We start from the raw sequence: 56,365 nt of genomic DNA on the forward strand, positions 1-56,365 counted from the left end.
CAAGCGGATCCAGCGCTGGCGCGCGACCGCGGCCCGCGCCGCCGGCACGACGGTGTCGTTCAAGGTCGCGCCGCCGACCCGCACGCGCTCGGTCGTCAAGAACCGGGCGCTGGCGGCGGCGTACTCGGGGGCACACCGGTTCGGGGTAGAGGTCTTCGAGCCCGGCACCGCGAACACCCTGATGGCGGCGTTGCTCGTCCACGACCTCGCCCAGGGCTCGCCGGCGCACGACCACCCGTGGCAGGACGAGGCGTACGCCGCGGCCCACGGCGGCCTGTGGCGGACGGCCTACGACCCGCGCAGCGCGCTCGGGCTCGCGGCCCTCCTCGGCGCCGCCTCCGCCCGCTGACCCACCCTCTGCCCCTCCTTCTCCCCGAACGTGTGTGAAATCGCCGGTGGACCCCGGCGATTTCACACACGTTCGCGATGAGGGAGGCGCTGGGAGGGGAGCCGGGAGCCCGGGAGCCGCGGTCAGGGGTCGCGGCGGTGGGGCGCGAGGCGGGCGGCCTGCCGGGTCAGGTGGTCGCGCTCGTCGGTGCGCGTCGCGGCGGCCGCGGCCTTCGCGTAGAGGCGCGCCGCGTCCGCGAGGTCGCCGGCGCGCTCGTGGAGGTGGGCGGCGACGGCGGCGTACCGCGGGAGCGAGGGGTCGAGCTCGCGCAGGGCCCGGAGGCCGGCGGCCCCGCCGTCCGCCTCACCGACCGCGACCGCCCGGTTGAGCCGGTGGACGGGGCTGCCGGTCAGCGCGATGAGCTCGTCGTACCACTCGACGACCTGCACCCAGTCGGTCTCCTCGGCCCGCAGCGCGTCGGCGTGCAGCGCCGCGACCGCCGCCTGCGCCTGGTACTCGCCGAGCCGGTCCCGCGCCAGCGCGTCCTGGAGCAGGTCGATGCCCTCCGCCGCCAGCCGCCGGTCCCAGCGCGAGCGGTCCTGCTCGGGCAGCGGCACGAGCCGGCCCTCGGCATCGCGTCGCGCCGCCCGCCGGGAGTGGTGGAGCAGGAAGAGCGCGAGCAGCCCGCGCACCTCCGGCTCGTCGGTGAGCGTGACGAGGTGCCGGGCCAGCCGGATGGCCTCCGCCGCGAGGTCGACCTCGCCGGCGTAGCCCTCGCTGAAGACGAGGTAGAGCACCCGGAGCACGGTCGCGAGGTCGCCGGGGACCCCCAGCGGCACGTCGGCCACGGTGCGCTTGGCCCGGCTGATGCGCTGCGCCATCGTCGCCTCGGGCACGAGGTGGGCCTCGGCGATCTGCCGGGTCGTCAGCCCGCCGAGCGCCCGCAGCGTCAGGGCCGTCGCGGCAGACGGCGAGAGCGACGGGTGGGCGCAGAGGAAGTACAGCCACAGGGTGTCGTCGGACGCCGCGGCACGGCCGGGCGGGGGCTCGTGGTGGAGCCGCTCCTCCCGGGCCCGGCGCGCGGCGTCCGAGCGGACGAGGTCGACGTGCCTCCGCCACGCGACCGTGACGAGCCAGGCCCGGGGGTCGCGCGGCGGCTGCTCGCCCCACTGCTCGTGCGCGGCGAGCAACGCCTCCTGCACGGCGTCCTCGGCCGACGCGAAGTCCGCGCCGCGCCGGAGGAGGACGCCGATGACCTGCGGCGCCAGCTCGCGCACGAGCGTGGGGTCGAGCGCGCTCACTCGACGGCGTTGGGCCGGTCGTCGAGGAACGGCCGCAGCTCGAGCCACTCGCCGATCGGGACGCCGCCCGCGCCCGGCGCCGACGACAGGACGGACGCGACCTCGAGGGCGCGCTCCTCGGACTCGACGTCGATGACCATCCATCCGGCGATGAGGTCCTTGGTCTCGGCGAACGGCCCGTCGACGACCGGTGGCCGGCCCTCGCCGTCGAACCGGACCCACGTGCCGCCCGGCGAGAGCGCCTGCGCGTCGACGAACTCGCCGCTCTCGCGCAGGTCGTCGGCGAGGTCGTCCATGAACCGCACGTGCGCGTCGACCTCCTCGGGCGTCCACCGGTCCATCGGCACGTCGTGCACCGCGGTCTTCGGGCCGCGGTAGTGCTTGAGCATCAGGTACTTCGCCATCGGTCTCTCCTCGGTGTGGTGCGGCCCATTCTGGCCGCGCTCACCCCTGGGTCGGAGCCGCCGACGGGTTCTCGACATCGCCGCCGGACCGGTGGTGCGGGCTCAGGCGTCCGGCGGGGTCGGGGGAGCGCTGCGGGCGAGGAACTCCTCGCGGGTGTTGACCTTGGGGAAGGGGGCGTCGGGCGCGGCGACCCCGAGGGCGTCGGCCAGGGGCTGCCAGCCGTCGCCGGGCTGCCACTCGACGAGGCGGTCGGCCGGGACCTCGTCGCGCACCTGGCGACCCCAGTCCTCGTAGAAGCGCATGGCCGTGGCCGCGTCGTCGAGCGCCTCGGGGCTGCCGAGCATCCGCTGTCCGAGGACGGCCATGACCTCGGTCATGTCGCGCCGCTCGTCGGCCGGGACCTCGGCGAGCCACGGCGGCAGGGCGTCGTCGGGCAGGTCGCCGGCCGACCCCAGGTCCCGCCACCGCCGGATGTTCGGCAGCACCGTCGCATCCATCGACGCCCACCAGGTCTCGGGGTCCGTCCGCCGGGTGAGGAGCACCGGGGCGTCGGGGAAGGCCTCGGCGGCCTCGCGCCAGGCCAGGCAGAACGGGGTGTCCACACCGGCCCCGTACCCGGCGAGGAAGGCCGGCCAGTCCACGTCCTCCCCCCGGAAGGCCGCGGCCCAGGTGCGGGAGTCCCGGGGCCAGTGGAACCACTCGGTCATGTGGTAGCACGGTGCACCGGTCAGCTCGCGCAGCGCGTGGCTGAGCGACATCGTCCCGGTGCGGGGCAGGGCGGCGCCGACGATGCGCACGGGCGACCTCCGAGGATCGGTCATGGGATCCCCGAACGCTAGCCTGCATGATGGGCCCATGAGCTCGTCGACGATGCCGAAGCGCCCCTCCGACCCCCTCGACGTCATCGACGTCGACTCGATGCTCACCGACGAGGAGAAGGCGATCCGGGCCACGGTCCGGCAGGTCTGCGACGACCTCGTCGACCCCCACGTCATGGGCTGGTACGAGTCCGGCGACCTCCCCGTCGCGCGCGAGCTGGCCCGCGAGTTCGGCAAGGTCGGCCTCCTCGGGATGCACCTCGAGGGCTACGGCTGTGCCGGGATGTCCTCGGTCGACTACGGCCTGGCCTGCCTCGAGCTCGAGGCGAGCGACTCCGGCATCCGCTCGCTCGTCTCGGTGCAGGGCAGCCTCGCGATGTACGCCATCCACGCGTTCGGCTCCGAGGAGCACAAGCAGGAGTGGCTGCCGCGGATGGCCGCCGGCGAGGCGATCGGCTGCTTCGGCCTCACCGAGCCCGACCACGGCTCGGACCCCGCCTCGATGCGCACGCGCGCCCGCCGTGACGGTGACGACTGGGTGCTCGACGGCTCGAAGATGTGGATCACCAACGGCACGCTCGCCGACGTCGCGGTCGTCTGGGCCAACGCGGGCGAGGAGCACGGCGGCATCCGGGGCTTCGTCGTCCCGACGGACACGCCGGGGTTCGAGGCGCACGTCATCAAGAACAAGATGTCGCTGCGGGCGTCCGTGACCGCCGAGCTGACCTTCAGCGGGCTGCGCCTGCCGGCGGATGCCGTCCTGCCCGAGGTGCGCGGCCTCAAGGGGCCCCTGTCGTGCCTGTCCGAGGCGCGCTACGGCATCGTCTGGGGGTGCCTCGGCGCCGCGCGCTCGGCCCTGGACTCCGCCCGCCGCTACTCGATGGAGCGCACGCAGTTCGACCGGCCGATCGCCGGCTTCCAGCTGACCCAGGCCAAGCTCGCGCACATGTCCACCGAGCTCCAGCTCGGCCGGCTGCTCGCCCTCCACCTCGGGCGGCGCAAGGACGCGGTCGGGCTGCGGCCGGAGCAGGTCTCGGTCGGCAAGTACAACAACGTGACCAAGGCGATCGAGATCTGCCGCACGGCGCGGACCATCCTCGGCGGCAACGGCATCAGCGGCGAGTACCCGGTGATGCGCCACGCCAACAACCTCGAGTCGGTGCTGACCTACGAGGGCACCGTCGAGATGCACACGCTCGTCATCGGTCAGGCGCTGACCGGCGAGGCCGCCTTCCGCTGACCCTCACCGCTGCGCGCTACACCGCAGTAAGTGCTGCTGTGGCGACAGGTACTGCGGTGTAGCCGGCGCCGGGACGGGGGCGCGGGGAGGCGCAGCGGCGTCGGGACGAGGTGGTGGCGGCCGTCGTGGGGTGATCACCCCCGTTCCTGCGCCGTCGGGCGCGCCACGACGCGCGCCGGAACCGGTTTGTCGCCTCTCGCCTCCCGGGAGCACACTGGAGGCGACCTGTTCCAGAACGCTCGACCCGGCCGGGTGCCCCGGCGGTCGCCCGACCGACGAGGCCCCTGTGCTCGCCCCCTACCGCCCCCTGTTCGCCGTCCCCGGTGCCCTGCCCTTCATCGCCGGGACCGCCCTCTCCCGCACCGGCGGCGCGATGTTCGGCGTCGCCGTCATCGTCATGGTCAGCGAGCGGCAGGGCTCCTACGGCCTCGCCGGCGCGGTCAGCGCCGTCGGGCTCGCGGTGCTCGCGGTCGCCGGCCCGGTGCTCGGGCGGCTCATCGACCAGTACGGCCAGCGCCGGGTCGCCCGGCCCTTCATGGTGCTCTCGGCGGTCGCCGGCCTGGGCACCGCGCTCGCGTCCGGGTTCGGTGCGCCGGTCTGGACCCTCTTCGTCCTCTACGGCGTCAGCGCGTTCCTGCCCGAGCCCGGCCCGATGTCGCGCGCCCGGTGGGCGCACATCTTCCGCGACGACCCGGACCGCCTCCACACCGCGATGTCCTTCGAGCAGGTCGCCGACGAGGCGTCGTTCGTCATCGGTCCGGTCATCGCGGTGCTGGTCTCGACGCTGTGGTTCCCCGAGGCCGGGCTCGTCCTCGCCGAGGTCCTCTTCACCGTCGGCGTCCTCACCTTCCTCGCCGCCCGGGCGACCGAGCCGCCGGTCGTGGCCCGCGCCGACCGGCCCAGCGGGCTCGCGATCCGCCGGCCCGGCCTGCTCGTCGTCGCGACCGCGCTCGTCATGACCGGCGTGATCTTCGGCGCCAACGAGGTCGTCGCGGTCGCCTTCGCCGAGGCCGACGGCAACGCCAGCCTCTCGAGCCTCGTGCTCGGCGGCTTCGCGGTCGGCTCGACGCTCTCGGGGCTGTGGTTCGGCGCCCGGACCTTCCGCTCGACGCTGACGAAGCGCCTGCTCGTCGCCGCCGCGGCGATGCTCGTCCTCGAGGTCCCGGCGCTCCTCGTGGCGAACACGTGGCAGCTGACCGCCGTCATGGTCGTCGCGGGCTCGGCGACCGCGCCGATGCTCATCACGAGCCTGTCGCTGGCGCAGCGTCTCGTCCCGGCCGCCCTCGTCACCGAGGGGATGGCCGTCGCGGTCACCGGCATCCTCATCGGCATCTCGGCGGGGTCGGCGGTCGGCGGCTGGGCCGTCGAGGCCCTCGGGCCGCAGCGCGCCTACGCCGTCCCCGTGCTCGCCGGGGCACTGGCCCTGGCGATCGTCGCGGTCCGCCGTCGGCACCTCGAGGGTGCCGAGGCGGCCCGCGTCAGCTCGCCGGTGCCGTGACCGCCGCGTCGTCGGAGCGTGCCGCTCCGGGGCGCGGTCCCTCCCCGGTCGACCCGCCCCCGGCGTTCGCGCGCTCGGTGTAGGCGGAGCCCTTGCGCAGCTCGACCTGCGGGAGGAACGCCAGCACGACGACGGCGAGCACCATGACGATCGAGCCGACGAGGAACACCACGTCCATCGCCTCCGAGAAGCCCATGAGGAACGGCTTGGCCAGTGCGGGGTCGAGCCCGTTGAGGAACGAGCTGTCCTGGAGGACACCGCTGGAGGCGGCGGCCGACCCGCCGGCCTGGCTCTGCTGGAGCTGCTGCGCGAAGGCCGCGTTGGCCGGGTCGCGCAGGGCGCTCTGGAACTCCGCGGTGGGGGCCACGGTGCGGAACGCGGACGAGATCCGGTCCGGCACGAGGGAGAACAGCACCGTGAGGAAGACCGCGGTCCCGATGGTGCCGCCGATCTGCCGGGTGAAGGTCGCGGTCGACGTCGCGACACCGATCTGCTGCGGCGGGACGGCGTTCTGCACGGCGAGGGTCAGCGGCTGGAAGTTGAAGCCCAGGCCCAGGCCGAAGAAGACCATGATGACCATCGTCTGCCACAGCGGGGTGTCGAACGCGGTGTAGTGCAGCGCGAACAGCGACCCGGTCAGCAGCACGGCGCCGGTGACCGGGAAGAGCCGGTACTGCCCCGTGCGGGAGATGATCTGGCCCGACGAGATCGACCCGGACATGATGCCGAGGGTCAGCGGCAGGAGCAGCAGGCCGGCCTCGGTGGGCGAGGCGCCCTTGACGATCTGCAGGTAGAGGGGCAGGGCGGCCAGCCCGCCGAACATCCCCATGCCGATGATGATCGAGGCGGCCGAGGACACCCCGACGGTGCGGTTGTGGAAGATCTTCAGCGGCAGGATCGCCTCGTCGCCCATCCGGCTCTCCTGCAGGAGGAACAGCACGGCCGCGACACCACCGACGACGTAGGCGGCGATCGAGCGACCCGAGCCCCAGCCCCACTCGCGACCCTGCTCGGCGACGAGCAGCAGCGGCACGAGCGAGACGGACAGGAGCCCGGCGCCGAGCCAGTCGATGCGGTGGTCGAGGCGCTGGTGGCGCAGGTGCAGCGTCTTGGTGACGAGCGCGAGGGCGACGATGCCGATCGGCACGTTGACGAGGAAGACCCAGCGCCACCCGGTGACACCGAAGATGGCGTCGGTGCCGGCGAAGAAGCCACCGATGACCGGGCCCAGCACCGAGGAGGTGCCGAAGACCGCGAGGAAGTAGCCCTGGTACTTGGCGCGCTCGCGGGCCGGGACGATGTCGCCGACGATCGCCAGGGCGAGCGAGAACAGGCCGCCGGCGCCGAGGCCCTGGACGGCGCGGAAGAACGCCAGGCCGGTCATCGAGGTCGACAGGGTGCACAGGACCGAGCCCACGACGAAGATCGAGATGGCCGTGACGAACAGCTTCTTGCGGCCGTAGATGTCACCGAGCTTGCCGTACAGCGGCGTGACGATCGTCGACGTGATGAGGTACGCCGTCGTCGCCCACGCCTGGTGGTCCAGACCCTTGAGGTCGTCGGCGATCGTGCGGATGGCGGTGGCGACGATCGTCTGGTCGAGGGCGGCCAGGAACATCCCGGCCATGAGGGCGATGAGGATGGTGACGATCTGGCGGTGCGAGAGGGCGCCGTCGCCGGTGGGGGCGGCGGGGCCGCCGGCGGTCGCGGCGCGGGTGGCCCCGGCGGCGTGGGCGCCGCCGCTGCCGGCGACGTGGCGGCCGGGACCGCCGGCGCTCGAGTGGCTCGTCGGCTGGTCGGGGTCCGCGTGGCGGGGTGAGCTCATCGGGTGCTCCTGGCGGTCGGGTCGGTGAAGGAGGCCTCGAGGTCCGCGGCGAGGCGGGCCAGGTGGCGGGTGAGGGTGCGGACGTCGTCCTCGCTCCAGTCGGCGAGCAGTCCCTGGAGCCAGCGGTCGCGGCCCTCGCGGATGGCGACGAGGAGCGCGGTGCCCTCGTCGGTCACGGCGAGGACGTGGGCGCGCCCGTCGTCGGGGTCGGGCTCGCGGACGACGAGGCCGTGCTCGACGAGGGTGCTCACCTGGCGGCTGACCGTCGAGACGTCGGAGTGGACGGCGTCGGCGAGCTCGGAGACGCGCAGGGGGGTGCGGACGAGGTTGAACAGCAGCGGGTAGGCCATCGGGTCGACCTGCTCGTGCATGCGGGGGGCACGGGCCCGCGCGACGTGCATGAGCTTGAGCACGCGGACGAGCTCGTCGCCGAGGACGGCCGTCGGCGTCGACGAGGCGGCGCTGAAGGACATCGGACCTCCTCGGGGGTGGGGGCGGACGCGGGCGTCCGGGCGGGCAGTTGTTTGCAGCATACAACTACATCGGCGGACGACGGCACGGATCGGGACCGACCTTCGACAGGCGCGCGGCGGACGACCGCCGGCCGGCGCGCCTCAGAGCGAGCGGGCGCCGAGGTGGTTCAGCAGGTTCTGCGAGAACCGCTGGCCCATGAGCGTCACGACACCCTTCATCGCGGTGTTGACCGCCGGCCTGGTGAGGGCGGGGAACGGCAGGTCCACCGAGATCGTCATCGACGTCTCGAGATGCGTTCCGCCGGAACGCGGTTGCAGCGCGTACCAGCCCTCGACCCCGGCCGACTCCTCGGCGAGCGCGGCGTCCGGGTCGTGCGCGAACTCGATGCGGTGAGGCTCGTCGAACGTCATCCGCTCGGTGAACGAGAACGAGAAGCTCTTCCCGAGCACCGGCACGCGGGTCATCTCCCACACCCAGTGCTCGCCGTGCTCGGTGACGCGCTGGAGGAACGGGGTGAGCCGGGCGATCTCGTCGGGGTCGGTCAGCGTCGCCCAGACGGCGTCGGGCTCGGCACTGACCGTCGCCGCGGACCGGGTCGACGTCGAGAAGCGCGCCATCAGGGCGTGATGGCCAGGGCCGCGAGGACGGACCGGGCGACGGCCTCGTCGCCGTGCACGGTGACCGGCAGCTCGTCGGGGGAGCGCCGGCCGCCGGCCAGCCGCATCGCCACGCGCGTCGACATCGACAGCGAGGTCGTCACGACGTCGGGGTGGTCGGCGTCCTCGCCGGTGAAGAGGGGGATGCCGACGGCGCGGTCGCCGTCCTGCTCGACCCGGACACCGGCGCGGCCGACCGTGGGGCCGGTGAGGTCGAGGACGACCGCCTGGCCGGCGCCGACCCGCGCGTCGCGCGCGACGACCCGGGGCAGGACGGCGAAGAGGCGGCTGACGCTCAGCGCGGCCGCGGGGGTGTCGAGGCCGCCGGGACGGTCGAGGGCCTCGCGCAGGTCCTGCTCGTGCATCCAGACGTCGAAGGTGCGGATGCCGACGAGGTCGGCGAGCGTCGTGCGGCCGAACGGCCCGCGGACCTCCTCCTCGCCGGTGACGCCCTCGGACCGGTAGACCGCGAGGCGCTCCTCGAGCCGCCAGTCGAGCTCGTCGACGAGGTCCTCCGGCGAGCGGCCGCGGCGGGCCTCGACGAACTTCTCGTGCCGCGTGCCGAAGTCGTGACGCAGGTAGTCGTAGCCGCTGACGTCGACGTCCGGGTCGGGGTCGCCGGCCACCATCGACTCGCCGCCGAGGACGTGGGCCAGCTGGTCGGCCACCGTCCAGCCGGGGCAGTCGGTGGGGCGCTCGGCGTCACCGGGGCGCAGCGCGCGGCCGAGGTCGGTCACGCAGCGGACGGTGTGCGCCCACGCGTCGACGACCTCGGCGAAGCCGGTCGGGGCAGGTGGGTGCAGGGACATGTCGACCACAGTACCTACGCTGGGGGGTGTGACCTCCCTGCCGAGCAGCCGCCCCGCGGCCCGTGACGCGACGGGCGACGGCACCGACACCGCCCGCTGGCTGCGGCCGCTGCTGCTGACGCTCGCGGCCGGCCTCGTGGCCCTCGTGCCCGCCGCGCTGCTGACCGGCGCCGCCGACCCGCTCGCGCTCGCCGACCCCGGCCCGGCCGTCCGCTGGGGCGTCCCGGTCGTCGCGACCGTCGGCAACATCGCCTCGTCCACGACCCTCGGCCTGCTGCTGCTCGCCGTCTTCCTCGCGCCCGAGCGCGCCCGCACCGACCGCCGCGGCACGGCCCGGCGGCTGGCCGGCGCCACCGGTGTCCTGTGGGCCGTCGCTGCGCTGCTCGAGGTCGTCCTCACCTTCGCCGACCTGTCCGGGACGCCGCTCACCTCGCCGGGCCTCCTGCCCCAGCTGCTGTCGTTCGCCTGGGCGCTCGAGACCACCCGCGTCCTCGTCATCGCCGCCGGGGTGGCGGTCGTCGTCGCCGCCACGGTCGGCCTGGCCCGCAGCCGCGCCGCGACGGCGTGGCTCGCCGCGCTGACGCTCGTCGCGATCGTCGTCCACGCCCTCAACGGCCACTCGGCCGGCTCGGCGAGCCACGAGGACGCCGTCAACGGCCTCGCCGTGCACCTGCTCGGGGTGAGCGTCTGGGTCGGGGGGCTCCTCGCGCTGGTCATGATGCGGCGCGCCCTGGGCCGCGACCTCGGGGCCACGGTCGGGCGCTTCTCGGTGCTCGCGACGTGGGCCATCGTCGCCGTCGGTCTCTCGGGGCTCGTCCAGGCGTGGATCCGCATCGGCTCGCTCGACGGCCTGACCACGACGTACGGCATCGTCCTGCTCGGCAAGGTCGTCGCCATCGCGGTGCTCGCCGTGCTCGGGGCGCAGCAGCGCCGCACCCTCGCGGCCCGCCTGAGCGCGGATCCGTCCGACGGCCGGGCCTTCGCGCGCCTCGCCGTCACCGAGCTCGCGGTGATGGGCGTCGCCGTCGGGCTCGCCTCCGTGCTCGCGCGCAGCATCCCGCCGGTCCCGGACGCCCTGCCCGACCCCGGCATCGTCCTCGAGCTGACCGGCTACCCCGACCCCGGGCCGTTCGGGGGCGCCGACTGGCTCCTCGCGTGGCGGATGGACTGGCTCTTCGTCGCCGTCGCGGTGCTCGCGGTCGGCCTCTACGTCGCAGGCTTCGTGCGGCTGCGGCGGCGCGGCGACGCGTGGCCGGTGCTGCGGGTCGTCACGTGGACCCTCGGCTGGGCGCTCTTCGTCTGGGCCACGTGCGGGGCGCCGGGCATCTGGGGCAGGGTGCTGTTCAGCGCCCACATGGTGATGCACATGGTCGTCGCGATGATCGTGCCGCTGCTCCTCGTGCCGGCGGCCCCGGTGACCCTGGCCCTGCGGACGCTGGCCGCCCGGCGCGACAAGACGTGGGGACCGCGCGAGCTGCTGCTCCAGGTCGTGCACTCCCGGGCGATGCGGGTGCTGGCCAACCCGGTCGTCGCCGCGGCCGTGTTCTTCTTCAGCCTCGCGGCCTTCTACTACACGGGCCTCTTCGAGCTGGCGCTGACGACCCACACGGGCCACCTGCTGATGATGGCCCACTTCCTCCTGACCGGGTACCTGTTCGTCTGGGTGATGATCGGCATCGACCCCGGGGTGCCGCGCTGGTCGCCGCTCATGCTGCTCGTCATCCTCTTCGCGACCGTGTCGTTCCACGCGTTCTTCGGGGTCGCGCTGACCGGCAGCTCGACGCTGCTCGCGCCGGACTTCTTCACGGCCATCAACCTGCCGTGGGGCCCCGACCCGCTCGCCGACCAGCACACCGCCGGCGAGATCGCGTGGGGCATCGGCGAGGCGCCGACGCTGACGCTGGCCGTCATCGTCGCCGTCCAGTGGTTCCGCAGCGAGATGCGCGAGACCGCGCGCCTGGACCGCAAGGCCGACCGCGACGGCGACGCCGACCTCACCGCCTACAACGCGCGCCTGGCCCGGCTGCGCGAGGAGGCCGACCAGCTCGACTGACCTCCGGCGTCGAGCAGGTGGGCGTACAGCAACCGACGAAGGTGTCGGTTCCTGCACACCGGCGGGTGCGCGAGGATGGGGCGATGCGCATCGCCCTCCTCCAGCTGGCCTACGGCGACGACGAGCCCGCGGGCGCCCGCATCGACCGCGCGGCCGACCTCGTCGCGCAGCAGCGCGGCCACGACCTCGTGGTGCTGCCCGAGCTGTGGGCGCCGACCGGCTTCGACTACACCCGCTGGGACGGTGAGGCCGAGCCGTTGGACGGCCGCTTCGCCGCGGCGATGGCGGACGCCGCCCGCGCGGTCGGCACCCCGCTGCACGCCGGCTCCTTCGTCGAGCGGCTGCCCGAGCCGGGGCCCGACGGCAACACGCTGTCCAACACCTCGCTCCTCTACTCGGGAGACGGCGAGCGCCTCGCCGTCTACCGCAAGATCCATCGCTTCGGGTTCGGCGCCGGCGAGCCGAAGCTCATGGAGGCCGGGGAGGACGTCGTCGTCCTCGACCTGCCCGACGGCGCCGGCGGCACGGTGCGCACCGGCCTGAGCACCTGCTACGACCTGCGCTTCCCCGAGTTCTACCGCCGCCAGCAGGAGGCGGGGGCGTCCCTCCTGCTCGTCCCGGCCGCGTGGCCGCTGGCCCGCGTCGCGCACTGGACGCTGCTCGGGCGTGCGCGGGCGGTCGAGAACCAGTGCGTGCTCGCGCAGGTCAACACCGGTGGCACGCACGCCCGGACGCCGATGGGTGGCCACAGCCAGGTCGTCGCGGCGAACGGCGAGGTCCTCGGCGAGCTCGCGCACACCGACGAGGCCGTGCTCTCGGTCGACGTCGACCTCGCCGCGACGACGGCCTACCGCGAGGCGTTCCCCGTCCTCGCCGACCGCCGCCTCTGACCCGCCCCCCTCCCCTCCCCTCCCCTCCCTTTCCCGGAGTCGAGTGCGGAAGTGGTTGCCGGGGCTGCCACTTCCGCACTCGACCCCAGGCGGGCGGGCGACCCGGTGGAGTCGAGGGCGCTCGCGGTCGCTGGAGCGACCACTTCCGCACTCGACTCCGGACGGTGGGGCGGCGCAGGGTCAGCCGGCCGCGGCGTCGGGGTCGCGCGGCACCCCGAGAGCGACCAGGTCGCCGGCGACGACCCACGGCTCCCGGCGCAGCTCGTCGGTCGTGGCGCGGACCACGATGCGGTCCGGCCGCGTGAGCCCCCGCTGGCGCCGGACGTCCTCGGTGTACTGGCCCACCTCGAGATGGAAGGCCCCGTCGACCTCGAGGACGAGCGTGCGGCCGTCGGGCAGGTCCCACTCGCAGTCGGTGTACCGGCGTCGCCCCGACCGGTCGGTGCGCGCGCGCTGGCGGGCCGGCAGGGCGAGGCCGTAGGCCCGGCACATCCGGACGACGTCGACCTCCCCGAGCGACTCGGACCCGCCCTCGATGTCGCGCAGCAGGGCACGGAAGTCGGCCGCCCGGCGCAGCGGACGCAACGCATCGACCCACGTGAGCAAGGAGGTCGCGTTCGTCAGGCGCTGCTGCACGACGGCGGCCAGCAACCCGGCCGCCGAACGAGGGTTGCGCTCGTGGGCCGCCCAGAGGAGGGCCGCCGGCTCGACGCGGCAGCACGGCAGGGCGCCGGGGCCCCGCAGCCGCTCGAGGGGTCGTCGCGTACGGAACGGTCGGATGCCGTCGACGTGCTGGAACGAGTCCGGGTTGGCGACGATGACGGTGACCTCGTCCCGCGTCCAGCCCGTGAGGCCGTGGACCGCCAGCGCGGTGAGGCCGCCCAGCATCGCGTCCGGTCCGCAGTGCAGGACGGCGACCCAGCGCTCCTGCTCGGGCGACAGCGGTCCGGTCGTCGTCGTGAGCACGGACTCGGTCCGTCGTCGCCAGCGCTCGGACGCCAGCTTGTGCCGGATGACCCCGCGGCTGACGCCGAGCTCCGCGAGCTGGCGCCAGGAGAGCACGTCGGCCTGCTGGTCGGCGAGCGCGCGCCACGAGTCCATCCGCCGACTGTGCCGCGATCGGCCCAGAGCGCCGCGAGGTTCTCCACAGCCCCGGGGTCGAGTGCGGAAGTGGTCGCTGGGACAGCCACGTGCGCCCTCGAGGCCGGGGAAGGCGGCGGCCTGGTGCATTCGAGGGCGCCGGCGGTCGCCGGGGCAGCCACTTGCGCACTCGACTCCGGTAGGAGGTGCGGGGGCGCGGGGTGGGCGACGCCGTGCGAAGGTAAGGGGCATGGACGCCGCCGTCACCGCAGCCGCCGTCGCCGAGCTCGCGCAGGCCCTCCCGCCGGGGGTCGTCACCACCGACCCCGCCGCGCTCGAGAAGTACCGCCACGACTGGACGCACGACGCCGGCGCCGGCACGCCGCTTGCGGCCGTCCGTGTCGAGGACGCCGCGCAGGTGCAGCAGACCCTGCGCTGGGCGACCGAGCACCGCATCGGCGTCGTCCCCCGCGGCGCCGGCACGAGCCTGTCCGGCGGCTCGATGGGCGTCGACGGCACCATCGTCCTCAGCCTCGAGCGGATGCGCGCCGTCGAGATCGACACCGCCGCGCGCGTCGCGGTGGTCGAGCCCGGTGCGCTCAACGTCGAGGTCAAGAACGCCGCTGTCGCCGAGGGCCTCTGGTACCCGCCGGACCCCAGCTCGTTCGAGATCTGCTCGATCGGCGGCAACATCGCGACCAACGCCGGCGGCCTCTGCTGCGTCAAGTACGGCGTGACGACCGACTACGTCCTCGGCCTCGACGTCGTCCTCGCCGACGGCACCCTCGTGACGCTCGGCGGCAAGCGGGTCAAGGACGTCGCCGGCCTCTCGCTGCTCAAGCTCTTCGTCGGCTCCGAGGGCACGCTCGGCATCGTCACCCGGGCGATCCTTCGGCTCGTGCCCGCGCAGGCGCCGCGCTCCACCGTCGTCGCGCTCTTCCCGACCGTCGCCGACGCCGCCGCGGCCGTCATCGAGCTCGGCCGCACCGTCCGCGCCTCGATGGTCGAGCTGATGGACCGCGCCTCGATCAACGCCGTCGAGGACTACCAGCCGATGGGGCTCGACCGCGACGCCGGCGCCCTGTTGCTCATCCAGTCGGATGCCCCGGGCGCCTCGCGCGCCGAGGAGGTCGCGGCCATCGTCGCGGCCTGCGAGGTCACCGGCGCCAAGGAGGTCGTCGCGACCGACGACCCCGACGAGGCCGAGATGTTCGTCCAGGCCCGACGCGTGCACTTCACCGCGCTCGAGCCGCGCGGCGCCGTCCTGCCCGAGGACGTCGGCGTGCCGGTGCCGCAGCTGCCGGCGCTGCTCGCCGAGATCGAGGCCATCGGCCAGCGCCACGGGGTCGAGATCCCGGTCGTCGCGCACGCCGGCGACGGCAACACGCACCCGGCGATCGTCTACGACGCGACGGACGCCGACTCCGAGCGGCGGGCCCGCCTCGCCTTCGGCGACATCATGGACGCCGCCATCGGCCTCGGCGGCACGATCACCGGCGAGCACGGCGTCGGCCGGCTCAAGAAGGGCTCGCTCGAGGCGCAGCTCGGTCCCGAGGTCATGGACCTCAACCGCCGCGTCAAGGCCGCGCTCGACCCGCAGGGCATCCTCAACCCCGGCTCCTTCGTCTGACCGGATGCCTCGACAGCCGCGCCACGCCGTGCGACCCTGACGGCACGGCAGCCCGGAGGCACCGGACGCCGGAAGGGGAGTGGCGCCATGTGGTGGATCATCGGACTCCTGGCCCTGGTCGTCGTGCTCGGGGTGGTCCTCGAGCGTCGGCGCCGCGGCACGGGCACCCGTTCGGAGTTCACCGGCGACGCGCCCTACGGCGCCGAGGCGGCAGCCTCCCGGATGACCCACAACGGCCCGGGCCTGGGTGGTGGCGGCGGCCAGTAGGCCGCTGCCCGGCGTCGACGAAGTTTGCACAAACCTTCGACGGTGCAGGTCGGAACAGGTACGGTCGGGATGACCGCCCGCCGACCCCTGCCCCAGGAGACCCCATGTACATCGGACTCGGCATCTTCCTCCTCGTCCTCGGCGCCATCCTCACGTTCGCCGTCGGCGACCAGAGCGTGGCCGGCCTGGACCTCGAGATGATCGGCTACATCCTCATGGCGGGCGGCGTCCTCGCCATCCTCCTGTCCTTCGTCATGCAGGCCGGCAGCCGCCGCGGGCGCGTGACGACGACCCGCGAGAGCCACGTCGACCCCAACACCGGCACCCGCGTCGACCGCACGGAGATCGACCCGCGCTGACGCCGGTGCGGCCCGGCCACGCCGGCACGCAGCACGCCCGACGGGCCCGCCCCTCCTGGAGGAGGGACGGGCCAGTCGTCACGTGGGTCCGGGCGCGGCGCGTGCTCCGGGCAGGCGCGCCGGGCCCGGGGTCGGGGGACCGCCGGGTGGGGCGGGTCAGAAGGCGGACTCGGGCACGTCCATGAGGTCGTTGTCGCTGGCCTCGGCCATGGCCCGCTCGGCGGAGAGGCGGGGCAGGACCTGGCGGGCGTAGAAGCGGGCCGCGGCGACCTTGCCCTCGTAGAAGTCCTTCTCCCGGCCCTCGGCGCCGGCCTCGAGCGCGTCGAGCGCGACGGCGGCCTGGCGCAGCAGCAGCCACCCGACGACGAGGTCGCCGGCGCCGAGCAGGAGACGGGTGGTGTTCTGCCCGACCTTGTAGAGGTTGGGCAGCTCGCCGCCCTGGCGCGGGTCGGACTTCATGAGCTCGCCGACCATGTATCCGAGGATGCCCTGGACGTCCTCGACGCCCTGGCCGAGCAGCTCGCGCTCGCGGTCGAGGCGCCCGCCGTTGAGGCCGAGGTCCTTGGCGAACTCCTGCATCTGCGTCGCGAGGTGGGTCAGCGCCTGGCCCTTGTCACGGACGATCTTGCGGAAGAAGAAGTCCATGCCCTGGATGGCCGTCGTGCCCTCGTAGAGCGTGTCGATCTTCGCGTCGCGGACGTACTGCTCGACGGGGTAGTCCTGGAGGAAGCCGGAGCCCCCGAAGGTCTGCAGCGACTCGGTGCCGAGCAGCACCCAGGCCCGCTCCGAGCCCAGGCCCTTGACGATCGGCAGCAGCAGGTCGTTGACGCGGTTGGCGACGTCGGCGGCCGAGCCCTTCTCGAAGGTCTGCTCGCCGGTGGTCAGCACGTGCTGGTCGACGACGTCCTGCTGGCTCGCGGTGAAGAGCACGAGCGCGCGCAGGCCCTCGGAGTACGCCTTCTGGAGCATGAGCGAGCGGCGCACGTCGGGGTGGTGCGTGATGGTGACGCGCGGCGCCGACTTGTCGGTCATCTGCGTGAGGTCGGCGCCCTGGACGCGCTGCTTGGCGTACTCGAGCGCGTTGAGGTAGCCGGTCGAGAGCGTGGCGATCGCCTTGGTGCCGACCATCATCCGCGCGTTCTCGATGACGTGGAACATCTGCGCGATGCCGTCGTGCGCGTCGCCGAAGAGGGTGCCGACGGCCGGCTTCTCGCCGCCGAAGGTCAGCTCGCAGGTCGTCGAGACCTTCAGGCCCATCTTCTTCTCGACGTTGGTGACGTAGACGCCGTTGCGCTCGCCGAGCTCACCGGTCTCGAGGTCGACGGCGTACTTCGTGAGGATGAACAGGCTGAGGCCCTTGGTGCCGACGCCGGCGCCCTCGGGGCGGGCGAGGACGAAGTGGACGACGTTGTCGACCATGTCGGACTCGGCGCTCGTGATGAAGCGCTTGACCCCGCTGATGGTCCAGGTGCCGTCCTCGTTCTGGGTGGCCTTGGTGCGGCCGGCGCCGACGTCCGAGCCGGCGTCGGGCTCGGTGAGCACCATCGTGCAGTGCCAGCCCTTCTCGACGATCCAGCGGGCGAGCTTCTTCTGGTCGTCGTTGCCGATGAGGTACAGCAGCTTGGCGAAGGAGTAGGACGCGGCGAACATCGCGAGCGCGGGGTTGGAGCCCAGCAGCATCTCGTTGGCCGCCCAGCGCACGCTCGGCGGGGCGACGGTGCCGTCGAGCTCGGCCGGCAGGTCGATGGCCCAGAAGCCGCTCTCGCGGTAGGCCTCGACGGACTTCTTGAACGATTCCGGCATCGTGACGGCCTGCGTCTGCGGGTCGTAGACCGGCGGGTTGCGGTCGGCGTCGGCGAAGGACTCGGCGAGCTCGTGCTCCGAGAGGCGCGCGATCTCCTTGAGCATCTCGCGGGCGGTGTCGGCGTCGAGGTCGGCGTAGGGGCCGCTGCCCAGGACCTCGCCGCGGCCGAGCACCTCGAAGAGGGTGAACTCGATGTCGCGGAGGTTGCTCTTGTAGTGACCCATCGTGGTCCTCCCGGGGACGTCGCAAAGTGAGCGCTTGCTCACCAGTGTGCTACCAGCGGGTAACCGACGCAACCACCGGGTGGGTGAGGGCCGTCTCGCCCGTCCGGCGGACCCCGTCGGCCTAGGGTGACGAGACGTCGCGGCCGCCCGGGGGTCGCCCGGCACCGGAGGGAGCGCGGATGGTCACGGCCGAGCAGGACGCGGACGGGGTCGACCGCGCCGTGGGGGCCCTGCTCGGGGTGCACGCCGGCGACTCCCTCGGCGCGGCCGTCGAGTTCTCCTCGCGCGAGGAGATCCGCGCCCGGTACCCCGACGGGCTGTGGGACGTCGTCGGCGGCGGGCCGTTCGCGTGGCCGGCCGGCCACGCGACGGACGACACCGACCTGACCCGGGCGGTGCTGCTGGCCCACCTCGAGGGACCGGACGACGTCGTGCGCGCCGCGGCCGACCACATGCTCGACTGGTTCGAGGGGCGCTGGCCCGGCCGCACCCCCGGCATCCCGCCCCGCGACGTCGGCGGCGCCACCCGGACCGGCCTGACGCGCTACCGCGCCTCGGGCGACCCCCGCCGTGCCGGCTCGGGCCCCGGGCAGGCGGGCAACGGCTCGCTGATGCGCTGCCTGCCGACGGCCCTCGCCGAGCGGGACGCCGCACGCCGCGTCCGCCTGGCCGTGGAGATCTCGGCGGTCACCCACGACGATCCCCGGTGCACGGCGGCCTGCGCCGCGTACGTCGAGGTGGCGGCCGCGCTCGTCGACGGCATCGGGGCCGCCGACGCGGTGGCCACGGGCCTCGCCACCGCGGAGCGGCTCGGCGTCGACGGGGTCGTCGAGGCGTTCGCGGACGACGGGCGGCCGTCGGTGGCGGACCTCGCCGAGGGTCGTGCGCGGCTGGCCGGCGACGGCGGCGGGTACGTCCTCGACTCGCTGCGCATCGCCCTCGCCGCCGTCCTCGATCCCCGTCCGCTCGAGCCCGTGCTCGTCGACGTCGTGCGCATCGGACGCGACACCGACAGCAACGCCGCCATCGCCGGCGGCCTGCTCGGGGCGCGCGACGGCGCCACGGCCGTGCCGGAACGCTGGGTCAGGCTGCTGCAGTTCGCCGACGAGTTCGCCGACGGCGCACGGGAACTCTGGGTCGGTCGGCGCGGCTGACGCCTGCGCGCCAGCCGCGACAGCGCGGCGCTGCGGGGCATACTCGGGGGCGTGAGCACCGCGGACGTCCTCGCCGAGGCGCGCCGGCTCGTCGACGACGGCCAGGCGTGGAAGGCCCGTGACCTCCTGCTCGAGCACGCCGAGACGGACGCCGACCCCGAGCTCCTGCGCGTCCTCGGTCACGTCCTCCACGGGATGGGCGACCTGCCGCGGGCCGGGGCCATCTGGTTCGCCGCCGGCGTCAAGGGCCCCGAGGCCGACGACGCCGTCGCCGCGTGGCGCGAGCAGTCCGGCGACGACTTCGTCGCGATGTGGCGCGCCCTGCCGGAGCCGGTGCGCGAGGAGCCGCGCGCGCCCCGCATCGAGGCGCTGCGCACCAAGGCCCTCGTCGCCGACCCGAAGCTCGACGCGCCGCCGGAGCCGCTCGTGCGACCGGGTGAGCTGACCGCGCCGGACGCCGAGAAGACCTCGGACGCCGACGAGGCGGGCGGCGTGGACGGCGCCCAGGTCATCGGCTGGATCCTCGCGGCGCTCTTCGTCGTGTGCGCCGTCATCGGCATCGTCACCGTGCTCGGCTGGGTCGTCCCCAGCTGACCCAGCGCCCCCGGGGCCGGCGGCGTCAGGAGCAGCCGTTGACGGTGGCGGCGAGCATGTCGAGGCCCTGCTTGAGCGCGGTGCTCGAGGTCCGCCCGTTGACGATGAACGCGAAGACCTTGATGCGGCCGTCGGGGTCGCGGGTGTAGCCGGCGAGCGAGGCGACGTCGCTCAGCGTGCCGGTCTTGGCCCAGACCTTGCCGGCGGCGCAGCGGGAGGCGCTGCTCGTGAACCGGTCGTACTTCGCGGCCAGGGTGCCCGTGCGCCCGGCGATCGGCAGGCTGCGCGAGCTGCGCATCGGGGCGAGCTCGGCGTGGCTCGAGTCGACGGCGCGGTCCATGACCGTCGCCAGCTGTTGCGAGCTGATGCGGTCCGAGCGCGAGAGCCCCGAGCCGTCGTACATCGCGCCCACGGACAGGCCGGCCTGCTGCAGCACGCGCGTCTGGGCGGCGCGGGCGCCGGTCCACGTGGCGTCGCCGCCGGCGGAGCGGCCGACGAGCTTGTGCAGCGCCTCGGCGATCTCGTTGTCGCTGACCAGGAGCATCCGGCCCACGATGTCGGTCATCGTCGCGCCGTCGGACGAGGCGAGGGTCTCGGCACCGGAGCGGACGTTCTCACGACCGGCGTACGTGGCGGTGACGCCGCGGGCCTTGAGGCGGGAGGCGACGTAGGAGCCGACGTCGGCGCTCGTGTCGGCCACGTCGCGCTGGTCGCGCACGAGCCCGCGGACGGGGGTGATGGAGTCGGGGACGTAGCTGGTCTTCCAGCCGGGAGCGAGCGTCGGGGTCGGGAAGACGTCGTCGTCGACGTAGACGCGGATGCTCGTGCGCCCCCGGGCCTTGAGCGTGGCCGCCGTGGTCGCCGCCATCGCGTCCAGCGCGGCGCTGCTGAGCAGCGGGTCCCCGCCGCCCTCGACGACGACGCGGTCGACGGCGGAGCCCTGCCGGACGCTCGTGCGGAACCGCTTGTCCGGGCCGAAGACCGTCAGGGCGTTGTGCGCGGTCACGAGCTTGGCGGTCGAGGCGGGCAGCTCGGTGGTGGTGCCCCTCAGCGACCAGATGCGCGTGTTCGAGGCCGCGTCGATCACGGTGCCCGAGAACGCCGTCCCGAAGGCGGTCGTCGTCACGCGCTGCGTCAGCTTCGTGCGCATCCGCTGGTCCGCGGCCGAGAACGTGTAGCCGCTCGCGGCGACCGGCACCGGACGCGGCGTCGTCACCACAGGGGTGTACGGCCGTGGGGTCGTCGCCCCGGACGCGGTGGCCGGCGCGGCGACGAGGGCCGCACCGATCGCGACGGCGGTCAGCAGGCGGGTGGGGCGGAGGGCTGGGCGCATCGCGCTCTCCATCGTGACGTGCGGTCAGGAGCGGCCGTCAGCCCCTGCCGCCGCGGTCGGCAGGAGGCTAACCCGCTGACTCCCGCCCTGTCCTGCGAAACGGAGCCGGCCCCTCCGAAGGGCCGATCGCTGCCGCCCGGCGCACGCCCGTCCCGAAGAGCCGGCACGTGCGGGGTTGTCGCTGTCCCATCGCGCGGCCGACCACGAAAAGCCCGCACGTGCGGGGTTATCGCTGTCCGGTCGCGTGGCCGAGCACGAGAGGCCGGCACGTGCGGGGTTGTCGCTGTCCGATAACCTCGCCGACCGCGATAAGCCCGCACGTGCGGGGTTGTCACGGCCCGGGGGACGCCGAAGGCCCGGGCGCTGTCGCATCCGGGCCTTCGTGATGGAGCCGATGACGGGAATCGAACCCGCGTGTCCAGCTTGGGAAGCTGGCGCTCTACCATTGAGCTACATCGGCGTGCCGGGTCGAGTGACCTCCCCGGCGCCCGGGAAGTCTAGCCCACCGCCGCAGCCGCCTCGCACCCGGTCCGCCCCGTCCCGGTAGCCTGACCGCGTGCTCCTCTCCGACCGTGACATCCGCGCCGAGGTCGACGCCGGTCGGGTGGCCCTCGACCCGTGGGACCCGGCAATGATCCAGCCGAGCAGCGTCGACGTCCGCCTCGACAAGTTCTTCCGGCTCTTCGACAACCACAAGTACCAGGTGATCGACCCCGCGCAGGACCAGGCGGACCTCACCCGCCTCGTCGAGGTCGACGCCGAGGAGGGCTTCGTCCTCCACCCCGGCGAGTTCGTCCTGGGCTCGACCCTCGAGACCGTGAGCCTGCCCGACGACCTCGCGGCCCGCGTCGAGGGCAAGTCGAGCCTCGGCCGCCTCGGCCTGCTGACCCACGCGACGGCCGGCTTCGTCGACCCCGGCTTCACCGGGCACGTCACGCTCGAGCTGAGCAACGTCGCGACGCTGCCGATCATGCTGTGGCCCGGGATGAAGATCGGGCAGCTGGCGTTCTTCCGGCTGACGAGCCCCTCTGAGAACCCCTACGGCTCCGAGGCCTACGGATCCCACTACCAGGGCCAGCGCGGCCCGACGGCCAGCCGCAGCTTCCAGAACTTCCACCGCGCCGACGTCTGAGCCGTTCCCGGGTGGCCATCCGGTGAGACGGAGGGTGCCGAACACCCCACGACACGCCGATCCTCGCCCGTCCTGCGTGCGGAATCGGTCGTCACGGGGTACGCATCGTGGGTGCGGCTCTCCGCCCGTCCCTGTCCCACGGCTGGACCCGCCCGACCCGCAAGGGGGGAACGAACGATGTACGAGCGCGCCGCCCACGGTCGGTCCCGCACCGCCGCCCACACCTCCCGCACGCCCCGCACCCCGGTGCGCCGTCCCCGCCGACGCACCCTCGAGTCCCTCCTGCTCGCCCCCGACGGGGGTGGTGGTGCGCGCCTGCGCGGCCACGTCCCTGACCGTCCGCAGGCCCTCGTGCTCGTCCTCCACGGAGGGCGCGAGAGGAGCCGCGCCAAGGTGACGCGCTGGCAGCTCGCCGTCCTGCGGATGCTGCCCTTCGCCGGCTCGCTGCGCCGGGGCCTCGGCGACCAGGTCGCCGTCGTCCGCCTCACCTACCGGGTGCGCGGCTGGAACGGCCACGCGGCCGACCCCGTCGTCGACACCCGCTGGGCGCTCGAGCGCATCCGCCGCGTCCTGCCGGGCGTCCCGGTGGCCGTCGTCGGACACTCGATGGGTGGCCGCGTCGCGCTGACCGTCGCCGCGGACGCCGGCATCGCGGCCGTGGCGGCCCTCGCCCCGTGGGTCGAGGGCGACCTGCGCGCCCCGCGGGACGGCCGACCCGTCCTCCTCATGCACGGCTCGGCCGACCGCACGACCGACCCGCGGCGGACGGCCCTCGTCGCGGAGCGCTGGCAGGAGTTCGGCGTCCCCGTCACGTGGGTCCGGGTGCCGGGCGAGCGCCACGCGATGCTGCGCCGCGCGCGCCGCTGGCACGACACCGTGACGGAGTTCGTCAGCGGCGCGCTGCCGGTCGCAGACCGAGCCAGCTGACCGCCGCGCCGGCCACGAGCAGGCCGGCGCACCAGAGCATCGCCCCGCGGTAGCCCGCGGTCATGGCGACGGGGTCGAGGTAGTCCTCGCCGGCGAGCCCGACGACGCCGGGCAGCGCCGCGACCGCGAACAGGGACCCGGCCCGCGCCACGGCGTTGTTGACGCCGCTGGCCACCCCGGCATGCCGGTCCGGCGCGGCGCCCAGCACCGCGGCCGTCAGCGGCGACACCAGCCCCGCGAGCCCGAGCGCGAAGACGACCATCCCCGGCAGCACGTCGAGCCACCCGGCGGAGGCGTCGACGCGCAGCAGCAGGAGGCTGCCCGCCGCGCACAGCAGCGGGCCGACGGTCATCGGCAGGCGCGGCCCGATGCGCTCCGCGAGCGCCGCCGAGCGCGACGACAGCAGCATCATCACCACGGTCAGGGGGAGGGCCGACATGCCGGCGGTCAGCGCGCTCCATCCGGCGACCTGCAGCTCGAGCACCACGAAGAGCGTCACCGCGCCCAGCGCCCCGTACACGAGGAGCGTCATCGCGTTGGCCGCCGAGAAGACGCGAGAACCGAACAACGACAACGGGACCAGCGGATGGGCCGAGCGCCGCTCGACGGCGACGAAGCCGACGGCCGCGGCCGCCGCCACCACCCAGCACCCGACGAGCGCCACGGGCGCCAGCGTGCCGGCGGCGGTCAGCGCGTACGTCGTCGCCCCGAGAGCGACGACCGTGAGCACCGCGCCGGCGACGTCGAAGCGCCGGCCGGCGGCGCCGGGGTCGCGGCTCTCGGGGACGCGTCGACCCGTCAGGAGGACGACGGCCGCGCACAGCGGCACGTTGATCGCGAAGACCCAGCGCCACGACGCGTGGTCGACGAGCCAGCCGCCGACGAACGGCCCGAGCGCAGCGGCGATGCCCGAGAAGCCGGCCCACGTGCCGATGGCCGCCGCGCGGTCCGCCGGGCGGAAGGTCGTCTGGATGATGGCGAGCGCCCCCGGCGTCAGGAGGGCCGCCCCGACCCCCTGGAGCACCCGCAGCCCGACGAGCTGGGCCGGGGTCTGCGCCAGGGCGCACGCGACGGACGCCAGCGCGAACCACACGACCCCGACCTCGTAGACCCGCCGCCGGCCCCAGCGGTCGCCGAGCCCGCCACCGACGAGGACGAGCGAGGCGAGGGCCAGCAGGTAGCCGTTGACGACCCACTGCAGCTGCGCGAGCGAGGCCCCGAGGTCGGCGCCGATGGTCCGCAGCGCGACGTTGACGACGCTGCCGTCGAGGATGGCGACCCCGGTGCCGAGCACCAGCCCGGCCAGCACGAGCCGTCCCTGCGCCGAGCGGCGGTCGAGGTGCTCGTCGGCGGGGACGGGCTCGGCGGCGGTGGTCACGGGGGTCGCAACACCGGCGCGGCCGCCGGGCATCCCGGCGCTGCTCGGTCAGCTCGGTCGGGCGGCCCGGATGCCGGTCAGCGCGTCGCGGTAGGTGACCCAGCCGACGGGGTCGACGCCGTCCGCGTCGAGCACCGGCATCCCGCCGACCCCGCTGTGGTCGAGCGCGTCGAGGACGCGGTCGAGGGTGTCGGTGACCCGCAGCGGCTCGGGCAGCTCGGTGACCATCGACGCCGGCTCGACCTCGTGCCGACCGTCGACGAGCGCCTCCGAGACCGCCCGCGCGGTGACGACGCCGTGGTAGCCGCCGGCGGCGCCGACGAGCGGCAGCACCCCGTAGCTCGCGCCCGACAGCCGGGCCGCGACCTCGCGCAGGGGTGTGCCGGCCTCGACCGGGGTGGGCAGCGGGCGCATCACGGTGCCGACCGGGGTGCGCGCCGCGCCGGACTCCGGCGGCGCGGTGAGGTCGACCCCGCGCCGGCGCAGCTTGAGGGTGTAGACCGAGTCGGCGGAGAGGCGGTGGCTCACGAGGGTCGCGACGACGATGGCCGTCATGAGCGGGAGGATGATCGAGTACTCGTTGGTCAGCTCGAAGAGGATGACGACCGCGGTGATCGGGGCCCGGGCCGCGCCGGCGAAGACCGCACCCATCCCGATGAGGCCGTAGGCGCCGATCGGGCCGGCCACTCCCGGCAGGGCCGCGTGGGCGACGGCACCGAAGGCCGCGCCGAGCATCGCCCCGATGAACAGGCTGGGCGCGAAGACGCCGCCGGAGCCGCCGATGCCGATGGTCAGCGAGGTCGCGACCATCTTCCCGACGAGCAGGACGACGAGGAACCCCAGCGCGTAGCGGCCGTCGACGGCGTCGCCGAGCACGGGGTAGCCGACGCCGTACATCTGCGGGAGGACGAGGAGGACGAGGCCGAGCAGCAGGCCGCCGACCGCGGGCCGGGCCCACTCGGGGCCGCGCCAGACGGCGTCGCAGACGTCCTCGACGCGGTAGAGCACCTTCGTGAAGGCCACGCCGACCGCGCCCGCGACGACCCCGAGCACGGCGAAGAGCAGGTACTCGCTCGGGTGCCCGACCGTGAAGGCCGGCAGCGTGAGGAAGGGCTCGTCGCCGAGCACGGCGCGCCCGATGGCCGAGGAGGTGACGGCCGCGAGCACGACGAGGCCGAAGGACTGCGCGGTGAAGTCGGCGAGGATGAGCTCGAGCGCGAAGAACACGCCGGCGAGCGGGGCGTTGAAGGTCGCGGCAATGCCGCCGGCCGCGCCGCACGCGACGAGCACGCGCATCCGGGGCTCGCTGACCCGCACGAGCCGCCCCACGGTCGAGCCGAGCGCCGACCCGATCTGCACGATCGGGCCCTCGCGGCCGACCGAGCCGCCACCGCCGATGGTCAGCGCCGACGCGAGCGCCTTGACACCGGCCACGCGCGGCTTGATGCGTCCGCCGTTGCGCGCGACGGCGAACATCACCTCGGGCACGCCGTGCCCGCGGGCCTCGCGGGCGAACCGGTGGACCAGCGGCCCGTAGACGAGGCCGGCGACGACGGGCGTGAGGACGACGAACCAGCGGCCGAGTCCCGGCAGGTGCGGGTTGGCGGCCCCCGGGACGGCCGCGTAGTCCTCGTGGCCGGTCAGGAGGCGGGTGGCGGTGCCGACGAGCCAGCGGAAGGCGACCGCCGCGCCCGCGGTGCCGGCGCCGACGACGAGGGCCATCGCGAGGAGCCCGCCGCTGCCCAGGCGGAGCCGGTCGAGGCGGACGGCGAGCCGCTGACGGAGGTCCGGTCGGGCGGGGGTCGTGGGCGTGGCGGGGGCGACGGACATGTTTGCAGTATGCAATAGTTGCACTTGTGAGTGAAAATCGACCGGCCGCGACACCCCCCGCCCCCGGTGCCGAGGGCGCGGACGAGCTCGACGCGATCGTCGGCGCCGTGCTCGTCTCGTCCCGGGTGCTCGTCGCCGTCTCGGCGCGCTCGCTCGCGGACGTGGAGGAGAGCCTGACCCTCACCCAGTTCCGCGCCCTCGTCGTGCTCAGTGGCCTGCGCGAGACGCGCCTGAGCACGCTCGCCGAGCGCCTGGGCGTCGGCCCGTCGAGCGCGCTGCGCACCGTCGACCGCCTCCTCGCCGCCGGCCTCGTCACCCGGCAGGAGGACGCGCGCGACCGGCGCGCGGTCGTCCTCGGGCTGACCGACCGGGGCCGGGAGGTCGTCGACACCGTGACCGACCGGCGACGCGCGGCCATCGCCGAGGTCGTCCGTCGGATGCCGGCCGAGCGCCGCACGGGGCTCGTCGCGGCGCTCACCGCCTTCGCCGAGGCGGCGCACGAACCACTGCCCGACCCCGCCCGGGAGCCCGCCGACAGCTGGTGAGCGCGGGTCTCGATCCGGTCTCGGTCCGTCGAACGTGCGTCATCAGGGGCGCTCCACCTGCGGTTGCGCGCACTAGGGTCGACGGATGATCCGCTTCGACGGCGTGACCAAGCAGTTCCCCGACGGCACGGTGGCCGTCGACGACCTGAGCCTCACGGCACCGACGGGCAAGATCACCGTGCTCGTCGGACCGTCGGGATGCGGCAAGACGACGAGCCTGCGCATGGTCAACCGGATGATCGAGCCGACGAAGGGGTCCATCTCCCTCGACGGCCAGGACACCGGTCGGATGAAGCAGTCCGAGCTGCGGCGCGGCATCGGCTACGTCATCCAGCACGCGGGGCTCTTCCCGCACCGGACCGTGCTCGACAACATCGGCACCGTGCCCCGGCTCCTCGGCTGGGACCGCAAGCGCACGCAGGAGCGCAGCCACGAGCTGCTCGAGCGCGTCGGGCTCGACCCCGTGCTCGGCGACCGCTATCCGGCGCAGCTCTCCGGCGGCCAGCAGCAGCGCGTCGGGGTCGCCCGAGCGCTCGCGGCCGACCCGCCCGTCATGCTCATGGACGAGCCGTTCTCGGCCGTCGACCCCATCGTCCGCGACCAGCTGCAGGACGAGTTCCTGCGCCTGCAGGACGAGCTCGGCAAGACGATCATCTTCGTCACGCACGACATCGACGAGGCCATCAAGCTCGGCGACCAGGTCGCGGTCCTCCGGGTCGGTGGCCGGCTGGCGCAGGTCGCCGAGCCCTCGTACCTCCTCGCCCACCCGGCGGACGACTTCGTCGCGGACTTCGTCGGCCGCGACCGCGGCTACCGCGCCCTGCAGTTCCAGCGGACCCCGCGCCTGCCGCTGCGCTCCGAGCGGACCATCGTCCTCGGCGAGCAGCCCGCGGCGGGCAGCGCGGCCTGGCTGCTCGTCGTCGACGAGCAGCGCAAGCCGCTCGGATGGGTCGAGCCGGCGCGCATCGGCTCCCGGGGCGTCGAGGACGCCGACCTGCACCGCGGCGGCACCGTCGCCCGCGCCGCCGGGACGCTGCGGGGCGCGCTCGACGCGGCGCTGTCCTCGCCGTCGCGGCGTGGGGTGGTCGTCGACGACAGCGGCGTGCTCGTCGGCACGGTGCTCGCCCACGAGGTGCTCAGCGCCATCGAGGACACCGACCGGCCCGAGCGCGACGAGGAGGACCCCGTGCACGGCGGGGCGGTCGCCCTCGCGGAGGAGGGGGCCTGAGGTGGACTGGCTCGCGTCGAACTGGCGCACCGTCATCGACCTCGCGGGGCAGCACCTCTACCTCGCGGGGGTGCCGCTCGTGCTCGGGCTGGTGCTCTCGCTGCCGCTCGGCTGGGCGGCGAAGCGCTGGCGCGGGGCGTACCCGGCGGTCGTCACGACGAGCGGCCTGCTCTACACGATCCCCTCGCTGGCGCTCTTCATCATCATGCCGATCGTCCTCGGGACGAAGATCCTCGACCCGGTCAACGTCGTCGTCGCGATGACGATCTACACCGTCGCGCTCCTGGCCCGCACCGTCGCCGACGGCCTGATGTCCGTGCCCGACCACGTCGAGCAGGCCGCGACCGCCATGGGCTACCGGGGGCTGCGCCGGCTGGTCGGGGTCGAGCTGCCGCTGGCCGTCCCGGTCATCGCCGCCGGCCTGCGGGTCGCGGCCGTGAGCAACGTGAGCATCGTCAGCGTGGCCTCGCTCGTCGGCGTCTCGCAGCTCGGCACGCTGCTCGTCGACGGGTGGCGCCGCATCATCTGGGGCGAGCTCGTCACCGGCATCGTCGCGTGCCTCGTGCTCGCGCTCCTGCTCGACGGCCTCATCCTGCTCCTTGCCAAGGCGTTGACGCCCTGGCGCCGCGTGGCCGGAGGTACCCCATGATCGGCTCGCTGCTCTCGTGGCTCACCGACCCCGCGAACTGGTCCGGGTCCGACGGCATCCCCACCCGGCTGCTCGAGCACCTGATGTACGCGGTGCTGACGATGGTCATCGCGGCGGTCGTCGCGCTGCCGCTCGGCCTGTGGATCGGGCACAGCGGCCGGATGCGCTGGCTCGTCACCGCGACGAACGCGGCCCGCGCCATCCCCACGCTCGGGCTGCTCTTCGCGGCGTCGCTGCTCGTCGGCCCGGTGCTCAAGGGGGACGCCGCCTATCTCGCGCCGAGCATCGCCGTCCTCGTCCTGCTGGCCGTCCCGCCGCTGCTCGCCGGCACCTACGCCGGGGTCGAGGCCGTCGACCCGGCCGCGCGCGACGCCGCCCGCGGGGTCGGGATGACCGGCTGGCAGGTGCTGCGCCAGGTCGAGCTGCCGTGCGCGCTGCCGCTCGTCATGTCGGGCCTGCGCACCGCGGTGCTCCAGGTCGTCGCGACCGCGACGATCGCGGCGTACATCGGCCTCGGCGGGCTCGGGCGCTACCTCGTCGACGGCATCGCCCTCGGGGACTACCCGCGGGCCGCCGGCGGCGCCCTGCTCGTGGCGCTGCTCGCCATCGCCCTCGAGGGCCTGCTCGCGCTGCTCCAGCGGCGCCTCGTGTCGCCGGGTCTCACCGGTCGGGGGCGTCGTGTCGGTGGGTCACGAAACGATGACGAATCCGTCTCCGCGGAAGCAAACGCCCGGACGGCTGTTGCTCCGGGTGGGAGGTCGGGTACGAGCTCCTGACCCGACCTGCCTCGCGAGCCATCCGGACGCCACGAGCCGGCGTCCCCCATCCGTGCACCACCGACCACACACCGGCCCCGGCCACCGAGCCCGGCCACCACGAAAGGGACCGACCCCGATGAAGCGCAGAACCGTCCTCACCTCCGTCGCCGTCGCCGCCGCCCTCGGGCTGTCGGCCTGCGGTGGTGGCAGCGACCCGCTCGCCAGCGAGAGCCCGGCCGCCGGATCCTCCTCCGGCGGTGCCTCGTCCGGCTCGATCGTCGTCGGCGGCGCCGACTTCTCCGAGTCCACCGTCCTCGCCGAGGTCTACGCCGGCGCGCTGCGCGCCAAGGGCATCGACGCGTCGACCAAGACCAACATCGGGGCGCGCGAGATCTACCTGCGCGCGCTCGAGGACAACTCGGTGCAGGTCTTCCCCGAGTACACCGGCGCGCTCGCCGTGTACTACGACAAGGAGTACGCCGGCACCGACGCCGACGAGGTCTACGCCAAGGCCAAGGAGGTCGTCCCCGACACCCTGACCGTGCTCGACAAGTCCGCCGCCGAGGACGTCGACTCGCTCGCCGTCACGAAGGAGACGGCCGACTCGAAGAACCTCAAGACCATCGAGGACCTCAAGGCCGTCGCGGGCGACATGACCCTCGCGGCGCAGCCCGAGTTCAAGGAGCGCCCGCAGGGTGTCGTCGGCCTCGAGAAGGTCTACGGCGTGACGTTCGGCTCCTTCCGCCCGCTGACCGGTCAGGCCGTCCTCCAGGCGCTCGTCAACGGCCAGGCCGACGTCGCCAACATCTTCTCGACCGACCCCGGCATCGCGGCGAACAACCTCGTCGTGCTCGAGGACACCAAGCGCGTCTTCGGCTCGCAGAACATCGTCCCGCTCGTGCGCGCCGACAAGGCCGACGAGGTCAAGGACGCGCTCAACGCCGTCTCGGCCAAGCTGACGACCGACGCGGTGACGCAGATGCTCAAGCAGACCGACATCGACAAGAAGGACCCCAAGACCGTCGCCGAGGAGTTCCTCAAGAGCAACGGGCTGGGCTGAGCGAGCGTCCGCGGGGCGCGACCCCGTGGGTGAGTGACCATCCGCGGGGTCGCGACCCCGCAGGTGATCGACCGGGCCCCCGGTGACCGACCAGGTCACCGGGGGCCCGCTCGTCGTCCTGGGCCGGTGTGCGGCCTGCCCCGTCGCCCCGTCCGCCGCCTGCTCGCCGCCCGCCCCTTTCCCGACTTCTTGCGAGTTGAGCCGCTCGACACGTCGCTGGACGGCGTGTCGAGCGGCGGAAATCGCAATCAGTGGGGTGGTGAGGGCGACTTCTTGCGCATCCGCCACCTCGGAGGGGCCTCTGGGGCGCTTTTGAGGTGGCGGATGGGCAATCAGTCGGGATGGGTCGAGCCGGCGGTCAGTCCCAGGGGTCGGGCTCGTGACTGGCGTGGATGGATCGCGCGGCAAGTCACGCCGGGGGCGTGGCCTCTTACGACGTCGGCCTCATCCGACTTCTTGCGAGTTGAGCCGCTCGACATGCCGCGGGTGGGCGTGTCGAGCGGCTCAACTCGCAATGAGTGGGGTGGTGAGGGCGACTTCTTGCGCATCCGCCACCTCGGAGGGGCCTCTGGGGCGCTTCTGTGGTGGCGGATGGGCAATCAGTCGGGATGGGTCGAGCCGGCGGTCAGTCCCAGGGGTCGGGCTCGTCGAGGAGCGCTGCGTCGCCGCCGAACGACCCGGGGGCTGCGCCGGGCTTGCTCGCCGGCTTCTGTTCCTCGGTGGTCGGCGCCTCGTCCGTCGGCTGCTCGTCGGCCGGCTCCTCGACGGGCTCCGGCTCGTCGGCAGGCTCCGGTGTGGCGGACTGCTCGGTGTGCTCGGTCGGGTGCGGCTCCGCGACGGGTGCCGGGGCGTCGGTCGTCTCGTCGGTGGCCGCCGCATCCTCGGCGGGCTTCGCGTCGTCCGGCGACCAAGAGCTGTCGGGTGCGACATCGTCGACCGCGGTCGCCGGCGTCGCCTGAGCGACCGGGGCGTCGACCGGCTCGTCCCACGGGTCGGGCTCGTCGAGCAGTGATGCGTCGCCGCCGAACGAGCCGCTCGCCGGTGCCGCCGGTGCCTCTTCCGCGACGGGCTCCGCCTCGGGGGCCGGCTCCTCGTCCGCCTGCTGCACGGCGTCCGGCTCGGGGGCTGTGTCCGGCTCCGGCGCCGGAGCGTCAGTGGCAGGCGCCACCGAGTCGGCGGGCTCGTCCCAGGGGTCGACGTCGTCAGCGTCCGTGGCCGCAGCCTCGGGCTGGTCGGAAGTCGACACATTCGTCGACTCCTGCACGTCGGCGGCGGGCTCGTCCCAGGGGTCGACGTCGTCGATGTCCGTGGCCGCAGCCTCGGGCTGGTCGGAAGTCGACACATTCGTCGATTCCTGCACGTCGGCGGCGGGCTCGTCCCAGGGGTCGACGTCGTAGATGTCCGTGGTCGTCTCGGTGGCCTGGTCAGAAGTCGACACATTCGTCGGTTCCTGCACAAGCTGCGTGGCGGGCGCGGCGGCGGGCTCGTCCCAGGGGTCGACGTCGTCAGCGTCCGGGGTCGACGCGGTGGCCTGGTCGGAAGTCGACGCAGTCGTCGGTTCCAGCACGTGGGCGGCGGGCTCGTCCCACGGGTCGACCTCGTCGGTCGAGGCGGCGGCATCGGCCTTGGCCTTCTCCTCGGACGGCTCGCCCTGCGAGCGGCCGGGTGCCGGGTCCGCAACGGCAGCGGGCTCGTCCCACGGGTCGGGCTCGGAGCCGTCGACGACGGCCTCCGCCGTCTCGGAGTCCACCGCGACCTCGGGCTCCGCGGCGCGCTCGGACGTGGCCGGCGCGGCGGGCTGGTCGTCCCAGGGGTCAGCCTCGTCCTGTTCGGGAGTCGACACATTCGTCGATTCCTGCACGGGCTGCGCAGCGTCGGGGCTGGGTGCAGGCGTGGGCTGGTCGTCCCAGGGGTCGCTGTCCTCCTGGTCAGGAGTCGACACGTTCGTCGGTTCCTGGACGGGCGCGGCGTCAGCAGCCGGGGCGGGGGCGGTCTCGGGCTCGGTGACGGTGGCCGCAGCAGCAGCGGTCGCCGCAGCGGCAGGCGCCGTGACCTCCGGCGCGGCCGACGTGGCCTCCGCCTCGACTGCGGCCTCGGGCGACTCCTGGCCCCGGCGGACGGCCGCGAGCAGCATCTGCGCGACGTCGACGACCTCGACCTCCTCGCCGACGCCCTGCGCCTGCTTGGCGGTCAGCCCGTCCGAGATCATCACCCGGCAGAACGGGCAGCCGATGGCGATGCGCTCCGCGCCGGTGGCCAGGGCCTCGTCGGTGCGGTTGGTGTTGATGCGGGTGCCGAGCTTCTCCTCCATCCACATGCGCGCGCCGCCGGCGCCGCAGCAGAACGACTTCTCGCCGTGCCGCGGCATCTCGCGCAGCTCGACCCCGGGGAGGGCGCCGATGAGCTCGCGCGGCGGGGCGTAGACGTCGTTGTGCCGACCGAGGTAGCAGGGGTCGTGGTAGGTGACGGACGGCGCGGTCGAGGCGGCGTTCTTCGCCGACGACATGCCGGGCGCCTCGTCGGGACGGGCGACCGGGACGAGCTTCTTCTCGCGCACCAGCCGGTTGAGCAGCTGCGTGTGGTGGACGACCTCGTAGCTCCCGCCCAGCTGCGGGTACTCGTTCTTGATCGTGTTGAAGCAGTGGGCGCAGGTGACGACGACCTTGGTCACGCCGAACTCGCCGAAGGTCTCGACGTTCTGCGCGGCGAGGGTCTGGAACAGCAGCTCGTTGCCGGCGCGGCGGGCGGAGTCGCCGGTGCACGTCTCGCCGTCACCGAGGACGGCGAACGAGACGCCGGCGGTGTCGAGGAGCTCGGCGACGGCGCGTGTGGTCTTCTTCGCGCGGTCCTCGTAGGCGCCGGCGCAGCCGACCCAGAAGAGCCACTCGACGTCCGAGGCCTTCTCGACGTCCTGGCCGAGGATCTTGACGTCGAACGGCAGGTCCTTGGCCCAGTCCAGGCGCGCCCGGGCGCCCATGCCCCACGGGTTGCCCTTGCCCTCGAGGTTCTTGAACAGGCCCCCGAGCTCCTGCGGGAACGCCGACTCGATGAGGGTCGCGTACCGGCGCATGTCGATGATGTGGTCGACGTGCTCGATGTCGACCGGGCACTGCTCGACGCAGGCGCCGCACGTCGTGCACGACCAGAGCACGTCCTGGTCGATGACGGCGTCGGGGCCGTGCGGGTTGTACGCGGTCAGCGGGGCCGTGGGGTCGTAGCCGGTGTCGCCGACGAGGGCCATCGAGGTCCAGTCGACGACGTCGACCGAGCCGGCGGGCTCGATGCCGTCGGTCGGGACGGTCGCGGCCGCACTCGCGACGGAGGCCATCGCCTTCTCCTGGTCACCGTCCGCGGCCGAGAGCGCGCGCAGGTACGGGGCCTTGGCGTCCGCGTGGTCACGCAGTGTCATCATGAGCAGCTTGGGGGAGAGGGGCTTCTCGGTGTTCCACGCGGGGCACTGCGACTGGCAGCGGCCGCACTCGGTGCAGGTCGAGAAGTCGAGCAGCCCCTTCCACGTGAAGTCCTCGACCTGGCCGACGCCGAGGACGTCGCCCTCCTCCATCTCCTCCATCGCCTCGATGTCGAACGGCTTGCCGCCGACCGTCATCGGCTTGGCCGGGCCGAGCGCGGTGCGGCCGGACGACTCGCGCTTGAACCAGATGTTCGGGAAGGCCAGGAAGCGGTGCCAGGCGACGCCCATCGTCGGCTGGAGCGCGATGGTGATCATCCACGCGAACGAGATGAGGATCTTGACGGTCGCGACGACCTGCACCCAGGCGGCGAGCCCCGCCGGTGTGGTGCCCGACCACCAGCCGGCCATCCAGCCGGTCAGCGGGAAGTGGGCGACCAGCGAGGTGTCGGGCTCGAAGCGCTGCACCATCGCCGCCTCGAGCCCGCGCAGCAGGAGGATGCAGAACGTGACGAAGAGGATGGTCAGCTCGACGTAGTAGGCCTGCCAGAAGGTCGAGCCGTAGAACCGCGAGAACCGCCCGCCCTCACCGCGCGCCCGCCGCGGGTGGTTCTTCTGGCGGATGGCCATGAGCACGACGATGCCGACGAGCCCGCCCCACGCGAAGACCTCGACGAGCCACTCGAACGGGGCGAAGTGGCCGAGGACCGGCAGCCGGTAGTCGGGCTGGACGAGCTGGAAGAACGCGTTGACGAGCGTCGTGAAGAGGATGATGAACGCCAGCGCGGTGAACCAGTGCGCCGCCGCGACGACCTTGAGCCGCGACATCCGGGTGTGCCCGAGGAACTCCTTGGCCAGCGTCCAGGTACGGGCCGCCGGCGCGTCGGTGCGCGAGCCGTCGGGCTGCCCGAGGCGGTAGAGCGTGACGAACCGCCCCACCTGCCGGAAGAGCAGCGCCCACCCGATCGTCGGGACGACGAGGCAGAGGACGATGGCGACGACCTGCAGGGCGGTGACCCCGCCGAACCGGTCGTCGAACGACGGGATGACGTCGCTGGCCAGGGCGGGCGCGAGGGCAGCAGGCATGCGGGTCAGCGTACCCGTGGGTAAGCAAGCGCTCACCGGTCTGTGACGACCGTCAACAGGGCCCGGACAGCCCCGAGAGCTCGTTGTCCGACCGGATAACGGCGTGTTGGAATACGCATAACGACTCCGGGGTTGGCCCGGAGAGCAGGCTCGACGCGCCGCATCCCCGGATCCCGGGGCCGGCGCCCACCGACAGAGAGGCGACCCGATGCCCATCCTCGACGACGTGACCCAGGCCGTCGGCAACACCCCGCTCGTCCGGCTCAACCGGATCATCGACGGGGACGCCACGGTCGCGGCGAAGCTGGAGTTCTACAACCCGGCGAGCTCGGTCAAGGACCGCATCGGGGTGGCCATCATCGACGCCGCCGAGGCCTCGGGCCAGCTCGAGCCCGGCGGCACGATCGTCGAGGCCACCTCCGGCAACACCGGCATCGCGCTCGCGATGGTCGGTGCCGCGCGCGGCTACAAGGTCGTCCTCGCGATGCCCGAGTCGATGAGCAAGGAGCGTCGCGCCCTCCTGCGCGCCTACGGCGCCGAGCTCGTCCTCACCGACCCCTCGACCGGGATGAAGGGCGCGGTCGCCAAGGCCGACGAGATCGTCGCCGAGCGAGAGGGGGCCGTCCTCGCCCGGCAGTTCGCCAACGCCGCGAACCCCGAGGTGCACCGTCGCACGACCGCCGAGGAGATCTGGAAGGACACCGACGGCGCCGTCGACATCGTCGTGGCCGGCATCGGCACCGGTGGCACGATCACCGGCGTCGGCGAGGTCCTCAAGTCCCGCAAGCCGGACGTCCAGATCATCGCGGTGGAGCCGGAGGAGTCCCCGATCCTCAACGGGGGCCAGCCCGGCCCGCACAAGATCCAGGGCATCGGCGCGAACTTCGTCCCCGAGATCCTCAACACCGAGGTCTACGACGAGGTCATCGACGTCAACGCCCAGACCTCCGTCGAGTGGGCCCGCCGGGCCGCGACCGAGGAGGGCCTGCTCGTCGGGCTGTCGTCCGGCGCCGCCCTCGCCGCCGCCAACCAGGTCGCGAGCCGCCCCGAGAACGCCGGCAAGACGATCGTCGTCATCATCCCGAGCTTCGGCGAGCGCTACCTCTCGACGATCCTGTTCGAGGGTCTCGTCGACTGACATGTCCCTCCTCCAGCAGGCGCGCGCCGCGGTCCGGGAGGACCTCGATGCGGCGATGCGGCGCGACCCCGCCGCAGAGACGCGGACCGACGTGGCCCTGAACTCCCCCGGGCTGCACGCGATCTGGTCCTACCGGCTCGCGCACCGGTTGTGGCAGAAGGGTCCCCAGTGGCGCCCGCTCGCGCGCCTGCTGTCGACGGCCACCCGCGCGGTGACTGGCGTCGAGATCCACCCCGGAGCCCGCATCGGCCGGCGCTTCTTCATCGACCACGGGATGGGCGTCGTCATCGGTGCCACCGCCGTCGTCGGGGACGACGTGATGCTCTACCACGGGGTCACCCTGGGCGGTCGGTCGCTGGCGCGCGGCACGAAGCGGCACCCGACCTTGGGCGACCGCGTCGTCGTCGGCGCCGGTGCCCGGATCCTCGGCGACATCGGGATCGGGGACGACGCGCAGATCGGCGCCAACTCGGTCGTCGTCAAGGACGTCCCCGCGGGCGCCGTCGCCACCGGCGTGCCGGCGCGCGTTCGCGTGCCCCAGCTGCCCGGCGAGGACCCCTACGACGCGCTGTTCGCCGAGCCGGCCATCTTCATCTGACCTGCGCGAGAGCCTTTCTGGTCACGCGAGATCATGGCGTCGCCCGCCACTCCGAACCGTAGAGACAGAACACCCCGGCTCCGGGGTGGTCGACCACGACCTCGGCCCACGCCAGCCCGGCGTCGACCCCCGCCGCGATGCGCCGGTGGTGCGCGACCATCGCGTCGTGGGCCACGTCGTCCGCGACCGGGGCGACGGCGGCGAGCACGCTCGTCGCGCCGAGCGAGAGCAGGGCGATGGCCAGCCCGAGCGGCTCGTCGCCCGGACGGGTCGAGAACTGCCCGACGTCGCAGGCCGACAGCGCGACGTGCTCGGCGGCCACGGGCCGCGGGAACTCGTGGGCGAAGACGGGGCCGTCGGCCATCCGCACCGACGAGAAGAGCGGGCTCTGGCCCTGGTGCAGGCCGTGGGCCGCGAGGTGCACGACCCGCGCCGATCCCAGGGCGTCGAGCACGTCCGCACTGGAGGCCGGCCGCTCGGCGACCTCCCCGGCGACGCCCCAGGCCCCGGCGACGGCCCGGATCTCCGGGAGGGTGCGCGCCAGCCCCGGCCCGTAGAGGGCGGCGACGGGGGTCGTCGGCCGTGCCGAGGCCGCGCGGGCGGGACCCCGCACCCAGCGGGTCAGGCTCGGCGCCACCGTGACCGGTCGACCGCGCAGGCTGGGCATGAGGCTCCACGGCATCCCGGCGAGGGTGCGTGACGGCACGACGACGACCCGGTGCTCGTCGGCGCCACCGGGGTTGAGGAGAGTGTCGGCCGCCGCGAGCGACGAGACCGTCGCGCGCTCGAGGACGGCGGCCATGGGCGACCCGGGGGCGATCGTCGCCCGGGCGCGCAGGTCGCGCCGCAGCCGCGTGACCGCCTCGACGACCGCGGCCACCGGCCCGACGTGCACGACCTCGGCCCCGGATGCGCGGAGCACCACCTGGTGCAGCTCGCCGGCGGACTCGAAGAACTCGACGACCGTCGTGCCGTCGTCGAGGGCTGCGCGGGCCTCGTCGGCATCCACGGGATGGACCGCACCGCTCGCCGTCCCGTCGAGGGCGAGGCTCCACTCCCGCTGTGCGACACGGGTCTCGAGCTCGTCGACCCGGGGGGTCAGCGTCGCTGCCTGGTCGCCGTCACTGTCGGCGAGCAGCTGCCGCAGGCGGCGCAGCTCGCGCGTGGCCTCGGCGAGGTCGGGGTCGTCCGGGTCGGTGACGGGGTTGATGCGGTGCGAGATCGCCCGCCAGCGCTCGACCGTCGCGAGCACCTCGTCGGCGGGGTCCTCGGCGAGGGCGCGCTCGGTGTCGAGGGCCGCGAGCCGCCGGCCGTGGAGGGCCAGGGCGGCGCGCACGTCGAGGCTGGCCGACTGGACCTGGTGCGCCGCGAGGACGCGGTTGCCGTCCTCGAGCCGTGCCCGGGCCTGCGGGCCCCGGCCGCGGGCGAGGTCGAGGCGCGCCCGGACGAGCACCTCGTGGAGGGTCGCGGCCAGAGACGGCTCGCCGCCGTCCCCGAGCGCCTCGAGCCGCTGCTCGGCCCCGTCGGCGTCGCCGAGCAGCAGGCGGGCCTCGGCCTCCAGCCGGACGGCCTCGCGGCCCGAGGTGCCGAGCCCCGGGGCGCCGGGCTCGCCGGCCCCGTGCTCGGTGTGCCGGACGAGCCGCTCGACGACGGCCGGCAGGTCACGCCCCTCGGCGACGTCGACGCCCGCCCGCAGCAGCTCGGCCTCGCGCACGAGGTCGTCGGCCTGCCGGGCGCGGTAGGCGGCGGTGGCGTCGCGGATCCGGTCGCGTGCCCGCTCGAGGTCGCCGACGAGCAGGTCGCAGCGTGCGAGGCGCAGGCTGATCTCCCCCTCCTCGAGGCGGTGGGCGGAGGAGTGGGCCGTCGAGAGCGCGGCCTCGAGCTCGGACCGTGCCCCATCGACGAGCCCCGCGGCGAGGAGCACCTCGGCGTGGTCGAGGCGGGCCCGGTCGCGCGCGACCGCGACGTCCATCGCGTCGGCCTCGCGCATGAGGGTGAGGGCGCGGGGCAGGTCGCCGTCGACGAACGCGACGACCGCCCGGTTGTGCCGGGCCTTGAACTCGAGCTCCGGGTAGCCGTTGGCGACCGCGATGTCGCGGGCGAGGTCGAAGTTCTCGGCGGCGTCCTCCGAGCGGCCGACGCCGAGCCAGGCCTGCCCGAGGTTGAGGTGGTAGGCCCACCGCTGGGCGGGCTCGAGCCCGGAGCCCTCGACGTCGACCGCCAGCAGCGCCTCGACGCACGACGGCCACGCGCCGACGCGTCCGTGGAGCGTGCCCTCCTGGATGTGGGTGAGCGCGACGAGCAACGGGTCGTCGAGCTCGAGCGCCTCGGCCCGCGCGGCGTGCAGCGTCCGCAGCGCCGGCTGGATGCCGTCCGCCTCGAGCTCCGACCACGCCCGCGTGATGCGGATGCGGACCCGCAGCCAGCGGGCCCCGTGGTCGGAGCGACCCTCCAGCAGGCCGAGGGCCTGGTCGAGCCGCACGGCGGCAGAGGCGAACTCACCGATCTCGTTGTCGGCGCGCGCAGCATCGAGCAGCCCCCCCGCAGACTGCAGCGGGTCGCGCTCGATGGCTCCTCCTCTAGAGGTCGATGGCCGGTGTGATGACCGGCGGCGCGTCCGGTCGCCCGCGTCGCCGCAGGACGAAGTTCACCAGACCGCGCTCGACCCCCGCAAAGGTGAACCGCCCGTCGGGATCGGTGGCCGCGGTGCGGGTCCGGCTGCGCTCGCGCAGCTCGACGTCGACCTCGCCCTCGCTGGCCCAGCCGACGACGTCGACCCGCCCGGGGCCGGCCGGCTCGAGGCTGACCATGACGCTCAGGCCGTCGCTGGCGAAGGTCACGGTGTCAGCCCGGTCGTAGTCGGCGCCGCGCACGCTCGTCAGGGCCTCGGCGTCGGAGACGATGCGGGCCACCTCGGCCTCGAGCGAGGCGACGGTCATCGCGAAGGTGATGCGCTCGACGAGGCCGGACGGCACGGGGTCGAGCGCGTCGTGGGCGGCGCGGACGGCGGCGAGGACGCGCACGTCCGTGGCGTCGACCGGCTCGCCGGCCAGGCGCTCCTCGTGGTCGGGTGCAGGGTTCATGAGGTCATCTCCCAACGGGGATCGGAGGTCAGGGCGGCGCGCAGCTTCGCGAGACACCGGCCCCGGGTCGGGCCGATCGACCCGACCGGCATCCCGAGGGCGTCGGCCACCCCCGCGTAGTCGGGTCGGTCGGCGTACGCGATGGCGCGCAAGAGGGTCTGGCAGCGGTCGGACAACAGGTGGAAGTGCTCCCAGACGACGCGCTGCTCGTCGTGCGCGAGGACGGCGTCCTCGGGGGAGGGGGCGGTGTGGTCGGGCTCGGCCTCGCGCACGTCGTCGTGGGCGTCGGGTTCCTCGCGGTGCCCGCGCGAGCGCAGCCGCCACGAGTCACGGCGCGTCGTCGTGAGCAGCCACTTGAGGACCGAGCGGGGGTCGTCGACCGACCCCGCGTGCTGGACGAGCTTGAGCCAGGTGTTCTGGACGACGTCCTCGGCGGCCTGGTGGTCGAGCCCCGACTGGCGCGCCACGGCCCACAGGAGGGGCGTGACCTCGCCGACGAGCAGGGTCATCCCCGAGCCGTCGCCGTCGCGGAACGTCTCGAACGCGGCGGCCGCCCGGACGGCGAGGCCGTCGGCGTCGGTGTGCATCACGGTGCTCCTCCCAGGGCCTTGGCGACCGCCTCCGCCACCGACCCGCAGGCCTTCGTGGCGAGCAGCTGCGAGATGCCGCCGGCGCAGCACGGGGCGGCGAACGAGGTGCCGCTCCAGACACCGAAGCCGGTGGCGTAGCAGTCGGGGTCGGGGGTCTCGCGGGCCGGCGACCCGTCTCTCGCGGGCACCGCGAGGTCACCGCGCAGCGACCCCTCGAGCGTCGTCGGCATCGTGCTGACGACGGCCACGCCGGGGTGCCAGTGGGTGACCCACTCGCCGGTGTTCGAGAACGTCGCCGCGGCCTTGCCCGTCGGGTTGAGGGCACCGACCGCGGCCACCGGGATGGTGCGGTTCGGGTTCTGCGAGAGGGCGGCCGGCCAGAAGTGCTCCGTGGTGGAGCCGTTGCCGGCGGCGGCGACGACCGCCACGCCGTCCTCGGCGAGCGTCGCGATGACGCGGAAGAGGGCGTCCTCGTCCGAGACCGTGTCCGGGCGCTCGTGGTAGTAGCCCATCGAGAGGTTGACGACGCTGAGCGGCTCGTGGTCGACCCGGCCCTCCTGGGCGGCCCAGTGGTAGAGCGCCAGCAGGCCGAGCGCCTCGACGACGTCCTGCTCGTCGGCCGCGCCGTCGCCGTACATGACGGGGACGACGACGAGGCGCGCGTCGGGGCACTGCTGCCGGATGACGCCCGCGACGAAGGTGCCGTGGCCCGCGAGGGCATCGAGGGTGCCGTTGACGGTGTCGACGGTGACACCGCGGCCCTCGGGGTCCCGGTCGGGCGCGAAGCGCAGGCCGATGGTCTGCCCGGCGACGGTCGGGTCGCGGTCGACGAGCGGTGAGCCGTCGAACCACGGGTGGGAGCCGAGGCCGGTGTCGAGGACGGCGACGACGGGCGACGGGCCGCCGGTGGGCTGCGGTGCGTCGACGTGGAGCTGGACGGGCCCGCGCCCGGCGGCGACGCCCGGCGCCCCCACGCCGCCCATGTAGCCGACCCCGCCCATGTACCCGACACCGCCCATGTACCCGACACCGCCCATGTACCCGACACCACCCATGTAGCCGACGCCGCCCATGTACCCGACGCCACCCATGTAGCCGACGCCCTCGAGGCCGCTCGACATCATCACGTGGTTGAGGCTGAATCCGGCGGCGGCCTTGCGGTCGACGCCGCGGGCGCGCTGGACGACGTCCCAGGCGGTCAGCGGCGCGCCGACGCGGCCGGGGTTGGGGCGCAGCTCCACGAGGCGGTGGGTCGAGCGGCCGAGGCGCTCGGCGTAGCCCAGCTCCTGCGCGGCGGCGGCGACGCGGCTCGGGAGCACGTCGACCTGGAAGTCCATCTCCTCGCCGATCCGGCGCAGCAGCTGCAGCGGTCCCTCGTCGAGCTGCTCGTCGGTGAGCCCCGGGACGAACAGACGGTGCGGGACGTACGCGACCGCGCGCGGTGCCGGCTCGTCCCCGACGCGCGTGGCGGTGCGGGGGTCGAGGACCGTCGCACCGAAGCGGCGCAGGGCCGTCTCGGGCACCGCGAAGACCGGCGGGACGGGTGGCCGGGGTGGGCGGCCGTCGTCGTTGGTCGGGCGGTCGGGGTCCTTGCCGTCCATGGCTGCTCCTGGGGGAACCGGGCCGGATGGGGTGTCCGCGCCGGTCCAGCGTAGTGAGGATCGTCAACGCTGAGAAGGAGCCGACGAGGGCCGGGGTGATACCTCCGACCGTGTGACGTGGATCTCGTCGTCGAGGACGTATCAGGAGGGCCGGTCGGTGCTCCTGACGCACGTGAGCCCCCTCGGGCCACGACGATCGGGTCCCGCTGGGGAGCTGCCCCGGTCGCCGTGACCCGGGGCCGGTCCGCCGCCCGAGGTGGTGGACCGGCGGTCCCCGGGGCTGACCGGGCGGACGGTCCACGTGGCCGGCCGACCGAGCGGGGCCGACGGCCCCGGTGCCTCACCGCCCGGACCTGCGGTGTCGTACCGGTCGGAGGAACCGCGCACCCGGGGGACCGGTCACGCCGAACGGCGCCCGCAGGGGGGCGCCACCGGGTGCTTCCAGAGGGCGCCCGGACGGTGTGGCCGGTCTCCCACCGGCGGTCCGGGCCGCGGAGGGGCGGTCAGTCGGGGGTGCCGGGGGCCCGGGTCGCGGCCGCCCACGCGTCCGCGTGCTCGGCCTGCTCGGAGCGCAGGGGCGCCCCGTCGCTGGTCGGGTGACCGTTGGGGGCGATGGCCTCCGAGGCGACCGTGCGACCCTGCCGCAGCCGCTCGCCCGTGGCGCGCGCGGCGTCGGCGACGAGGTCGGCGACCACCGGCGCGGCCTTGGTGCGCGCGGCCTCCTTGGCCTGCGCGACCTGCTTCTGCACCGGCCCGGAGTTCCACACCCTGCTCGAGGTGCGACGGATCTGCTCGTAGCGCTGCGTCCCCGCCTTGGCCCCGAGGACGTAGCCCGCGGCCAGCCCGGCCATGAAGGTCAGCTTGCCCATGAGGGCTCCTCTCGTCGGCCTCCGACCTTACCCATGGCCCGGTGGCGCCACGCAGCCGCGCACCGGGCGGATGCCGAGCGCCCGCGCCCCGCGCGAGCCGCAGCCCGGGCGAGCCCTACGCTGGGCGGGCGGTCCGGGCGTGATGCCCCGGGCCGTTGGAGGGCTCGCATAGTGGCCTAGTGCGGCGGTCTTGAAAACCGCTATGGCGGCAACGTCATCGTGGGTTCGAATCCCACGCCCTCCGCGCGGCTCAGCCCGCGAGCCCGCGAGCGGCGGAGGCCGCGGAGGACCGGGGATGACGGGGAGGCCCGCGCCGAGGGACGAGGCGCGAGCCGGAGTCCCACGCCCGTGCCCTCCCGACATATTGCGAGTTGAGCCGCTCGACACGCCGCTGGAGGGCGTGTCGAGCGGCGGAACTCGCAAGAAGTGGGAGATCGGGCGCGACTGATTGCCCATCTGCCACGTCCCGAGGGCCTCTGCGGGCGCGAGGAGGTGGCGGATGGGCAGGAAGTCGGCCTGGGTGTCATTCGACTGATTGCGAGTTGAGCCGGTCGACACGCCGCTGGAGGGCGTGTCGAGCGGCGGAACTCGCAAGAAGTCGGCTGGGTCGGGGGAGCGGGGTGGCTACCGTGGGTGGGTGGACCACCAGCCGGTGCGCGTCGTGACCGACGCCGAGCTCGTCGACGCCGACCCGACCTCGGGGATGCTGCGCCGGCGGGCCTTCGAGGTGCCGGGGCTGTGGGCCGGCCAGGTCGTCACCGAGCCGGGCGCGGTCTCGGGGTGGCACCACCACGACAGCAACAGCAGCGTCCTCTACGTCGTCCGCGGCGTGCTGCGCCTGGAGTGCGAAGGCGTCGAGGGATGGGTCGACGCCGTGCCGGGCAGCTACGTGCAGGTGCCGGCGTTCACCGTCCACCGCGAGTCCAACCCCGGGCGCGAGCCGTCGCTGGCGGTCATCGCCCGCGCCGGGACGGGCATCCCCACGGTCAACGTCGACGAGGCGCCGCCGCCCCACCGGGGACGCGGGTGAGCGCGACGCCGACCCCGCCGGGCGGCACGGCGGTGCCCGACGACACAGATCCGCTCGAGCACGTGCGGGGGGCCGCCGCCGACCTGGCCGCGCCGGTCGTCGACGCGGCCCACGACGCCTTCGAGGCGGTCGCGGAGACCGCGCACCAGGTGGCCGAGGTGACCGCGCAGGCCGCGGAGGTCGCCGAGACCCACGCCGCGGTGAGCACCGGTGCGCGCCTGGGGTTCTTCCTCGACGGCCTGCTCCACGCCGCGATGGGGTGGGCCGGCCTGCAGATCGTCTGGCTCGGGCACAGCCGCAGCACCGCCGACGAGTCGGGCGCGCTCACCTCGATCGCGACATCGCTCGGCGGGCGGGCCGTCCTGTGGGTCGGGGTCGTCGGCTTCGCGGTCGTCACCGTCTGGAACCTCGCCCGCGCCCTGACCGGCCGCCACTGCCACACCCGGCTCAAGCGGCTCGAGCACGCCGCCGACGGCATCGCGTACGCGACGGTGGCCTGGGCGGCCGCCGCCTTCGCCATCGGTGCGGGGCAGACGAGCCGGGACTCGACGGTCGGCATCACGCGCACCCTCCTCGCGCTGCCCGGCGGCGTGCTCCTCGTCGTCGGCACCGGCATCGCGGTCGCCGGGGTCGGCGCCTTCAGCATCTGGTCGGGCCTCTCGCGCGACTTCCTCGTCGACCTCGCGCGCCGGCCGGGCCGGTTGCTCGTGCTCGTCGGCATCGTCGGGTTCGTCGCCCGCGGCGTCGCGTTCGGCATCGTCGGGCTGCTCTTCGTCATCGCCGCGTGGACGCACGACGTCAGTGCCTCCACCGGCATCGACGGCGCGCTGCGCTTCCTCCAGGACGCCCCGGCCGGCCGCTACGCGCTCGCGGTCGTCTCGCTCGGGCTCGTCGCCTTCGGCGTCTACCTGATGACCCGCGCCCGCCACCTCCTGCGCTGACGCGCGCCGCGTCCATCGGCGAGGATGGCCGGATGCGCCTGACGACCGGGACCGCCGACGCCGCCCTCGACCAGCGGCTCTCCGACGAGCTGGACCGCGTGAACGCCGCCGCGACACCGGGACTCGCCCCGGCGGAGGAGCTGACCGTCCGCGTCACCGACGACGACGGCGAGCTCGTGGCCGGCGTCTCCGGCTGGACCTGGGGCGTCGCCGCAGGCATCGGGATGACCTGGGTGCGCGAGGACGAGCGGGGCACCGGCGTGGGCCGCAGGCTGCTCGACGCGTTCGAGGACGAGGCGCGCCGGCGCGGCTGCGCGCACGTCTACGTCACGTCGTTCACGTTCCAGGCGCCGGCGTTCTACCAGGGCGCCGGCTACCGCGAGCTCTTCCGCTGGGACGACGTGCCGGCGCGCGGCACCGCGGACGTCCACCTGCGCAAGGACCTCTGACGAGCCGAACAGCCTGTGCCGCAACCGCCCTCAGGCGCGCGGCGGGATCTCCCCGGAGCCGCGGCTGACGAGCGTCGGGTCGACGACGAGGTGCTGCGGCGGTGAGGTGTCGCCACCGATGCGCGCGAAGAGCCGCTCCGCGACGAGCCGGCCGATCTTCGTCACGTCCTGGCGGACGACGGTGAGCGGCGGGTCGAGGAGGTCGGCCAGCGGGAAGTCGTCGAAGCCGACGAGCGCGACCTCGTGGTGCACGCCGCGCTCGCGCAGCGCCCGGACGGCCCCGGACGCGAGGATGTTCCGGCCCGCGAAGACCGCGGTCGGCGGGTCGTCGAGGTCGAGGAGCCGGTGCACGACCTCGCTCGCCTCGTCGGTGGAGGCGACGCCGTCGACGACGAGCCGCGGGTCGGGGCGCAGGCCGCGGTCGGTGTGCGCGGCGGTGAAGCCCTCGCGCCGCAGCTGCGCGGTCGTCAGGGTCGGGAGGTGGAACAGCGCGGCGATGCGTCGATGGCCACGGTCGAGCAGGTGCTCCGCGGCCATCCGACCCCCGAGGAGGTTGTCGATGACGACCGAGTCGACGTCGACCCCCCGCGGCGGCCGGTCGACGAAGACCGCCGGTGTGCCGGTGCGCAGCTCGGCGACGAGGTAGTCCTGCCGGTCGCTCGCCGGCATGAGGACGAGGCCGTCGACGCGGCGCGTCACGAGGTCGTGGACGAGCTCCTGCTCGCGGTCGACCCCCTCGTCGAGGCTCGCCGCGAGGACGCCGGTGCGGTGCGAGCGGGCGGCGTCCTCGAGCGAGCGGAGGAGCCCGGCGGAGAACGAGTTGGACACGTCCTGGACGAGGGCGCCGATGAGCCCGGAGCGTGCACCGGTGCGCCGGAGGTTGCTCGCGGCGAGGTTGGGCCGGTAGTCGAGGCGCTGTACCGCGGCGGTGACACGCTCGCGGACGTCGGGGGAGACGCCCGCCTCCTCGTTGACGACGCGCGACACCGTCTTGAGGCTCACCCCCGCCAGGGCCGCGACGTCACGCATCGTCGCTCGGGGGCGACTCTCTCCTGACAACGATGTCACGGCCATGTCACAAGGTGTAGCCCATCTCTTGACCTCGGCGCAAGCAGCGGGTACAACTGTGGCCTGACAACGTTGTCACCCGGCAGCGTCGTTCGGTCCAGCCCAGCACTCAAAGGAGAGTCACGGACATGCAGCTCCGTCAGATCCCCACGACGCGCACCGCCCGCCGTGCCGTCGTCTCGGCCGCGATCGTCGGCCTCGCCCTCACCAGCACCGCGTGCAACCGCGGCAGCGACGCCGACACCGGCTCCGGTGGGGAGGCCGCCGTCGGCGTCACCCTCATCACCAAGGACTCCACCAACCCGTTCTTCGTCGCCATGCAGAAGGGCGCGCAGGCCGACGCGAGCAAGAACAACGTCAAGCTCACCGTCGCCTCCGGCAAGCAGGAGGGTGACGACCAGGGCCAGATCACGGCCATCGAGGACGCGATCGCCCGCGGCGACAAGGGCATCCTCATCACCCCGATGTCCACCGGCGTCAACGCGGCGATCAAGAAGGCCCGCGACGCCGGCCTCTACGTCATCGCCCTCGACACCCCGCCGGACCCGGCCGACACCGTCGACATCACCTTCGCCACCGACAACCGCTCGGCCGGCAAGCTCGACGGCCAGTGGGCCGCCGCCACGCTCGACGGCAAGCCCGCCGTCATCGCGCTGCTCGACCTCTTCGACGACAAGATCGTCTCGGTCGACTACAACCGCGACCAGGGCTTCCTCGAGGGCATGGGCATCGACGTCGCCGACGGCAAGAAGAACGGCGACGAGGCCCCCACCGGTAAGTACACCGGCGGCAAGGGCGGCGACTACACGATCGTCTGCAACGAGGCCAGCAACGGCGCCGAGGACGGCGGCCGCACCGCGATGGAGAAGTGCCTCGCGAAGAACCCGAACATCAACCTCGTCTACACGATCAACGAGCCGGCCGCCGTCGGCGCCAACGCCGCCCTCAAGGCCGCGGGCACCCAGGCGACCATCGTCTCGGTCGACGGTGGCTGCGCCGGCGTCAACTCCGTCAAGGAGGGCGTCATCGGCGCCACCGCCCAGCAGTACCCGCTGAAGATGGCGACCCTCGGCATGGAGGCGATCGCCAAGATCGCCCGTGGTGGCGAGAAGCCGAAGACCACCGAGGGTCTCGACTTCTTCGACACCGGCGTCGCGCTCGTCACCGACAAGCCGGTCGACGGGGTCGAGAGCATCGACTCGACCAAGGGCTCCGAGATCTGCTGGGGCAACTGAGCATGAGCTCCACCACCGGTTCTGCTGCCGCCGAGTTCGCTCGGCGGCAGCAGTCGCCCCTCCAGCGCGTGCAGGGCCTCCTGCACAAGCGGCCGTGGCTCAGTCCGCTGTTCCTGCTGTTCGTGGCGTTCCTCGCCTTCTTCGTCGCGACCCCGACGTTCCTGACGCCGAGCTCGATGGGGATCCTGCTGCAGCAGACCGCGGTCGTCGCCGCGCTGGCGGTCGGCCAGACCATCGTCATCCTCACCGCGGGCATCGACCTCTCGGTCGGCGCGATCATGGTGCTCTCGATGATGGTCATGGCCTCCCTCGCCCGTGACGGCGGGATGCCCGGTCTCCTCGCGCTGCTCATCGGCGTGGCCCTCGCGACGCTCGCCGGCCTCGTCAACGGCCTGCTCGTCACGCGGATCAACCTGCCGCCGTTCATCGTCACGCTGGGCACCCTGAGCATCTTCACGGCCATCGCGCTGCTCTACTCGGGAGGCGAGAGCATCCAGGCCGAGCACCTGCCGCGGCTGCTCAACTTCCTCGGTGAGGGCTTCGGGATCGGGTCCTTCCGGCTCACGTGGGGGATCGTCGTCGTCGTCCTCATGTACGCGGTGATGGCGTTCGTGCTGTCGCAGACCGCCTGGGGGCGCTACGTCTACGCCGTCGGCGACGACGCCGAGTCCTCGCGGCTCTCCGGCGTCCCGAGCCGGCGCATCCTCCTCGGCGTCTACACCGTGGCCGGGCTCATCTACGGCCTCGCGGCGTGGATCCTCATCGGCCGGGCCGGCGCCGCCACCCCGAACGCGGTGCCGGACGCGAACCTCGCGTCGATCACCGCGGTCGTCATCGGCGGCACGAGCCTCTTCGGCGGCCGGGGCCGGCTCATCGGCACCCTCATCGGCGCGCTCATCGTCCAGACGTTCTCGTTCGGGCTCTCGCAGCTCGGCGTGAACCAGCAGTGGCGCTACCTCGCGACCGGTGTGCTCGTCGTCGTCGCGGTCGCCATCGACCAGTGGATCCGGAAGGTCAAGGCATGAGGATCACCCCAGAAAGTTCTCCGCTCCTTCGTCGCTCCGATACTTTCCGGGGACCCCGATGAGCACCATCGACAAGCTCCCGCTCACGGTCGACCACATCCCCGAGGACCGTCGGCACATCTACGACGCCGAGCCGATCCTCTCCGCCCGCGACCTCGTCATCACCTTCGGGCGCGTCGTCGGCCTCGACGGCGTGAGCCTCGACCTCTACCGGGGCGAGGTGCTCGCGGTCATCGGCGACAACGGCGCCGGCAAGTCGACGCTCATCAAGTGCCTCACCGGGGCGTACCTGCCGGACTCCGGCCAGCTGCGGCTCGACGGCAAGGACGTCGCCTTCCGACGGCCGCAGGACGCCCGCGAGGCCGGCATCGAGACGGTCTACCAGCAGCTGGCCGTCATCCCCGCCCTCGACATCGCGAGCAACCTGTACCTGGGTCGCGAGGAGCGCCGCAAGGGCATCCTCGGCTCGGTGTTCCGGATGCTCGACAAGGGCGGCATGGAGAAGCGCGCCGGCAAGTCGGTCCAGGACCTCGGCATCCAGACGATCCAGAACATGGGTCAGGCCGTCGAGACGCTCTCCGGTGGGCAGCGTCAGGCAGTCGCCGTCGCCCGGGCCGCGGCGTTCGGGTCCAAGGTCGTCGTCCTCGACGAGCCGACGGCCGCGCTCGGCGTCAAGGAGTCGGGGATGGTCCTCGACATGGTCAAGCAGCTGCGCGACAGCGGCCTGGCCGTCATCCTCATCAGCCACAACATGCCGCACGTGTGGGACGTCGCCGACCGCATCCACATCCAGCGGCTCGGGGGCTGCGCCGGTGTCATCACGCCGCAGTCGCACGACATGGGAGAGGGCGTCGCGATCATGACCGGCGCCAAGACGCTCTCCCGGTCCTGATCGCGTGGCGCCGCACCTGTACCTGTCACCAGGTGCGGCGCCACGTCCCAGGTGGCGGGCCCGCCGGATGACGCCGTGTGCCTCGGGTTCCCTTCTGCGCGAACCGGACCGGCGATGACCATCGTCGTGGGCTACGTCCCGCGCAGCGACGGGCTCGCCGCCCTCGAGGCCGCGCTCGCCGAGGCCGCACGGCGTGACGAGCCGCTCGTCGTCGTCAACGCCGGCGCCGACGCGGACCCCCGCGGCACGGGCCGCGCACAGCGTCGCGACATCGAGGCGATGTGCGCCGACCTCGCCCGCCGCGGGGTGCCCGTCGAGGTGCGCCAGCCGGCCCGCGGCCTCGCCCCCGCCGACGAGCTGCTCGAGGCGGTCCGCGCCTGCGGGGCGCGGCTGCTCGTCGTCGGCCTGCGCGACGGGGGACGCCCGGGGTCCGGCGACACGACGGTCGTCCGGCTGCTCGCCGAGGCCGAGTGCGACGTCCTCGTCAGCCGCTTCGTGCGGGGCTGAGCGGCCTGCGCTCCCGGTCCGTGGACGCGGGCGCCGCGGACCCCGCGCGGCGTGGCGCGCTCTGCTAGTTTCGTGACCGGTTGCAGCAACAGCAGTACCTCGAAGGTCGAACCATCCTCGCGCCACAGGGGGCTGGAGTCGCATCCACGGCCGGTGCGCAGTGTGCCGGGCGAGTGACACACAGGAAAAGGAAGTACCCCCCACATGGCACAGGGCACCGTGAAGTGGTTCAACGCCGAGAAGGGCTTTGGTTTCATCGCCCAGGACGGTGGCGGCCCCGACGTGTTCGTTCACTACTCCGCCATCGACACCCAGGGCTACCGCAGCCTGGACGAGAACCAGAAGGTCGAGTACGAGGTCACCCAGGGCCCCAAGGGCCCGCAGGCCGAGCAGGTCCGCCCGATCTGACGCCGGTCTCCTCCGACTGACGACGACCCCGCCCGGGTGCACCGGGCGGGGTCGTCCGCGTCCGGGCCCGGCTGTCGCCCCGTCCGCCGCGGTCGAGGGCGCAGACGGTCGCCGGGGCGACCACTCGCGCACTCGACTCCGGGCAGATGTCGTGAACGCTCGAGTCGAGGGCGCAGACGGTCGCCGGGGCGACCACGTGCGCACTCGACCCCGTGCAGGGGCGCGGTCAGCGGTCGGCGAGGGCGGTGAGGAACCGCTTGGCGACCGGCGCCGCGGTCTGCCCGCCGCTCACGCCCTCCTCGACGAGGACGGCGAACGCCACCTGCCCCTGGTAGCCGGTGAACCACGTGTACGGCTTCTCGTCGACGCCGTGGTCGGCGGTACCGGTCTTGCCGCGGACGGTCCCGCCGGGGGTGCCGCGCAGCGTCGTCGCGGTGCCGCTCGAGACGACCTCGCCCATCATCGCGCGCAGCTGCGCGACGGCCTGGCCGTCGAGCGGGGTGGGCCGTGGCGTCGTGCCGCTGCGCACGAGCACCGGCGGCACGTAGGTGCCGCGCGCGACGCTGCCCGACATCACCGCGAGGGAGAGCGGCGAGGCCTCGGTCCGGGCCTGGCCGATGACCGCCGCGGCCTGGTCGGTGCCCTTGCGCGTCTCGGGGATGCTGCCGTCGAACGCGCTCGCGACGCCGAGCGTCGACCCCCATCCCGCCCCGATGCCGAGCGCCTTCGCCGCCTCGGTCAGGTCGGTCGTGCCGAGTCGCTGCGAGAGCGAGATGAAGGCCGTGTTGCACGAGTGCGCGAAGTCCTGCGCGAACGGGACCGAGCCGGGGATGGACTCACCGGCGTAGTTGCGGAACGAGCGACCGTCGACGGTGATCGTCTTCGGGCAGGGCACGGTGCTCGTCGGGGTGGTGAGGCCCTTGGTCAGGTAGGCGTACGTCGAGGCGATCTTGAAGGTGGAGCCGGGCGGGTACTTGCCGGTGATCGCGCGGTCGAACCCGCTGCTCGGGGAGCTCGCGGCGGCGAGCACCTCGCCGCTGCGGACGTCGACCGCGACGACGGCCCCGGGGACGGTGAGGTCCGACGCCGCGAGGGCCTGCTCCGCCGCCTCCTGGACGCCCGGGTCGAGAGAGGTGCTGACGTCCGAGCCGGCCGTCGGGGCGGACTCGAAGACGGTCCGGTCGCCGGCCTCGACCGTGAGGCCCGGGCGCCCCGCGAGCTCGGGGTCGTACTGCCGCTGCAGCCCGCTGATGCCCGCGCGGTCGCCGGCGACGTACCGCCCGTCGCTGCCCTCGACGACCTCGGCCGTCACCTCCCCGACGGAGCCGAGGAGGGGCTGGCCGAACGTCCGCGTCCGGCCGAGGGGCTGGGTCGCGCTCGGGGCGATGACCCCCGTGATGGCGTCGAGCCGGGCCTCGCGCGAGCGGTAGTCGGACTCCCGGTAGGTGATGACCGGGATGGGCGCCTGCGACCCCGACTTCTCGCGCTGGGCCAGCGCCTCGACCACCGAGCCGGCGCGCACCCCGGTCACCTTCTCGAGCGCCGCGGCGTCGGCGGCGTCGGCGCGCACGGGGTCGAGCTGCACCTGGTAGACGGTGCCCTGCGGCATGAGCGGCTCGCCGTCGCGGTCGAGCAGGTCGCCGCGGGTGGGCGCGGTGCGTTTCAGGGCGAGGCGCTCGCCGGCCGCGAGCGAGGGGTGCCACGGGGAGCCGTCGGTCGGGCCGGCGACGAGCCAGCGGTCGCCGCGCTCGACGAGGCGCGCGGGGGTGCGGTAGCTCCACGCCACGTCGCCGGGGAGCGTCCACGTCACGTCGAGGGAGGCGCTGGCGGTGGCTCCGTCGCGCGTCAGGGCGCCGGGACGCGCGGACACGGACGCCGACCCGAGGCCCTTGACCGCCGCCGCGAAGTCCGTGCCCGCGCCACCGGTCGCGAAGGGGACGGCCGAGAGGTCCTTGCTCTGCCAGGCGGCGGCGTAGCGGGCCAGGGCGGCCCGGGCCGCGTCGTCCTGCGCATCGCCTCGGGCGAGCGTCCACCACGCCCCGCCGCCGGCCACCACGACCAGCGCCGCGACCACCCCGAGCACCCACCCCGTGCGACGTCCCATGGGGACATCCAACCCGATGGGCCCCCGGGCCGCCCGACGCGACGCCGGTGCTCGCGTTTCCAGCCGCCGCACAGGTGGCGTCCGTACACTCGGACGGTCGTCCGTACCTCTTTCGCCCGGCCCACCGGCCGGACACGGTCGGCACCGAAGGAGCAGACCGTGTCGCAGCCCACCCGGAGGGCGCGCGCCGAGCGCGCGCGCGCCACGCGTCGACCCCGGCGCCGGCGCATCGTCACCGTCCTCGTCGTCTTCGTCGTCGTGGCCGCCCTCGTCGGCGGCGCCGCGTGGTGGCGCCTCGACGGCAACATCAGCCGGCTCGACATCAGCAGCGCGCTCTCGCAGGACCGTCCGACCCCGGTCGACGCGGACCCGACGAACATCCTCCTCATCGGCTCCGACACCCGGGTGGGGCAGGGCACCGGCGACGGTGCGACCGTCCAGGGGGCCCGCTCCGACACCACGCTCATCGCGCACCTGTCCGGTGACCGCAAGCACGTCACCGTCGTCTCGATCCCCCGTGACTCGATGGTGCCCATCCCGCCGAACTGCGACGCGAAGGTCCCCAAGCAGCAGTGGCCGGTGCAGCAGTTCAACGCCGCGTTCAGCATGGGCGGCCCCGCCTGCCTCATCAACACGATCGAGGCGAACACCGGGGTGTTCATCAACCACTTCGCGGTCGTGGACTTCAACGGCTTCAAGGGGATGGTCGACGCGCTCGGGGGCGTCCCGGTCTGCACGCCCGTCGCCATCGACGACCGGCGGGCGCACCTCAAGCTCGCGGCCGGGCGCCACGTCCTCGACGGCACCCAGGCGCTCGGCTACGTGCGGGTCCGCTACACCGAGGGTGACGGCTCCGACCTCGGCCGGATCAAGCGCCAGCAGGCGTTCCTCTCCTCGATCGTCCAGGAGGCCACCCGCACCTCCCTGCTGCTGCGGCCCGACAAGCTCTACGGCTTCCTCGACGCGGCGACCAGGTCGCTGACGACCGACGAGGACATGGGGCTCGGCACGATGCGCGACCTCGCGACCTCGGTGCAGGACGTCGGCATCAAGAACGTCGCGTTCGTCACCGTGCCGGTGCAGGCGTACGCCAAGGACGCCAACCGCGTCGAGTGGACGCCGGCCGCCGAGACGCTGTGGACGAAGATCCGCACCGACGAGCCGCTCGACGGCCCCACGAAGAAGCCGACGCCGACCGCCAGCGCGGCGCCGCTGACCGTCAGCCCCGCCGACGTCGCCGGTGTCGCGGTCGTCAACGCGACCGGGGTCGACGGCCTCGCCAAGCAGGAGGCCGACGCGCTGAAGGTCCAGGGCTTCCCCCTCGTCACGACCGCCTCGACGGCCGAGCGCACCGAGGGCGTCCTCGTCCAGTACTCCTCCGGGCAGGAGCAGGCGGCCCGCACGGTCGCGGCCGCCTTCCCCGGCTCGAAGACCGAGAAGGCGGACGGCCTCGGCACGACCATCCGCGTGGTCATCGGCCCCGGGGCCAAGACCGTCGTCGAGCTGCCGAACCGCCTCGGGTCCGACCCGGTCCCCAGCCCGTCGATCAGCCCGCCGTCCCCCGAGAAGACGATCGAGGCCCGCACCGCCGACCAGGACATCTGCGCCTGAGGCGGGGTCCGGCCGCACCGGGCGGTCGGACCGATACGAAGTCCTCGGGTGCTGGTGCTTTCGTTCCCGTCCCGGCCCGGGGTCTCCCCACGCGGCCCGAACCTTGGTTTCATGCGGGACGGACCCGCGACGTCGCGCGTGACAGCGGCGGCGGGCCGCGCGCGAAAGGACCCCTCCGGTGACCGCACTCACGACGACCGCGCCCGACGCGGGCGTGCCGAGCCCCTCGTACGACCGCACGACCGCGACGGTCGGCATCGTCCACTTCGGGTTCGGCAACTTCCACCGCTCCCACCAGGCGATGTACCTCGACCGCCTCATGGAGCGCGGCGAGGGCCTCGACTGGGGCATCTGCGGGGTGGGGGTGCTGCCGCAGGACGCCGCGATGCGTGACGCGATGCGCGCTCAGGACTGCCTCTTCACGCTCGTCGTGCGGCACCCGGACGGCTCGCTGGAGCCGCGGGTCGTCGGGTCGGTGCTCGAGTACCTCTACGGGCCGCAGGACGCCGAGGCCGTCTACGCCCGGCTCTGCGACCCCGCGGTGCGGATCGTCAGCCTCACGGTCACCGAGGGCGGGTACCTCAAGAACGCCGCGACGGGGGCCTTCGACGCGACCGACGCCGCGGTCGTCCACGACGTCGAGCACCTCGAGAACCCGCGGACGGCCTTCGCGTACGTCGTCGAGGGGCTGCGGCGCCGGCGCGAGGCCGGCCTGGAGCCGTTCACCGTCCTCTCCTGCGACAACCTCCAGGGCAACGGCGAGGTCTGCCGCCAGACCGTCACCGGCTTCGCCCGCCTCGTCGACCCGGCGCTCGCGGACTGGATCGAGGCGTCGGTCTCGTTCCCCAACTGCATGGTCGACCGCATCACGCCCGCGACGACCGACGCCGACCGGGAGTCGCTGCTCGCCGACTTCGGCATCGAGGACCGCTGGCCGGTGCCGGCCGAGCCGTTCACGCAGTGGATCGTCGAGGACGAGTTCCCCCTCGGCCGACCGGCGCTGGAGCAGGTCGACGTGCAGTTCGTCGACGACGTCAAGCCCTACGAGCTGATGAAGCTGCGCCTGCTCAACGCCAGCCACCAGGCGCTGGCCTACCTCGGCGCCCCGGTCGGGTACACGCTCGTCGACGAGACGATGCGCGACGAGCGCATCCGCACCTACCTCGAGCGCTACATGGCCGACGAGGCCGCGCCGACGCTCGGCGAGCTGCCCGGCATCGACCTGCCGGGGTACATGGCGACGCTGCTCGAGCGGTTCGCCAACCCGGGCATCCGCGACACCCTCGTCCGCCTGGCCACCGACGGCGCGAACCGGATGGCGACCTTCACCCTACCGGCCGTGCGCGCCAACCTGGAGGCCGGGCGACCGGTGACCCTCGGCGCGCTCATGGTCGCCGCCTGGGCCGAGTACTGGGCCCTCATCGCCCGGGGTGGCCTGCCGGAGAGCGAGGTCCCGCCCGAGGTCCACGCGCAGGCGCTGCGCGAGGCGGCGTCCGACGACGACCCGGCGGCGTTCCTGCGCATCGAGGCCGTGTTCGGCGACCTCGCCGACGACGAGCGCTTCCGCGAGGAGTTCCTGCGGATGCGCAGCGCGCTGGCGGCCGAGGGCGTGCCGGCCACGCTCGACGAGGTGCTGGGGGGCTGAGCGGCCCGGGCGCCGTCGGGCGCCGTCAGGACCTCAGGGGTCGACAGGCGCCCGCAGGCCGAGGCTGAAGACCTCGGGCGGCGGCTTCTGCGACGACTCGAGCTTGCGGTACGACGTCGGCGTGGTGCCGACCTCGGCGAGGAACTGCCGGTTGAAGTTCGCCATGTTGTGGTAGCCGCTCATCGCCGCGACCTGCGCGATCGGGTGCTCGGTCGTGTCGATCAGCCTGCGCGCGTGGGCGATCCGCAGCTTCTTGACCATGTTGCTGAAGGTCATCCCGGTCGCCGACTTGAAGTACTTCGAGAACGTCGGCTCCGACATGTAGGCCATCCGCGCGGCCGTCGAGAGCCGGATGTCGCCGGTGAGGTTCTCGAAGATGTACGCGAGCCCGGCCTCGACCGCGCCGAGCGAGCCGGCGTCGGTCGGCCGACCGAGCCACTCGCTGGCGACGACGTCGCGCTCCTCCGGGGGAGCGGCCGCGAAGAGCCCGAGCAGGCGGAAGAAGTGCGCCATCTGCTCGGCGCCCTGGGTGCGCGTCACCTCGAGGATCGTCTCGGCCGCGCGCCACGCCGTGGCCCCGGAGAACACGAGCCCGCGGGTCGAGAGGCGCAGGACCTCGTCGACCTCCTGGAGCTCCGGGATGAGCCGCATGCACTGCCGGATCCAGTCGTCGGAGAACTGGACGACGGCGTCGCGGTCGACGGCGACCTGGCCCGGCTCGAGGTCGCTCACCCAGTCGTGCGGCAGGTTCGGGCCCATGATGCTCACGTGGCCGGGGGAGAAGGTCCCGACGTGGTCGCCGGCGATGAACGACCCGTGCGACTTGG

Annotated in this window: 50 protein-coding genes and 2 tRNA genes (2 of these 52 cut by a window edge); 30 read left to right on the top strand and 22 right to left on the bottom strand. The window is 73.8% G+C overall.

Features of this window, described 5'->3' with window-relative positions:
* A protein-coding gene (locus tag J3473_RS12940) for a hypothetical protein (RefSeq protein WP_207024027.1) crosses the window boundary here: on the top strand, positions 1-349 show its end. The gene continues 1,100 nt to the left of window position 1, outside the view; only the last 349 of its 1,449 coding nucleotides appear in the window; its start codon lies beyond the left edge, outside the window; its stop codon occupies positions 347-349.
* A 122-nt stretch (positions 350-471) separates the two neighbouring features.
* On the opposite strand, the gene J3473_RS12945 is transcribed toward J3473_RS12940, so the two are convergent.
* From J3473_RS12945 to J3473_RS12955, 3 genes are all read right to left on the bottom strand, one after another.
* The gene (locus J3473_RS12945; RefSeq protein WP_207024029.1) at positions 472-1,629 is read right to left on the bottom strand and encodes an RNA polymerase sigma factor; all 1,158 of its coding nucleotides are present in this window, start codon (positions 1,627-1,629) and stop codon (positions 472-474) included.
* On the bottom strand, positions 1,626-2,033 hold the full coding sequence (locus J3473_RS12950) for a YciI family protein (RefSeq protein ID WP_207024031.1): 408 nt from the start codon (positions 2,031-2,033) through the stop codon (positions 1,626-1,628). Before J3473_RS12950 ends, J3473_RS12945 begins: the two co-directional genes overlap by 4 nt.
* Positions 2,034-2,135: 102 nt before the next feature.
* Positions 2,136-2,831 (bottom strand): sulfotransferase family protein, encoded by a 696-nt coding sequence (locus J3473_RS12955; protein ID WP_207024033.1) that lies wholly within the window; start codon positions 2,829-2,831, stop codon positions 2,136-2,138.
* A 73-nt stretch (positions 2,832-2,904) separates the two neighbouring features.
* On the opposite strand from J3473_RS12955, the gene J3473_RS12960 reads away from it, so the two are divergent.
* Both J3473_RS12960 and J3473_RS12965 read left to right on the top strand, forming a co-directional pair.
* Positions 2,905-4,092 carry an acyl-CoA dehydrogenase family protein gene (locus tag J3473_RS12960; protein WP_207024184.1) on the top strand — a complete coding sequence of 396 codons (1,188 nt, stop codon included), beginning with the start codon at positions 2,905-2,907 and terminating at the stop codon, positions 4,090-4,092.
* Positions 4,093-4,378: 286 nt separating this feature from the next.
* Positions 4,379-5,590 carry an MFS transporter gene (locus J3473_RS12965; protein WP_051750232.1) on the top strand — a complete coding sequence of 404 codons (1,212 nt, stop codon included), beginning with the start codon at positions 4,379-4,381 and terminating at the stop codon, positions 5,588-5,590.
* Here J3473_RS12965 and J3473_RS12970 read toward each other — a convergent pair.
* The 4 genes from J3473_RS12970 to J3473_RS12985 form a co-directional block, all read right to left on the bottom strand.
* Entirely contained in the window at positions 5,571-7,415 is a 1,845-nt protein-coding gene (locus tag J3473_RS12970) for an MDR family MFS transporter (protein WP_207024035.1), read from the bottom strand. The genes J3473_RS12965 and J3473_RS12970 overlap by 20 nt on opposite strands.
* On the bottom strand, positions 7,412-7,888 hold the full coding sequence (locus tag J3473_RS12975; RefSeq protein ID WP_242525851.1) for a MarR family winged helix-turn-helix transcriptional regulator: 477 nt from the start codon (positions 7,886-7,888) through the stop codon (positions 7,412-7,414). Before J3473_RS12975 ends, J3473_RS12970 begins: the two co-directional genes overlap by 4 nt.
* A gap of 141 nt (positions 7,889-8,029) precedes the next feature.
* Positions 8,030-8,506, bottom strand: coding sequence for an SRPBCC family protein (locus J3473_RS12980; RefSeq protein WP_207024036.1), 477 nt, complete (start codon positions 8,504-8,506; stop codon positions 8,030-8,032).
* Positions 8,506-9,354 (bottom strand): maleylpyruvate isomerase family mycothiol-dependent enzyme, encoded by an 849-nt coding sequence (locus J3473_RS12985; RefSeq protein ID WP_030527040.1) that lies wholly within the window; start codon positions 9,352-9,354, stop codon positions 8,506-8,508. Before J3473_RS12985 ends, J3473_RS12980 begins: the two co-directional genes overlap by 1 nt.
* Positions 9,355-9,382: 28 nt before the next feature.
* On the opposite strand from J3473_RS12985, the gene J3473_RS12990 reads away from it, so the two are divergent.
* Both J3473_RS12990 and J3473_RS12995 read left to right on the top strand, forming a co-directional pair.
* Positions 9,383-11,407, top strand: coding sequence for a cytochrome c oxidase assembly protein (locus J3473_RS12990; RefSeq protein ID WP_242525852.1), 2,025 nt, complete (start codon positions 9,383-9,385; stop codon positions 11,405-11,407).
* Between the two features lie 83 nt (positions 11,408-11,490).
* Positions 11,491-12,297 (top strand): nitrilase-related carbon-nitrogen hydrolase, encoded by an 807-nt coding sequence (locus J3473_RS12995; RefSeq protein WP_207024040.1) that lies wholly within the window; start codon positions 11,491-11,493, stop codon positions 12,295-12,297.
* Positions 12,298-12,477: 180 nt separating this feature from the next.
* Here J3473_RS12995 and J3473_RS13000 read toward each other — a convergent pair whose 3' ends face one another.
* On the bottom strand, positions 12,478-13,398 hold the full coding sequence (locus J3473_RS13000; RefSeq protein ID WP_207024042.1) for a hypothetical protein: 921 nt from the start codon (positions 13,396-13,398) through the stop codon (positions 12,478-12,480).
* Positions 13,399-13,627: 229 nt separating this feature from the next.
* Here J3473_RS13000 and J3473_RS13005 point away from each other — a divergent pair, with 229 nt between their 5' ends.
* The 3 genes from J3473_RS13005 (at position 13,628) to J3473_RS13015 (ending at position 15,633) form a co-directional block, all read left to right on the top strand.
* Positions 13,628-15,007 (top strand): FAD-binding oxidoreductase, encoded by a 1,380-nt coding sequence (locus J3473_RS13005; RefSeq protein WP_207024044.1) that lies wholly within the window; start codon positions 13,628-13,630, stop codon positions 15,005-15,007.
* 87 nt (positions 15,008-15,094) lie between these two features.
* Complete coding sequence (locus tag J3473_RS13010; RefSeq protein ID WP_030527035.1) at positions 15,095-15,274, top strand: hypothetical protein; 180 nt, start codon at positions 15,095-15,097, stop codon at positions 15,272-15,274.
* A 104-nt stretch (positions 15,275-15,378) separates the two neighbouring features.
* On the top strand, positions 15,379-15,633 hold the full coding sequence (locus tag J3473_RS13015) for a DUF6458 family protein (protein ID WP_030527034.1): 255 nt from the start codon (positions 15,379-15,381) through the stop codon (positions 15,631-15,633).
* Positions 15,634-15,789: 156 nt separating this feature from the next.
* On the opposite strand, the gene J3473_RS13020 is transcribed toward J3473_RS13015, so the two are convergent.
* Positions 15,790-17,661, bottom strand: coding sequence for an acyl-CoA dehydrogenase (locus J3473_RS13020; protein WP_207024046.1), 1,872 nt, complete (start codon positions 17,659-17,661; stop codon positions 15,790-15,792).
* A gap of 179 nt (positions 17,662-17,840) precedes the next feature.
* On the opposite strand from J3473_RS13020, the gene J3473_RS13025 reads away from it, so the two are divergent.
* Both J3473_RS13025 and J3473_RS13030 read left to right on the top strand, forming a co-directional pair.
* Complete coding sequence (locus tag J3473_RS13025; protein ID WP_207024048.1) at positions 17,841-18,815, top strand: ADP-ribosylglycohydrolase family protein; 975 nt, start codon at positions 17,841-17,843, stop codon at positions 18,813-18,815.
* A gap of 51 nt (positions 18,816-18,866) precedes the next feature.
* Positions 18,867-19,409, top strand: coding sequence for a hypothetical protein (locus J3473_RS13030; protein ID WP_207024050.1), 543 nt, complete (start codon positions 18,867-18,869; stop codon positions 19,407-19,409).
* A 25-nt stretch (positions 19,410-19,434) separates the two neighbouring features.
* Here J3473_RS13030 and dacB read toward each other — a convergent pair whose 3' ends face one another.
* Together dacB and J3473_RS13040 are read right to left on the bottom strand one after the other, a co-directional pair.
* Entirely contained in the window at positions 19,435-20,742 is a 1,308-nt protein-coding gene (gene dacB / locus J3473_RS13035) for a D-alanyl-D-alanine carboxypeptidase/D-alanyl-D-alanine-endopeptidase (RefSeq protein ID WP_207024052.1), read from the bottom strand.
* 386 nt (positions 20,743-21,128) lie between these two features.
* Positions 21,129-21,202 (bottom strand) — tRNA-Gly (locus J3473_RS13040).
* A 96-nt stretch (positions 21,203-21,298) separates the two neighbouring features.
* Between J3473_RS13040 and dcd the strand changes: the two genes are divergently transcribed.
* Complete coding sequence (gene dcd / locus J3473_RS13045) at positions 21,299-21,874, top strand: dCTP deaminase (RefSeq protein ID WP_030527024.1); 576 nt, start codon at positions 21,299-21,301, stop codon at positions 21,872-21,874.
* A gap of 177 nt (positions 21,875-22,051) precedes the next feature.
* A complete protein-coding gene (locus tag J3473_RS13050) occupies positions 22,052-22,801 on the top strand; it encodes an alpha/beta hydrolase (RefSeq protein ID WP_207024054.1) in 750 nt (249 codons plus the stop codon).
* Here J3473_RS13050 and J3473_RS13055 read toward each other — a convergent pair.
* Positions 22,764-24,212 (bottom strand): MFS transporter, encoded by a 1,449-nt coding sequence (locus J3473_RS13055; protein WP_207024056.1) that lies wholly within the window; start codon positions 24,210-24,212, stop codon positions 22,764-22,766. The genes J3473_RS13050 and J3473_RS13055 overlap by 38 nt on opposite strands.
* 15 nt (positions 24,213-24,227) lie before the next feature.
* Positions 24,228-26,009 carry a chloride channel protein gene (locus J3473_RS13060; RefSeq protein WP_207024058.1) on the bottom strand — a complete coding sequence of 594 codons (1,782 nt, stop codon included), beginning with the start codon at positions 26,007-26,009 and terminating at the stop codon, positions 24,228-24,230.
* A gap of 26 nt (positions 26,010-26,035) precedes the next feature.
* Here J3473_RS13060 and J3473_RS13065 point away from each other — a divergent pair, with 26 nt between their 5' ends.
* The 5 genes from J3473_RS13065 to J3473_RS13085 all read left to right on the top strand — a co-directional run bounded on the left by J3473_RS13065 (position 26,036) and on the right by J3473_RS13085 (position 30,249).
* Positions 26,036-26,554 (top strand): MarR family winged helix-turn-helix transcriptional regulator, encoded by a 519-nt coding sequence (locus J3473_RS13065; protein WP_207024060.1) that lies wholly within the window; start codon positions 26,036-26,038, stop codon positions 26,552-26,554.
* A gap of 85 nt (positions 26,555-26,639) precedes the next feature.
* On the top strand, positions 26,640-27,782 hold the full coding sequence (locus J3473_RS13070) for an ABC transporter ATP-binding protein (RefSeq protein ID WP_207024062.1): 1,143 nt from the start codon (positions 26,640-26,642) through the stop codon (positions 27,780-27,782).
* 1 nt (position 27,783) lies between these two features.
* The gene (locus J3473_RS13075) at positions 27,784-28,431 is read left to right on the top strand and encodes an ABC transporter permease (protein WP_207024064.1); all 648 of its coding nucleotides are present in this window, start codon (positions 27,784-27,786) and stop codon (positions 28,429-28,431) included.
* Entirely contained in the window at positions 28,428-29,207 is a 780-nt protein-coding gene (locus J3473_RS13080; RefSeq protein ID WP_207024066.1) for an ABC transporter permease, read from the top strand. The genes J3473_RS13075 and J3473_RS13080 overlap by 4 nt, the downstream gene beginning before the upstream one ends.
* A gap of 118 nt (positions 29,208-29,325) precedes the next feature.
* Complete coding sequence (locus J3473_RS13085; protein ID WP_207024068.1) at positions 29,326-30,249, top strand: ABC transporter substrate-binding protein; 924 nt, start codon at positions 29,326-29,328, stop codon at positions 30,247-30,249.
* A gap of 625 nt (positions 30,250-30,874) precedes the next feature.
* Here J3473_RS13085 and J3473_RS19740 read toward each other — a convergent pair.
* A complete protein-coding gene (locus tag J3473_RS19740) occupies positions 30,875-34,744 on the bottom strand; it encodes a heterodisulfide reductase-related iron-sulfur binding cluster (RefSeq protein ID WP_207024070.1) in 3,870 nt (1,289 codons plus the stop codon).
* Positions 34,745-34,952: 208 nt separating this feature from the next.
* Between J3473_RS19740 and cysK the strand changes: the two genes are divergently transcribed.
* Positions 34,953-35,882: a cysteine synthase A gene (gene cysK, locus J3473_RS13095; RefSeq protein WP_207024072.1), complete on the top strand. Its 930-nt coding sequence runs from the start codon at positions 34,953-34,955 to the stop codon at positions 35,880-35,882.
* 1 nt (position 35,883) lies between these two features.
* Positions 35,884-36,480, top strand: a complete 597-nt coding sequence (gene cysE, locus J3473_RS13100) for a serine O-acetyltransferase (protein ID WP_207024074.1) — start codon at positions 35,884-35,886, stop codon at positions 36,478-36,480.
* A 31-nt stretch (positions 36,481-36,511) separates the two neighbouring features.
* Here cysE and J3473_RS13105 read toward each other — a convergent pair whose 3' ends face one another.
* From J3473_RS13105 to J3473_RS13125, 5 genes are all read right to left on the bottom strand, one after another.
* Positions 36,512-38,962 (bottom strand): CHAT domain-containing protein, encoded by a 2,451-nt coding sequence (locus tag J3473_RS13105; protein WP_207024076.1) that lies wholly within the window; start codon positions 38,960-38,962, stop codon positions 36,512-36,514.
* Positions 38,963-39,059: 97 nt separating this feature from the next.
* Positions 39,060-39,563: a hypothetical protein gene (locus J3473_RS13110; RefSeq protein WP_030527013.1), complete on the bottom strand. Its 504-nt coding sequence runs from the start codon at positions 39,561-39,563 to the stop codon at positions 39,060-39,062.
* Positions 39,560-40,150: an RNA polymerase sigma factor gene (locus J3473_RS13115; RefSeq protein WP_036829067.1), complete on the bottom strand. Its 591-nt coding sequence runs from the start codon at positions 40,148-40,150 to the stop codon at positions 39,560-39,562. Before J3473_RS13115 ends, J3473_RS13110 begins: the two co-directional genes overlap by 4 nt.
* Positions 40,150-41,754, bottom strand: coding sequence for a S8 family serine peptidase (locus J3473_RS13120; protein WP_207024078.1), 1,605 nt, complete (start codon positions 41,752-41,754; stop codon positions 40,150-40,152). Before J3473_RS13120 ends, J3473_RS13115 begins: the two co-directional genes overlap by 1 nt.
* Positions 41,755-42,257: 503 nt before the next feature.
* Positions 42,258-42,623: a protoporphyrinogen oxidase gene (locus J3473_RS13125; protein WP_207024080.1), complete on the bottom strand. Its 366-nt coding sequence runs from the start codon at positions 42,621-42,623 to the stop codon at positions 42,258-42,260.
* Between the two features lie 157 nt (positions 42,624-42,780).
* Between J3473_RS13125 and J3473_RS13130 the strand changes: the two genes are divergently transcribed.
* The 4 genes from J3473_RS13130 to J3473_RS13145 all read left to right on the top strand — a co-directional run bounded on the left by J3473_RS13130 (position 42,781) and on the right by J3473_RS13145 (position 45,043).
* Positions 42,781-42,867: transfer RNA gene (locus J3473_RS13130), tRNA-Ser, on the top strand.
* A 393-nt stretch (positions 42,868-43,260) separates the two neighbouring features.
* Positions 43,261-43,653: a cupin domain-containing protein gene (locus tag J3473_RS13135; RefSeq protein WP_242525853.1), complete on the top strand. Its 393-nt coding sequence runs from the start codon at positions 43,261-43,263 to the stop codon at positions 43,651-43,653.
* Positions 43,650-44,594, top strand: a complete 945-nt coding sequence (locus tag J3473_RS13140) for a DUF1206 domain-containing protein (RefSeq protein ID WP_207024081.1) — start codon at positions 43,650-43,652, stop codon at positions 44,592-44,594. The genes J3473_RS13135 and J3473_RS13140 overlap by 4 nt, the downstream gene beginning before the upstream one ends.
* Positions 44,595-44,626: 32 nt before the next feature.
* A complete protein-coding gene (locus J3473_RS13145; RefSeq protein ID WP_207024083.1) occupies positions 44,627-45,043 on the top strand; it encodes a GNAT family N-acetyltransferase in 417 nt (138 codons plus the stop codon).
* 30 nt (positions 45,044-45,073) lie between these two features.
* Here the strand turns inward: J3473_RS13145 and J3473_RS13150 are convergent, their stop codons facing one another.
* On the bottom strand, positions 45,074-46,072 hold the full coding sequence (locus tag J3473_RS13150) for a LacI family DNA-binding transcriptional regulator (RefSeq protein ID WP_242525854.1): 999 nt from the start codon (positions 46,070-46,072) through the stop codon (positions 45,074-45,076).
* Between the two features lie 167 nt (positions 46,073-46,239).
* Between J3473_RS13150 and J3473_RS13155 the strand changes: the two genes are divergently transcribed.
* From J3473_RS13155 to J3473_RS13175, 5 genes are all read left to right on the top strand, one after another.
* Complete coding sequence (locus tag J3473_RS13155; RefSeq protein WP_030527005.1) at positions 46,240-47,346, top strand: substrate-binding domain-containing protein; 1,107 nt, start codon at positions 46,240-46,242, stop codon at positions 47,344-47,346.
* A gap of 2 nt (positions 47,347-47,348) precedes the next feature.
* Positions 47,349-48,371, top strand: a complete 1,023-nt coding sequence (locus J3473_RS13160; protein ID WP_030527004.1) for an ABC transporter permease — start codon at positions 47,349-47,351, stop codon at positions 48,369-48,371.
* 58 nt (positions 48,372-48,429) lie between these two features.
* Positions 48,430-49,263, top strand: a complete 834-nt coding sequence (locus J3473_RS13165) for an ATP-binding cassette domain-containing protein (protein WP_084696580.1) — start codon at positions 48,430-48,432, stop codon at positions 49,261-49,263.
* 114 nt (positions 49,264-49,377) lie between these two features.
* Positions 49,378-49,770, top strand: a complete 393-nt coding sequence (locus tag J3473_RS13170) for a universal stress protein (protein WP_207024085.1) — start codon at positions 49,378-49,380, stop codon at positions 49,768-49,770.
* 204 nt (positions 49,771-49,974) lie between these two features.
* A complete protein-coding gene (locus J3473_RS13175; RefSeq protein ID WP_030527001.1) occupies positions 49,975-50,178 on the top strand; it encodes a cold-shock protein in 204 nt (67 codons plus the stop codon).
* A 226-nt stretch (positions 50,179-50,404) separates the two neighbouring features.
* Here the strand turns inward: J3473_RS13175 and J3473_RS13180 are convergent, their stop codons facing one another.
* The gene (locus J3473_RS13180) at positions 50,405-52,282 is read right to left on the bottom strand and encodes a penicillin-binding transpeptidase domain-containing protein (protein ID WP_207024087.1); all 1,878 of its coding nucleotides are present in this window, start codon (positions 52,280-52,282) and stop codon (positions 50,405-50,407) included.
* A 159-nt stretch (positions 52,283-52,441) separates the two neighbouring features.
* Here J3473_RS13180 and J3473_RS13185 point away from each other — a divergent pair, with 159 nt between their 5' ends.
* Complete coding sequence (locus J3473_RS13185) at positions 52,442-53,893, top strand: LCP family protein (RefSeq protein ID WP_242525855.1); 1,452 nt, start codon at positions 52,442-52,444, stop codon at positions 53,891-53,893.
* A gap of 178 nt (positions 53,894-54,071) precedes the next feature.
* Positions 54,072-55,538, top strand: a complete 1,467-nt coding sequence (locus tag J3473_RS13190; RefSeq protein WP_207024089.1) for a mannitol dehydrogenase family protein — start codon at positions 54,072-54,074, stop codon at positions 55,536-55,538.
* 33 nt (positions 55,539-55,571) lie between these two features.
* On the opposite strand, the gene J3473_RS13195 is transcribed toward J3473_RS13190, so the two are convergent.
* On the bottom strand, positions 55,572-56,365 hold the 3' portion of the coding sequence (locus J3473_RS13195) for an AraC family transcriptional regulator (protein WP_242525856.1). Its footprint extends 238 nt past the window's final position; the window shows 794 of its 1,032 coding nt (coding positions 239-1,032); the start codon falls outside the window, past its right edge; its stop codon occupies positions 55,572-55,574.

Origin of the sequence: Phycicoccus sp. DTK01, from assembly GCF_017312765.1 — a bacterium.
Lineage (GTDB): Bacteria > Actinomycetota > Actinomycetes > Actinomycetales > Dermatophilaceae > Phycicoccus > Phycicoccus jejuensis.

Bases quoted from the DNA above. Each gene is read 5' to 3' on its own strand.
- J3473_RS12950 (WP_207024031.1), bottom strand. From the start codon at position 2,033: ATGGCGAAGTACCTGATGCTCAAGCACTACCGCGGCCCGAAGACCGCG.
- J3473_RS12960 (WP_207024184.1), top strand. From the start codon at position 2,905: ATGCCGAAGCGCCCCTCCGACCCCCTCGACGTCATCGACGTCGACTCG.
- J3473_RS12970 (WP_207024035.1), bottom strand. From the start codon at position 7,415: ATGAGCTCACCCCGCCACGCGGACCCCGACCAGCCGACGAGCCACTCG.
- J3473_RS12975 (WP_242525851.1), bottom strand. From the start codon at position 7,888: ATGTCCTTCAGCGCCGCCTCGTCGACGCCGACGGCCGTCCTCGGCGAC.
- J3473_RS12980 (WP_207024036.1), bottom strand. From the start codon at position 8,506: ATGGCGCGCTTCTCGACGTCGACCCGGTCCGCGGCGACGGTCAGTGCC.
- J3473_RS12985 (WP_030527040.1), bottom strand. From the start codon at position 9,354: ATGTCCCTGCACCCACCTGCCCCGACCGGCTTCGCCGAGGTCGTCGAC.
- J3473_RS12995 (WP_207024040.1), top strand. From the start codon at position 11,491: ATGCGCATCGCCCTCCTCCAGCTGGCCTACGGCGACGACGAGCCCGCG.
- J3473_RS13000 (WP_207024042.1), bottom strand. From the start codon at position 13,398: ATGGACTCGTGGCGCGCGCTCGCCGACCAGCAGGCCGACGTGCTCTCC.
- J3473_RS13005 (WP_207024044.1), top strand. From the start codon at position 13,628: ATGGACGCCGCCGTCACCGCAGCCGCCGTCGCCGAGCTCGCGCAGGCC.
- J3473_RS13010 (WP_030527035.1), top strand. From the start codon at position 15,095: ATGTGGTGGATCATCGGACTCCTGGCCCTGGTCGTCGTGCTCGGGGTG.
- J3473_RS13015 (WP_030527034.1), top strand. From the start codon at position 15,379: ATGTACATCGGACTCGGCATCTTCCTCCTCGTCCTCGGCGCCATCCTC.
- J3473_RS13020 (WP_207024046.1), bottom strand. From the start codon at position 17,661: ATGGGTCACTACAAGAGCAACCTCCGCGACATCGAGTTCACCCTCTTC.
- J3473_RS13025 (WP_207024048.1), top strand. From the start codon at position 17,841: ATGGTCACGGCCGAGCAGGACGCGGACGGGGTCGACCGCGCCGTGGGG.
- dacB (WP_207024052.1), bottom strand. From the start codon at position 20,742: ATGCGCCCAGCCCTCCGCCCCACCCGCCTGCTGACCGCCGTCGCGATC.
- J3473_RS13050 (WP_207024054.1), top strand. From the start codon at position 22,052: ATGTACGAGCGCGCCGCCCACGGTCGGTCCCGCACCGCCGCCCACACC.
- J3473_RS13055 (WP_207024056.1), bottom strand. From the start codon at position 24,212: ATGCCCGGCGGCCGCGCCGGTGTTGCGACCCCCGTGACCACCGCCGCC.
- J3473_RS13060 (WP_207024058.1), bottom strand. From the start codon at position 26,009: ATGTCCGTCGCCCCCGCCACGCCCACGACCCCCGCCCGACCGGACCTC.
- J3473_RS13070 (WP_207024062.1), top strand. From the start codon at position 26,640: ATGATCCGCTTCGACGGCGTGACCAAGCAGTTCCCCGACGGCACGGTG.
- J3473_RS13080 (WP_207024066.1), top strand. From the start codon at position 28,428: ATGATCGGCTCGCTGCTCTCGTGGCTCACCGACCCCGCGAACTGGTCC.
- J3473_RS13085 (WP_207024068.1), top strand. From the start codon at position 29,326: ATGAAGCGCAGAACCGTCCTCACCTCCGTCGCCGTCGCCGCCGCCCTC.
- J3473_RS19740 (WP_207024070.1), bottom strand. From the start codon at position 34,744: ATGCCTGCTGCCCTCGCGCCCGCCCTGGCCAGCGACGTCATCCCGTCG.
- cysK (WP_207024072.1), top strand. From the start codon at position 34,953: ATGCCCATCCTCGACGACGTGACCCAGGCCGTCGGCAACACCCCGCTC.
- cysE (WP_207024074.1), top strand. From the start codon at position 35,884: ATGTCCCTCCTCCAGCAGGCGCGCGCCGCGGTCCGGGAGGACCTCGAT.
- J3473_RS13110 (WP_030527013.1), bottom strand. From the start codon at position 39,563: ATGAACCCTGCACCCGACCACGAGGAGCGCCTGGCCGGCGAGCCGGTC.
- J3473_RS13115 (WP_036829067.1), bottom strand. From the start codon at position 40,150: ATGCACACCGACGCCGACGGCCTCGCCGTCCGGGCGGCCGCCGCGTTC.
- J3473_RS13120 (WP_207024078.1), bottom strand. From the start codon at position 41,754: ATGGACGGCAAGGACCCCGACCGCCCGACCAACGACGACGGCCGCCCA.
- J3473_RS13125 (WP_207024080.1), bottom strand. From the start codon at position 42,623: ATGGGCAAGCTGACCTTCATGGCCGGGCTGGCCGCGGGCTACGTCCTC.
- J3473_RS13145 (WP_207024083.1), top strand. From the start codon at position 44,627: ATGCGCCTGACGACCGGGACCGCCGACGCCGCCCTCGACCAGCGGCTC.
- J3473_RS13150 (WP_242525854.1), bottom strand. From the start codon at position 46,072: ATGCGTGACGTCGCGGCCCTGGCGGGGGTGAGCCTCAAGACGGTGTCG.
- J3473_RS13155 (WP_030527005.1), top strand. From the start codon at position 46,240: ATGCAGCTCCGTCAGATCCCCACGACGCGCACCGCCCGCCGTGCCGTC.
- J3473_RS13160 (WP_030527004.1), top strand. From the start codon at position 47,349: ATGAGCTCCACCACCGGTTCTGCTGCCGCCGAGTTCGCTCGGCGGCAG.
- J3473_RS13165 (WP_084696580.1), top strand. From the start codon at position 48,430: ATGAGCACCATCGACAAGCTCCCGCTCACGGTCGACCACATCCCCGAG.
- J3473_RS13170 (WP_207024085.1), top strand. From the start codon at position 49,378: ATGACCATCGTCGTGGGCTACGTCCCGCGCAGCGACGGGCTCGCCGCC.
- J3473_RS13175 (WP_030527001.1), top strand. From the start codon at position 49,975: ATGGCACAGGGCACCGTGAAGTGGTTCAACGCCGAGAAGGGCTTTGGT.
- J3473_RS13180 (WP_207024087.1), bottom strand. From the start codon at position 52,282: ATGGGACGTCGCACGGGGTGGGTGCTCGGGGTGGTCGCGGCGCTGGTC.